Origin of the sequence: Schinkia azotoformans LMG 9581 (assembly GCF_000307855.1) — a bacterium.
Taxonomy (GTDB): domain Bacteria; phylum Bacillota; class Bacilli; order Bacillales; family Bacillaceae_J; genus Schinkia; species Schinkia azotoformans.
Map to the genome: position 1 here is coordinate 1 of NZ_AJLR01000047.1, position 48,738 is coordinate 48,738.

Consider the following 48,738-nt stretch of genomic DNA (forward strand, 5'->3'; position numbering starts at 1 on the left):
CCATTAAACTACACCCGCATTGACGGTATTACAGTTTAATATTGTTGTATCAACCAGCGACAAATATTAATATATACTATCTTAAATATAGTGTCAATACTTTTTAGAAATAGGTTAGAGTTTTTCTCTAACCTATTTTACATTCTACCATTAATTGAGGAATTTCTTTACCATCTATACTAAAAAATCTTACAACACAATTTTTAGCTTCGTCAACTTCCAAAATAGCATATGTTTTTTCTTTTCTTAGCCTTGGTAGAATGATACTGCCAGGATTAATAAACAGCATATTATCTATCAATTCCGCACCTGCAATATGGGAATGCCCAAAACAAACCACATTGGCACCTACTTCTTCTGCACGATAGCGCAGATTCATGAGAGACATTTTCACATTATATAAATGCCCATGTGTCACATAAAACGCCAGTCCATTACTTTTAATAGAAACAAGCTGTTCATTTGCGTAGTTTGAATCAAAATCACAATTTCCACGAACAGCAATATATGATGACATTGCCTCTGAATGTGCATCAAGTTCGGAATCACCACAATGAATCATGGTTTCAACTTCCGTCCGATATTTTTTCTTCAGCTCTATAAGATCTTTAGTTAAACCATGACTATCACTAACAATAAGAACCTTCATATTGCACTCCCTTATGTTAAAAAAGTATTTTCCAATTTTCGCTGAGCTTTTTCATGGCCTTTGCCCTGTGACTGATTTTATTTTTTTCTTCGCTTGATAATTGCGCCATTGTTTGTTCTCGATCAAGGATATAAAAAATGGGATCATATCCAAACCCATTTTCCCCCTCAGGTTTTTCCGTAATATGGCCCTCACATGTGCCCTCATAGATTCGCGTTTCTTCATTTGGGATAGCCACCGCTAAAACGCAATGAAATCTTGCGGTTCTCTTTTCAAAAGGAACCCCTTCCATTTCCATTAGCACCTTTTCTAAATTCGCTTCGTCATTTTTTGTTTCGCCTGCATATCTCGCTGAAAAAACACCTGGTCTGCCTTGGAGCGCATCTACACATAAACCGGAGTCATCGGCAACTACTATTTTATTAAATTGTTTAGAAATGGTTTCTGCTTTAATTTTTGCATTTTCAATAAAAGTGCTGCCGGTTTCTTCAACATCCTCAATACCAGGAAAGTCGAGCAGGGAAGAAACTTTGATCCCTTTTTCTGCAAAAAGGTCAGAAAACTCTTTGATTTTCCCTTTATTTTTAGTTGCGATTAAAATTTCTTTCAATGAAAACCTCTCCCTATTTTACTTTCACACCTTCAAGCACCTTATCCGCTAAAGCACCTAACACAGCCTTCTGCATTTCAATAATTTCCTTCACGCCCTGTTCTCCAAGACTTAAAAGCTCCTGCAGCTGCCCCCCTGAAAATGTTGCTTCCTCACCCGTTCCTTGAAGCTCAACAAATTCTCCATTTCCGGTCATCACAATATTCATATCTACATTCGCTTTTGAATCTTCAATATAGTTCAAATCTAAAATTTCACCTAACTCTGAATCTATGCCAACTGATGTAGCCGCCAGAAAATCATGAATTGGAAATTCCTTTATGGCTTTTTTCTCAAACAGTTTTCCAAATGCTATCGTCATAGCAACGAATGAACCAGAAATAGAAGCTGTTCGTGTGCCTCCATCTGCCTGGATGACATCGCAATCAATCCATATCGTCCTTTCCCCGACTAGTTCAAGATTAACAACAGAACGCAATGCTCGTCCGATTAGGCGCTGAATTTCCATCGTTCTGCCAGAAACCTTCCCTTTCGTAGATTCTCGAATATTTCTTTGTTCTGTCGCCCTTGGCAGCATCGCATATTCCGCTGTAATCCACCCTTTACCTTGACCACGCAGAAAAGGCGGGACACGATCCTCAATGCTTGCGTTGCATATAACCTTTGTATCGCCAACTGTAATTAACACAGACCCTTCAGGATGCTTTAAATAGTTCGTTTCAATATGTATTGGTCTTAATTCATCATTCTTTCTCCCGTCAACTCTCATCAAAACCCCTCCAATAATTAATTCATATCACATATACTCTGTTCATTATTACCATCGTTTAAACTTGAGGTGGAAACAAAAAAGGCGGCAACTATTCGCCGGCCCTTTATTAGCAAATTTAATTATACCAAATTTTACACTTTAAAAACTACCTGTATTCACAGATTTTGGTCGTGATACTGGCGCAGAGATCTCTTTGCCAGATTCATTGATTACTTTCTCTTCACCTTTGATCTTAATTGCTACGCTTTCCACACCTTGCTGTTCCGTTAAAGAAAATACAAGTTCATTTAAAATATTTTGTGATAATGCAGTTCCTTGTAAACTACTTAAAATACCTTCGTTAAAATTTAAAGTTACAACACCATTTTTGTAGGTTGGCTCTTCTAGTAAGGCGATATCATCGTGGAGTTCTGTATATAAACCTGATGCTGCATTAGGCCCTTTAATTAATTCCTTTACAGCAGCCGCATAGCTATTGTTCTCATTTTTATTAATCCTTCTCGTTACAGGTACATAATATGTGTTGTCCCCATTTTGTCCAAGAAAGTAAAGCGTTACAGCTTTACTATTCACAACATCGACAACATCACCATTATCAAAGTTAATACCGTTAGCGCGGCTAGTACCTTCGTTAATTGGTGTTCCATTAACAGGCATATTCGTCTGATCATAACCGTTAATTTGGATTTTGACCTTATTGATGTTTTCAAATTGAGTTAAAGTGTAGGTGATTGCCTGTAAAATTTTCAATTCATCTTCAGCATTGTAATTTTCGAATTCTTTAGAGAAGTCAACAACAATCGTACCATCCTTTAGATTTATCCCATTGATCATCGTTCCAGCCGGTAAAACTGCTCTAAAACCGTTAGGCAACATCTCCGTAATCGGTCCACCATCAACAAGATATTCTAAAGCTTGCTTTGCAACCTCTACGTTTTTTGGTAATGTAACGGTCTGCGGAACAACCAATCCGTTTTTATCTAACAGATATAGCTCTCTTTGGACTGTATCTTCGGCAACTACCCCTTGAGCCCCTTTATCGACCTGTTCAGTAGATGTTTCTTGATTTATTGCCTCCTCGTCAACATATGTAACCTCTTGAGGCGTAGTTTTCTCCATTTGGCGTACGGCTTGCTCGCCACCCATGGCACAGCCTGTCAACACTGTTGAAAATGCTAAAATAGATGCCAGTAAACCGCTCTTTTTTATTTTAAACATAATTCTCCCTCCAATGGCAGTTTGTACTACTATATATACGAGCATAGACATGTTTTAGACCGATTTTTTTCAACAGCAATAAAAAAACCTCCAAATTAATGGAGGTTTATACTAGTAAGGTTATTGAATTTACATTTTCAATCGGATGTTCAAATACTTTTGCAGCAATTTGTTCGAAAATTTCTTTAGGCCCTGTTGTTAAGAATAGGTGTTGTGGAGTTCGTTCTTCGGTGACAAGCATACCTGAATGATGTAAGAGGGTACTAACCTCTCGTGCTGTTTCATCACCGGAACTAATTAGTTTTACTTTCCGCCCCATAACCTCTTGAATGATTGAGCGGAGGATTGGATAATGGGTACAACCTAAAATAAGCGTATCAATATCGTGAACTTTTAATGGCTCCAGCGATTCTTCTACAACCGTTAATGCTTCTTCACTCTCATACTTCCCGCTTTCCACAATCGGAACAAATAAGGGACATGCAAGACTTTCAACCTTCACATGATGATTGATGCTTTTTAGTGCCTGTTCATATGAACCGCTCTCGATCGTTCCTACCGTTCCTATAACCCCAATGTGCATATTTTGGGTTACCTTTAAGGCCGTTCTCGCACCCGGATAAACTACACCTACAACCGGTATGTTAATATTTGCTCTAATATCGTCCAAAACTAATGCGGTGGCAGTATTACATGCAATTACCAACATTTTAATGTTATAGTTTAATAAGTGATTCGTTAATTCCCATGTAAATTTTTTAACCTCTTCAGTTGGTCGGGAGCCGTATGGACAACGGGCAGTATCACCTAAATATATAATTTCTTCCTTCGGCAGCTGTCTCATGATTTCTTTCGCTACCGTTAATCCTCCGACACCTGAATCAATTACACCAATTGGTCTATTCAAAAGTTTTTCGCCTCGATTTAGTTATAATAATTATGAGATTCTATTCATCTATCTTTCTTCGATTAACCTGTTTTACAAAAGTTTATTATAGCATATTCAAAATAGTTGTCATTATGTAAAATGAAGACTGAAACACGGGCTTTTCGACATTGCGGACAGGGAGTGTGAGTTCCTCCTTTGACGTGGCCGCATTTTTTAGGAGAATAAAAGAAATGGTCTTCTATGATTCCTGTTTTCCTGTTCATCCACAGATTTCGGAAATCATACACCCTTTTTGATTTTCATTTGCTTAATCTTAGACGTCCAAATGGGAATCTAGTTCTCATTATCCTTTTATTGTGACATAAGATAACCCGAAATTGTTCAGAAACAACTGTGGTCAATAGGATTGAAAACGCAGAAAATAAAAATTTAAAAATACCGGCTTCCAATTATGAAAGCCGGCATGAACTATAGTTCTAGTTCCCCCATCCTAAGGAGTTCCACGACTGCTTGAGAGCGCCCCTTAACTCCAAGCTTTTGCATGGCGTTTGAGATGTGATTACGAACAGTTTTTTCGCTAATAAAAAGTTCCTCTGCAATCTCTTTCGTTGTTTTGTCTTGTACTAAGAGTTCAAAAACTTCTTTTTCTCTCTTTGTAAGTAGCGGCTTCGGTTGGTAGTTGTTATCCTTCAATCAAATTTTCCCTCCTTACCAGGGCATGAGTTGTGTTTTGAAGGGAATATATTTAGTCTCGATATCATATGTAAGAAGCGCATACTCTGTGACACCATACTAATTTTACTACTTTTCAATTTTTTATTATTTTAATATAATAGTACACAAAGTATATATGATTTGGACACATTTCTGCATATTATGACACTCTAATTCTACAGTTTTGTGAAATTTTGTGAACATTTTTATAATTTATGTAAAAGTTTGTCTCATTATGTTTAAAAATTTAGTATAATGTAATTGTGTTAAGAAATTGTAAATTACTTTAATTAACAAATAACTATATAAATCAATCGGGGAAATTAGGGGAGGACAATCATGTATACCATGTATAACGTAAAGTTTGTGGGAATTGGTCCTGAAATGAGTGAAAATTTCACTAGCTGGGTAAATGATGCTTTAAATGGCCGCTATATGCTGTTTCCTGAAAGCGATGAAAGCAATGTTCAGATTGATATCATTGTCGCTCAGATTCAAGCATCGTTCGATTGGATCAAGGTTAATCGACTCAGAAAGAAACATTTACAAAGTAAACTAATCATTATTATGAATGAGGAAAATCTAAAAACTGCACCAATCGCAGTTAATTTAAATGCGCACTCTTTATTGTTGAACCCTGTTAGGAAAAACACATTTATAAATGCCATTAAAACTTCTGTTGAGGGTTTAGGCGATTTACCTATCGTTCGCGAAATGTTTTTAAGACGCCTATTATATGGAGAAGTAAAAACAAATGAGGAGTTAGAACAATACCAAACGTTTTCAAAGATGGACAGCATCCCAAATATTGTTTGTCTTGTACAAGGGGCCGATGGAGCGCAGGATTTTATTGAAAATGAAGAAGGAAGACGCGTCATCCGGACACATCTACGTTCAGCCATAAAAAATCATCTTTCACTATGGGTAAAGGACGTATACTTTGTGTCTTTTCCAAGATACTTGGCCGTTTTATTCCATATTCCATATGTTTATAAATCAATCCGGGAATGGGATCAAATCCGTTACTACCTCTTAAAACTAATTGAGGAAATTCAAAAAGAATATGGCATTACACTTCATGCTGGTGTTGGCTCTGTCTACAATGAGCCTTTGAATTTAAATCAACCATATCGTGAAGCGCGCAAGGCGTTAGGACAATCCATCAGTGAAGGAAGTCTATTATGCTTCTATGAGGAATTGACAAAAGATACAAACCTGCAAAAGTGTATTGAATATATTTCAAATTATTTCCATGAAGACTTATCCATTAAGAAAGTAGCCAACAAAGTGCATTTAAGCCACACCTATTTCAGCCGTTTATTCAAAAAGGAGCTCGGTGTATCCTTTGTTGAATATGTAACGAACATTCGGGTAAAACGTGCTAAATACTTGTTAGCGAATACAAATGATACGATTGAATCAATAGCAGCACAGGTTGGCTTTAATACACCAAACTATTTTAGTTCCATCTTTAAAAAGCAAACTGGCATGTCACCAAGTGAATACAGAGAAGCTCATATTATTACTGTAAATGAATAGAATATCCTGTTCAAAAAGGTTGGTTTTTACCAGCCTTTTTTATTTTTTCTTCCATTTAACAATATTTTATAACTATTTTAAAATATCTTGTCAAAGCGTCTGAATTGGGCTAATTTTTAAAAAATAATAGCATTATTTTGATAAATAAAGGCAATATTTTGTAAGGTGTTATATAACTATGTTTTATATAATGAGGTGGTGTTATATATCATAATAATACTTAGAAAGGGAGAGTAGCAAAATGGGGAACATGGGGTCTGTAACTGAGGTTAAAGTAAAAATGGCTGATCCAACAGCATTGGGGGTCTTTGGATTAGCAATGGTAACATTTGTTGCCGCATCACAAAAAATGGGATGGACATCAGGGGTAGAATACGTCCTTCCGTGGGCTTTCTTCTTGGGAGCAATTGCACAAATTTGGGCTTCATTAATAGATTTCAAAAACAATAATTATTTTGGTGCAATTGCATTAGGCATTTACGGTTTGTTCTGGATGGGAGTTGCTGCACACTGGACTATCAGCCTAGGTTGGCTTGGGGAATTAAGTGCTAATGCCGATCCAAGACAATTAGGTTTTGCATTTTTCGGTTATATGTTCTTCTCACTATTCATTATGGTAGCCGCCTTTGAGGTTCATACAGTAATGGCTTCGATCTTAGTGCTTATCAATGTATTATTCTTATCACTTGGATTATCTACACTTGGTATCCAACATGACTTATTCGCAAAAATTGCAGCATATACAGAGTTTTCAATTTCATTATTAGGCTTCTATCTATGTGGAGCAACATTCTTAAATAATTTCTTTGGAAGAACGGTGTTATCATTAGGAAAACCACTAGGATTAATTGCAAAAGGTCCCATTAACGTTAACAATAAAAAGGTTGTTAAAACAGCACAAAATATCTAATTAAGTCTAAAAAAACTCCGTAACCTTTTGGTTACGGAGTTTTTTATATGTGATTATAAATCTATTATTTGTCACTACCAAAGAAATTCTTGAACATTTGAATTGTTGTATCTCTGTTCAAAGATGCAATTGATGTCGTGATCGGAATTCCCTTTGGACAAGATTGCACACAGTTTTGAGAGTTACCACAGTTAGCAAGACCGCCATCGCCCATAAGAGCTTCTAAACGTTCTTCTTTATTCATCTCCCCAGTTGGATGTGCATTGAATAGACGAACCTGCGAAAGCGGCTGAGGTCCGATAAAGTTAGATTTATCATTAACGTTTGGACAAGCCTCCATACAAACTCCACAAGTCATACATTTAGATAATTCATAAGCCCATTGACGCTTTTTCTCTGGCATTCTTGGTCCAGGTCCAAGGTCATATGTTCCGTCGATTGGAATCCAAGCTTTGATTCTCTTTAATGAATCAAACATACGGCTACGATCAACCTGTAAGTCACGGTTTACAGGGAACGTACGCATAGGCTCTAAACGAATTGGCTGTTCAAGCTGGTCAACCAGCGCGGAGCATGATTGACGCGGTTTACCATTGATAACCATTGAACAGGCACCACAAACTTCTTCTAGACAGTTCATATCCCAAGTTGGTGGTGCTACTTTTTCCCCTTTAACTGTTACAGGATTACGTTGAATCTCCATTAAACAGCCAATAACATTCATATTTGGTCTATATGGTATTTCAAATTCTTGAGTGTAAGGGGCAGAATCCGGTGAATCTTGACGTGATATGATTAATTTTATTGTTTTTCCACTCATGATTATTTTGCCTCCTTCTCTTCATGTTTCTCTTCTACTTCATGTTTTGTTGAATAGTCACGCTTACGTGGTTTGATAAGTGAAATATCAACTTCCTCATAAGTGAACTCAGGTGCACTTTTCTCACCTGTGAACTTCGCTTTTGTAGTCTTTAACCAGTCTTCATCATTACGTTCCGGGAATTCTGGTTTGTAATGGGCACCACGGCTTTCATTACGATTATAAGCACCTAATGTAATTACACGTGCTAGTTGAAGCATATTCTTTAATTGACGTGTGAACATAACACCTTGGTTATTCCATTTAGCTGAATCATTGATGTTGATATGTTCCCAACGCTCTTGTAACTCTTGGATCTTTTCATCAGTTTTAAGAAGTCGATCATTGTAACGAACAACTGTTACATTGTCTGTCATCCATTCACCAAGCTCTTTATGAATGACGTATGCATTTTCAGAACCAGTTGTCATTGAAGTTAACTTACTAAACTTGTCCTGTTCCAAGCGAAGCTGACTTTCGAATACTGACTCAGGAAGTGAATCAGTTGCTTTCTTGCGATTTCTCATATACTCAACCGCATTTGGTCCTGCAACCATACCACCATAAATAGCAGATAATAATGAGTTCGCACCTAGACGGTTTGCACCATGCTGGGAATAATCACACTCACCAGCTGCAAAAAGACCTGGAATATTGGTCATTTGATTAAAGTCTACCCACATACCGCCCATTGAATAGTGAACAGCAGGGTAGATTTGCATTGGAACTTTACGTGGATCATCACCAGTAAACTTCTCATAAATTTCGATAATACCGCCAAGTTTGACGTCAAGCTCATGTGGATCCTTATGTGAAAGGTCAAGATAAACTCTATTTTCACCATTGATTCCAAGCTTTTGATTTACGCACACGTCAAAAATTTCACGTGTTGCAATATCACGTGGAACTAGATTGCCGTATGCTGGGTATTTTTCTTCAAGGAAGTACCATGGCTTACCATCTTTATATGTCCATACACGTCCACCTTCACCACGTGCTGATTCACTCATTAGGCGGTTTTTATCATCACCTGGAATAGCTGTTGGGTGGATTTGAATGAATTCACCGTTAGCATAGTAAACCCCTTGCTGATACGCAGCAGAAGCCGCTGTAGCGGTATTAATAACTGAGTTAGTAGTTCTACCAAAAATAATCCCAGGACCACCAGTAGCCAAAATAACTGCGTCAGCTTTAAATGCTTTAATCTCATGTGATCGCATATCTTGTGCAACAACACCACGGCATTCTTCGCTATCATCAAGGATTAATGACAGCATGTCCCAGCCTTCATACTTCGTAACAAGTCCTGCCACTTCATGACGACGAACTTGCTCATCTAAGGCATATAGTAGCTGCTGGCCAGTTGTCGCACCAGCAAATGCTGTACGGTGATGCTGTGTTCCACCGAAACGACGGAAGTCTAATAAACCTTCTGGAGTACGGTTGAACATAACGCCCATACGGTCAAATAAATGAATAATACCAGGTGCGGCATCGCACATAGCCTTAACAGGTGGTTGGTTTGCTAAGAAGTCGCCACCATAAATTGTATCGTCAAAATGTATCCAAGGTGAATCGCCTTCACCTTTCGTATTAACTGCACCGTTAATACCACCCTGTGCACATACAGAGTGAGAACGTTTAACAGGTACTAGTGATAATAAGTCAACATGAACCCCTGCCTCAGCAGCTTTAACTGTTGCCATTAAACCGGCTAAGCCGCCACCGACAATAACAAGATTTCCATTACTCAAAATAACTCACTCCCCGATTTGGTTTGATCCGAAACTTATATCAAATGCGCCTTGGCATATTTGTACCCGGATTTTTTCGAGCTTGCTCGAAAAACTACCTTTAAAAATCCGCGGCATCCGCCGGAGGCTTTAACTTTATTCAGCCAGTGTTTACACCATCACTGAATTAATATACTAATTTGCATTCATCTCATCACTTAATAGAAGTGGGAGACTTCTGCTGAATAAAGTTAAACGAACTAGATTACATAGTAGCTAATTGTGGATCTAAGAATGCAAATATTGCTCTTAATGCCACAATTGAAAGTAATACAAAAATACCCATTGTCACATAAGTGGATATTTGCTGCGAACGAGGAGTAATTGTAAGTCCCCAGCTTACAAAGAAAGACCATAATCCATTTGCTAAATGGAATACAGCTGAAAGTACACCCACAATATAGAATACTAGCATTACTGGACTACTTAAAATATTTGCCATCATATCAAAGTTTACTTCCGCTCCAAATTGAGCAGCTAAACGAGTTTCCCAAACATGCCATACTACAAATATTAGTGTAATAACACCAGTTACACGTTGTAGTAAGAACATCCAGTTTCTGAAAAAACCATATCTACTGGCATTGTTTTTCGCAGTATAGGCGATATAAAGTCCATAAACTGCATGATATAGTAATGGTAAAAAGATAATAAATACCTCTAAAAGATAGCGGAATGGTAAATTCGCCATAAAATTTGCAGCGTTGTTAAATGATTCCGCCCCTTTTGTTGCAAAATGATTTACAACTAAATGTTGTGTCACAAAAACACCGACCGGAATGATCCCCAATAATGAATGAAGTCTCCGGTTTAAAAATTCTCGATCCTTTGCCATTTTTGCCCCCCCTTAATACTTTTCATCAGATTTAATTAAATTAGTGCTACTAGACAGAACGATAGTTTCCTACCTCCCCGTATGTAAAAAAAGCTCCAAAGAAGCATCCATTTTGTGAACCTTCTTTGAATAATCTGTGACATGTCCATTTTACTCTCATCTACAAAACACGTCAAGAACACCCATAGATAAAGATTCAAAAAATTCATTTTCTTGTATTTTCTTTCATGTTTCTCCTGCTTTCGACTTATATCTTCGTCATTTATATGCGTTTTTTATACATTTTTTATAATAAAACACCCTATTGCTAACCTATGCAAAAAAGATAATAATAAACATAGAAAGGGTGGTAACGATTGTTTAATAAACGACTGAAAGAAAACAATGATATAAATTTAACACAATTAACAATTCCTGCCTTTGGCTATGAATTAGTTCGTGAAACGCTATTAAAAGATATTCTAGGCAAGGATTACAAATCCATTTTATATTGGGGTGGAAAAAATCTTGCCCGTAAACATCCACTTGAAACGATCCAGGAAATTATCGATTTCTTTGAATCAGCAGGGCTTGGAACATTAAAAGTTACTAAAGAAAATAAGAATGAAATGATATTTGAACTCACAAGTGATCTGATCACAAATCGTTTCGCACGTGACTCCGAATACTCCTATCAGCTTGAGGCCGGGTTTTTGGCCGAACAGTTGCAAAACATAATGGGGAATGAAGCCGAAACAATGGAGCAGCAGAAGAAGAGACTAAATACTATTATTTTTACCGTACAATGGGAATAGTATTCATTATATAAAAATAAAGTAGGTGTCCGAGGAAATTATTCTTCTGACACCTTGTCTTGTGTATCTTGTTTAATATGGTTAATAATATTTTCAGCCACATTTTTGGGGATATTGATGGCTGTCAACTCTTCCATTGTTGCTTCTTTCAATTTCTTGATTGAACCAAAATGGTTTAATATTTTCTTTTTTCTTTGCTCTCCTACACCTGGAATGTCATCTAATATCGATTTAAAAGCGGTTTTCCCTCTAAGCTGACGATGAAATGTGATTGCAAATCGGTGCACCTCATCTTGGATTCTTTGCAGTAAATAAAATTCCTGACTATTCCTGCCCAGATCAATCAACTCAAGCGGGTCGCCAAAGAGCAGTTCTGATGTTCGGTGTTTTTCATCCTTTGCCAAACCACAGATGGGCAGCTCTAATCCTAATTCATTTTCAAGGACATCCTTTACAGCTTGGATATGACCTTTACCACCATCGATAATAATTAAGTCAGGGAGCGGCAGATTTTCTTTTAATAATCTTGTATACCTTCTTCTCGTAACTTCTCTCATTGAAGCATAGTCGTCGGGACCTTCTACACTTTTTATTTTATATTTGCGGTACTCTTTTTTTTCCGGTTTCCCATCAACAAACATGATCATTGCCGATACAGGGTCTGTCCCTTGAATGTTTGAGTTATCAAAAGCTTCAATACGATGCGGAGTAGGAATCCCCATCTTTTGCCCTAAATTCTCAACAGCCTTAATGGTCCTTTCCTCATCTCTTTCAATCAAGGCAAACTTTTCTTTTAACGCAATTTTGGCGTTTTTGATCGCTAGGTCGACTAAATCCTTTTTCTTGCCTCTTTTTGGTTGAATCACTTTTACATCAACTAATTTTTCCGCATATTCACCATTAATTTCTTCAGGCAAAAAGATTTCTTTTGGCTTTAGATGATTACTTTTTAAATAAAATTGACCTAAATAAGTAAGCAAGTCTTCTTCCGGTTCGTTATAAAAAGGAAAAAGTGATACATCCCGCTCAATTAATTTTCCTTGTCGAACAAAAAATACTTGAACACACATCCAGCCTTTATCATACGTATATCCAAAAACATCGCGGTCGACAAGCTCATTCAAGTTCATTTTTTGTTTTTCCATGACTGATTCAATATGGGCAATTTGGTCGCGATATTCTTTTGCCCTTTCAAAATCAAGCTCTTCTGACGCTTTGTACATCTTTTCTTCTAAACTCTTTTTAATATCCTGATGGCCGCCATTTAAAAATTTTACAATTTCATCGACCATTTCCTTATTTTTCGCTTCCGAAATATCCTTCACACATGGTGCCAAGCATTGATTCATATGATAATACAAGCAGACCCGATCTGGTATCGTTGAACATTTTCTTAATGGATAAAGTCGGTCTAATAATTTTTTTGTTTCATTGGCTGCTTGGACATTGGCATAGGGGCCAAAGTATTTTCCCTTATCCTTTTTTACATTTCTTGTAGTAAGTAGCCGTGGATGTCTCTCGGCTGTTATTTTTAGATAGGGATAGCTTTTATCATCTTTTAGCATGACGTTATACTTAGGGTCATGCTTTTTAATCAAATTCATTTCTAATATTAAAGCTTCCAATTCTGAGGAGGTTACAATAAATTCGAAATCCTCTATTTCAGACACTAATCGTGCCGTCTTACCGTCATGCGAACCTGTAAAATAGGAGCGGACACGATTTTTTAATATTTTCGCCTTGCCGACATAGATAATCGTCTCTTGTCGATCTTTCATTAAGTAACAGCCTGGTTGATCAGGTAAGAGAGCGAGTTTTTCCTTAAGATGATTGTTCATGAAAATCACCTCCATAACAGTAAAAAAATAAGCCAAATTTCTGGCTTATTTTTTTACTTTTTATTTAAATATGGCTTTCTAATTTAGCTAAAAGTGCATCCTTTGGTTGGAAACCAACGAACTGATCTACCTTTGTTCCATCTTTAAATACTAATAGTGTAGGAATACTCATAACTCCAAACTTAGCTGCTGTATCAGGATTTTCATCAACATCTAATTTAACGATTTTTAATTTATCGCCTAATTCGCCAGAAATCTCTTCTAATACAGGAGCAATCATCTTACAAGGTCCACACCAAGGTGCCCAAAAATCTACTAATACTGTACCTTGACTAGTTTCAGTTTCAAAGTTTTGATCTGTTGCATTTACAATTGCCATAATAATACCTCCTTAACCTGCGGTTAATACATTTAATAAAAAGAGTATATCACTATAAGTATTTCGATGCGAATCTTTTGCTCTCCTTCAATATTCCCTTAATTTTTCTTAAGCATTCACTTTTACTTTCTTAAATTCCTCAATTAACAGGGGAACAACATCAAAAAGATCACCGACAATACCATAATCCGCCACATTAAAGATGTTTGCTTCAGGATCCTTATTGATGGCAACAATGACCTTGGAGTTGGACATCCCTGCAAGATGCTGGATTGCACCGGAAATACCGCATGCAATATACAAGTCAGGCGTTACAACCTTTCCTGTTTGACCAATTTGCAAGGAATAATCGCAGTAATCAGCATCGCATGCACCACGTGAAGCTCCAACAGCTCCGCCTAATAAATTCGCTAATTCCTTCAGTGCATTAAATCCTTCTGCACTTTTTACACCGCGGCCGCCTGCTACGATTACTTTCGCCTCAGACAGGTCAACACCTTCTGATGCTTTCGTGACTACATCTTTAATAATAGAACGTAAGTCTTTAATATCAACTGCAAGTGATGCAACATCACCCGTACGTGATTCATCTTTTTCAAGCGGTGGAATATTGTTTGGACGGATCGTCGCAAAAATAACACCGTCTGTGACGATTTTCTTTTCAAATGCCTTACCTGAATAAATCGGGCGTGTAAATACGATATTTCCCCCAGTTACCTCTACATTAACACAGTCAGATACTAGTCCGGAGCCTAATTTAGAAGCAATTTTTGGTGATAAATCTTTTCCTAGAGCCGTATGCCCCAACACAATTCCTTCCGGATTCTCTGCATTTACTACAGCAAGTAATGCTTGAGAATAGCCATCAGGTGTATAATTTTTTAACTGTTCATTTTCAACCGTTACAACACGATCCGCCCCATATTGGATCATTGCGGCACCTAAGCTCGCAACTGTTTCACCAATTAATACTGCTACGACTTCTCCGCCTTCAGCAATTAGCTTTCCTGCAGCAACCGCTTCATATGATACATTGCGTAAATTGCCTTCACGAACTTCCCCTAAAACTAATACTTTTCTAGCCATAACTTTCTCCCCCCACCTATATTACTTTCGCTTCAGTTTGTAGTAATTTTACTAATTCTTTCGCTTGGTCGCTTAATTCGCCTGCAAGGATTTTTCCTGTTCCTTTAGTTGGTGGCAAATAAATTTCAAGAGTTTTAGTTTTAGCTTCTATATCATCTTCGTCAATGTCCAAGTCATCTAATTCAAGCTCTTCTAAAGGCTTTTTCTTTGCTTTCATAATACCCGGTAATGATGGATAGCGCGGCTCATTTAATCCTTGCTGAGCCGTTACAAGAAGCGGTAAAGTAGTTTCTACTACTTCGCTATCTCCTTCCACATCACGTACAATTGTTGCTTTATTTCCATCAATATCAAGTTTTGTTATTGTCGTAACGTAGTTAATATTTAAAGCATCAGCGAGACGAGGACCAACTTGTCCAGATCCACCATCGATTGCAACGTTTCCTCCAAGGATGATGTCATATTCCTTATCCTTGAAAAATTCAGTAAGGACTGCAGCTGTTGTATATTGATCCCCATTTTCCACATCATCTTCAATATTGATTAATACGGCTTTGTCAGCTCCCATCGCTAGTGCCGTTCGTAGTTCTTTTTCAGAATCTTCATTTCCAATCGTAATAACGGTAACTTCTCCGCCATGTTTATCCTTTAGTTGAATAGCTTCTTCAAGTGCATATTCATCATATGGGTTAATAATAAATTCAGCACCATCTTCACTGATCTTGCCATTGTTGATTGTAATTTTTTCTTCTGTGTCGAATGTTCTTTTCATTAATACATAAATATTCATCAAATTTCCCTCCCTATAGTGTATATCCTGTCACATCGCCTGAGCGATCGCTCATTTTTTGTCGATAGCAACCCAAATCTAGCGTCCTTTAAACTCTGGTTTACGTTTTTCAAGGAATGCATTAATTCCCTCTTTTGCGTCTTCTGAAACAAATACTTCCCCAAACAGTGTTGCTTCCTTTTCTACACCTTTTTCGAATAAACTACCTTTTGCATACTGGAGTAATTCAATCGCTGCTTTCAAAGAAATTGGACTTTTAACTGCAATCTTCTTCGCTAGTTTATTTGCTTCATCAAATAAACTTTCTTCAGGATAAGCATGATTTACAAGTCCGAGTTTGGCAGCTTGTCTTCCCGAAATTGGCTCACTTGTAAACATCATCTCCGCTGCTTTCGGCATGCCAACTAGACGAGGCAATCGTTGTGTCCCAGCAAACCCTGGAACTAAGCCCAACTGTAGTTCTGGCAGACCAAGCTTCGCATTTTCACCTACTAAGCGAATATGACAGCACATCGCAAGCTCTAATCCACCGCCAAGAGCAGCACCATGGATTGCTGCAATAACAGGCTTGGAAAAGTTCTCAACGCGATCAAAAATTTGTTGACCCCTTTGTGCCAACTCTTGGAAGTCCTGCGCTGTTTCAATTTCTGTAAACTCCTTAATATCAGCACCTGCTGAGAAGAATTTGCCCTCACCTTTCATTAAGAGGACTCTAACATCTTCGTTTGCTTCCATTTCATCCAATACAACTGAAAGCTCTTTCAAAACCTGTGTTGCTAAAGCGTTTGCAGGAGGTCTGTTTAAAGTAATTGTAGCAACCTTCTCTTCAATTTGTACAGTAAAAAAGCCCATTAATGTAATTCCTCCCCATCCCTAGAGTTTCTACTATTTACATTTAATGATTAAATCTCATCACTCATACTCAATTTTAATGTAGTGTCGTAAAACTGTCAATATTCCAACAATTCGGAATGGACCTGAACAACTTAGTTGTTCAGGTTTGTTTTTTAGCTTCTTCCACTAATACACGTCTTACTATTTTTCCAACAGCTGTTTTAGGCAGCTCCTTTCGAAATTCAAAAATCTTTGGTACTTTATAGGCCGCAAGATATTCTCGGCAATGTCTTTCTAACTGCTCCTCCGTTACTGACTCATTGTCTTTTAAAACAACATACGCTTTAACAGTTTCACCACGGTAAGGATCAGGAATACCAACGACTACTGTTTCTTTAATCGATTCATGTTCATATAGGACTTCTTCTATTTCACGTGGATAAATATTAAAGCCTCCAGCAATAATCATATCTTTTTTGCGGTCAACAATGTAAAAATAGCCTTGTTCATCCATATAGCCAAGGTCACCGGTTAATAGCCACTCCCCTTCAAAGAAACTGGCTGCAGTTTCATCGTCTTGGTTCCAATAGCCTTTCATGACTTGCGGTCCTCTAATGACGATTTCCCCAATTTCATTTGGTTCTGCCGGTCCGTTTTTTTCTAAAGAAAGAATAAATGCTTCAGTATCCGGCCACGGCACACCAATACTTCCTTTGACTCTAGGCCGGATGTCCCATAAAAAGTTCGCATGTGTAACCGGGGACGCTTCTGTTAGACCATAGCCCTCAACCAGTTTCCCTCCCGTAATTTCTTCAAAGCTCTCTTGGACCTCAATCGGCAACGGGGCAGATCCACTAATACAGGAATCAATGGAAGAAAGGTCGTAATCTACGATATCAGGGTGATTCAAGAGGGCGATAAAAATCGTTGGAGCCCCCGGAAATATAGTGGGCTTTTGGTTTTCTATCGTTTTAAGAGTATCTTCTACATCAAATCGTGGTAGTAATATCATCTTTGATTCATGCATGATGGCTAAATTCATAACTACTGTCATCCCGAATACATGAAAGAATGGGAGAATACCTAATATTCGCTCTTCCCCTTTTTTCATTTTGTACATCCAATTGATACACATCGTCGTATTGGCGACGAGATTATAATGGGTAAGCATGACACCTTTCGCCTGGCCTGTCGTTCCACCGGTATATTGCAAAAGAGCAAGGTCTTGTTTTGGATTAATTTCGAGTGGAATTTTTTCCGTACTGCTGTTTTTTAAGGCGTTTTTAAATAAATGTGTTTTTTCGCCATGGGTAACTTGTACTTTGATCCCATGCTGCTTTTTCTGAATGAATGGGTAGATTAAATTTTTGGGGAATGGTAAATAATCACTGATACTCGTCACAATGATATGGTCAATTTCTGTAGATGCTTTCACTTTTACAACTTTTGGATATAGGAGATCTAAACAAATAATCCATTTTGAACCGGAATCAACGAGCTGAAACTGCAATTCCCTCTCAGTATACATCGGGTTCGTTTGGACTACAATCGCACCTGAAAGCAGTGCTCCATAGTAGCTGATTACAGCTTGCGGGCAATTCGGCAGCATAATTGATACACGATCACCTTTTCGGACACCTAACCCTTTAATATAATTAGCAAGTTTTAAGGATGACAGATAAAGCTTTTTATACGTTAATTCTTTTCCTAGGAAATGTACGGCAACTTTTTCGGGTGCGTTCATTGCTGCTTCTTCCAGAAAAGCGAATAATGGCTTTTCTTCATAATTAATATGGTGTGGAATTTCTGTAGGGTATTTAGCGAGCCATGGTTTTTCAAGCAACACGTCCATTTAAATAACCCCCTTTTTTCTACAGATTCTATTATAAAATATATTGTTCCTACATCAGTATTATTTATCGAATTTTTAAAAAAGAGGAGCAGCCCTAAACTGGCACCCCTCTTGTCTTTTAAGCATTAAAAATCCAATAAAATAATCCGATTATGAAAAATAGCGCACATACTATCATTAGTATTTTAGCAAGTCTCTCCAACAACCCTTCTCATCTCCTCTTTTCGATCAGGCCATGATACCAGCACCAATTACATACGATAATCCGATCGATATGATCATGGCAATAAATCCAACAGCGTGGTTTCCTTTTTCAATTTCCTCATCAATATTAAATTTCGGAGTTAAAAATTCAAAAATAAAATAACCAACTAACAATAAAATAAATCCATATAATCCCCATAAAAGCATCGTAACCAAGGAATCATTATGCAGAATGGAAAAGCGAAATATATTGGCAATGCCAAATATTTTCCCTCCCGTTGCCATTGCAACAGCAAGGTTTCCATTTTTGATTTCGTCCATATTTTTATATTTAGTTACAAGCTCAAAAATAGAAAGGAAGACAATGATCGATAAAACAACCACACTATAATTAGCTGCCGTCAGCACATAATTATTTTCCCAAAAACTATTCATGAACAACCTCTCCCTTAGAAACCTTATCAATGGATTAAGGTTATTGTTCCGCTTATTTTAATTCTACATAAGTCATTCCGCTGCCGCCTTCCGCCATGCCACCAAGGCGATAGGCTTTTACGTGTCGATGATTTTTCAAGAAGTCATGTACCCCTTTACGAAGGGCACCGGTTCCTTTACCATGGATAATCGATACACTCGGATAACCAGCAAGTAGTGCATCATCAATATATTTTTCAACCATTAGGACGGCATCCTCATAACGTTCACCACGAAGATCCAATTCAGGTTTGACATGATGTTCTGAGCCCCTAATCGTTGCCAGCGGCTTGGTTGCAACAGGTGTCGGTCGGCTAATATATTCAAGATCTTTTTCTTTCACCTTCATTTTTAGTATACCGATTTGGACTTGAAACTCACCTTCACTAACCTGTTCAACAATATGTCCTCTTTGATCTAAGCTTACAACTTTAACTTCATCGCCAGGCAAAAGCTTTTGTTTCGCCTTTTGCTTTTGGACGATTTTTTTATTTTTTTGCAGGGTTGGCACAGCTTCTTCTAATCTTTTACGAGCTTCAATTAACTCATGTTCTTTCACAGCTTGGGCTGCATTAAACTTCATTTTTCGTAAATCCCTAATGATTGCTTCAGCATCACCCTTAGCTTTCTCGATCGCTTCTTTTGCGTCTTCTTCAGCCTTTTCTAAAATCTTATCGCGTTCTTCGTAGAAGGCAATGATTTGTTTTTGCAATTCTTGGTGAAGATGCTCGGCATCTTTCCGAATATCTTCCGCTTCAGACCATTCTTCTTCTGCTTGTTTCTTCGATTCTTCAAGCGATGCAATCATGTTTTCAACCTTGTTTGTTTCCTGACTTACATATCCTTTTGCATTTTCAATAACATGCTGTGAAAGTCCTAATCGTTTAGAGATTTCAAAGGCATTGCTTCGGCCGGGAACCCCTAACAGCAAGCGGTAAGTAGGACTTAATGTCTCAACGTCAAATTCAACGCTTGCATTGATCACACCAGAACGGTTATAGCCATAGGCTTTTAGTTCCGGATAGTGTGTGGTTGCAACGACTTTGGCACCGCGGTTATAGACATCATCTAAAATGGCGATAGCTAACGCTGCCCCTTCCTGAGGGTCTGTTCCTGCCCCTAATTCGTCAAACAAAACAAGGCTGTTTGCATCAACCTGTTTTAGTATTTCAACAATATTTGTCATATGGGAGGAGAACGTACTTAAACTTTGTTCAATCGATTGTTCATCACCAATATCGGCAAATACGGAAGAAAAGACTGTCATTTCAGACCCATCTAGAGCAGGGATCTGTAATCCTGCTTGAGCCATTAAAGTTAATAAGCCTAGCGTCTTTAAAGTAACAGTTTTACCACCTGTATTAGGACCGGTAATCACGATGGCTGAATAATCTTCTCCGAGAATTATATCATTAGGTACAACCTGTTTAATGTCTATCAATGGGTGGCGTGCTTTAAATAATCTGATCCTGCCTTCCCTATTCATCTTCGGCATAGAGGCTTTTATTTTTTGGCCAAAGGATGCTTTTGCAAACATAAAATCAATTTCTGTTAGAATCTTAACGTTATGAAGCATGGATTCTGCATCTTCAGCAACAAATAGAGTAAGTTCATGCAAGATTCTTTCTACCTCTTGTTTTTCTTTGGCCCGTGCTTCCTGAAGTGTGTTATTTAATTCAACGACAGCTTGCGGTTCTATAAAAAGCGTAGCACCCGATGCAGACTGATCATGGACAATTCCTCCGTATGCACTGCGGTATTCTTGCTTGACCGGGATTACAAATCGGTCATTACGAATGGTGATAATCGCATCTGACAGCATTTTTTGTGCGTTGGACGATCTTGTCATATTTTCTAACTTTTCACGTATTCTTGATTCAGCTGAGCGCAATGTTTGGCGGATGCTTCGTAATTTATCACTGGCACCGTCCATCACATGTCCATGGTCATCAATACAATTTTTTATTTTTCGCTCTAAATCCGTTAAAGTGGTAAGTTGCTCGATATAGCTGCTTAGAATTGGCAGTTCGACTCCATCTTCGACCATTGCTTCTATAAAGTTCTTGATTTGCCGTCCGCCATAGATCGTACTCGCGATATCCAATAATTCACTGGCACTTAAATCACCGCCAATTTGCGCTCTTTTTAAACTGGGGCGAACATCAAAAATGCCGCCTAGCGGGACCTGTCCTTTAAGTCGTAATACTTTGGCTGCCTCGTCGGTTTCTTCTTGCCATTTAACAACTTCTTCAAAGTCAAAGGAGGGCAATATAGTTTCTGCCTTCTCTTTTCCCAATGATGAAGCGGCATGTTTCATTAATGCTTCTCTAATTTTTTCAAACTCTAATATGCGAAGTACACGCTTATTCACTAATCTTTCCTCCTGTACAACCAACTTAATGATTGCGGTTTAAAAATTCCTTAAGTTCCCCGATCGACCAAGCATTTAGAATGTTCTCTTTCTTGATCCAGCCACGTCTAGCCGTAGCCACTCCTATTTCCATATGCTCCAACATGTCGATTTGGTGGGCATCTGTATTGATTACCACCTTTACTCCTGCATCTTGTGCTTTTTTCAACCATTCAGCTGATAAATCCAACCGATATGGGTTTGCGTTGCATTCAAGTGCGGTATTCGTCTTTTTCGCTATTTCAATTAACATCTCTAAATCAACGTCATAGCCTTGTCTTTTTCCAATTAATCTTCCGGTTGGATGGGCGATGATATCAACATGATGACTTTCCAACGCTTGAATGAGGCGCTTCATGATTTTTTCACGGTCCTGCGAAAAACTCGAATGAATAGCCCCAATCACGATATCCATTTCTTTTAATACTTCATCATCATAATCAAGAGTTGCATCCGGTAATATATCCATTTCAACACCCGCAAGAATTGTGATATCATCATATAATTCATTTAATCTGTTAATTTCTTTTCGTTGTTCGCGCAAGCGCTCCGGTGTTAAGCCATTGGCTACCTTTAAATATTGAGAGTGATCGGTTATTGCTATATAAGAATATCCTTTTTTTCTTGCTGCCTCCACCATTTCTTGAATCGAATAGGCTCCGTCACTCCACGTTGTATGCATATGGAGATCGCCTTTAATGTCACGAACCGTAAGCGGAGCAATCTTTCCTTCCCTAGCAGCTTCAACTTCCCCCTGGTCCTCTCTCATTTCCGGAGGAATAAATTGTAGCCCAAAATGGTGAAAAAATTCTTCCTCTGAATCAAACGTCTGTAACTCGCCTGTTTCAACCACTTCAACACCATATTCGCTAATTTTCTCACCGCGCTCTTTGGCGAGCTGTCGCATTTTTACATTATGCTCTTTGGAGCCGGTGAAATGATGTAGTGTTGTTGCAAAGCTTTTAGGCTCCACCATCCTAAAGTCAACCGATACATCATAGTCATATTTTAGTACAACAGAAACCTTTGTATCCCCGCTAGCTATGATATCTGTGACATGTTCAAGCCCCAATAACTGTTCCCGAACAGCTGCTGGATTTGTTGTCGCAATAATAAAATCCAAATCCTTAATCGTTTCTTTCATTCTTCTCAGACTGCCTGCTCGTGAAAAGCGGATAACATCATTCATCGTGCTTAATTGAGCTTCTATTGCCGCAGCAATCGGCAGCATATACCATATCGGCAAACGGTCAGGTCGGCTCCCCAAGTCTTCAATCGCTGCCAGAATTTTTTCCTCTGTCTTTTTCCCGAAACCGGCTAACGCTTGTACCTTGTTTTCCAAGCAACATTTTTTTAATGACTGCGCGTCCGTTACATTTAATTCTTGATAAAGCTTAGCGATCTTCTTACCGCCCAGGCCCGGAAGATTTAATAATGGGAGTAATCCCTTTGGCACCTGCTCACTCAGTTCCTCGAGCACAGTTGACTTCCCGGTATCCAATAGCTCCTGAATGACGGCTGCTGTTCCTTTCCCAATCCCATTTATTTTTGAAAAATCATCAATGTCAGTTAGGCTGCGGTCATCTGCTTCTAAAGCAGCGGCAGCTTTCCGATATGCGGATATTTTAAACGGATTTTCACCTTTTATTTCTAGATATAAAGCAATCATTTCTAAAGTTTTAATTATATCTTTTTTATTGATCTCCATAGATATCACCTACTTTTTCGACTATTTCAAGGTTAAAAGTACAAACCCCCATGCATTTGGCATGGAGGACTTAATAAGGTTAGAAGTTAGAAGTACGACGCATCGGATTGTACCCATAACTCTTTTATTTTTCCCGAAACAATGGGAGTATGCTCGATAATCCCTTTTGCTATTACAGAATCACTCATAATGGACTGAACAGACTCGATTGGTGTTAATGCACCGAGATATAGTATAATGAAAACTACCAAATAAACTTCAACAAACCCTAAAGCACCGCCAAGCCAACCGTTGATCGTACGTAATATAGGTAAATCTGCTAAAAAGTTAAGCATCGAACCGACGATATGGAGCGTAATTTTCGTACCGAAAAATAATACCGCAAATGCAATAGCCCGATAAAAAACAGCTTCCACATCAAAGGATTCAAATAATATGGAGAATGCACTATCTGAAGATGGAGCTGGAAATGGTACCCAAAGTTTCAAAAACGGAGCTAAATTGTCGGAATATAAGTAAGCAATAACAATTGCCGCAATTAACCCTACAAAATAAACAATCTGTAAAATAAACCCTCTTCTAAAGCCAATGAAAAAGCCGATTACAAGGACTAAAAGTAAAACTAAATCAACCATTGTTTGCTTTTTCCTCTTTCTTTTCAATTTTTCTTATACTATAATCTATAAACTTTATACACCCTATAGTATTAAAATAGCACGAATTATCTATATAATGATACCATGAATACAAACCTTTTCAAAATCATATCCGTAAAAAGGGGAATGAACGATGTCGAATACGGTTTTAACCGTTACAAAGGATACCATTTATAAAATGAAGGAGCATTATAAGAATGCGATAACAAAGCAAAATCCACCGGGTAGTGTATTTGTAGCCAAGCCCAATGGCTGTACGATCACAGCCTATAACTCTGGAAAAGTGCTGTTCCAAGGGAATGGAGCAAGTATCGAAGCAGCAAAGTGGGGCGCTAATAAACCTAGTCAAAGCAGCACTTCAAAGTCCTCATCCACGAAAAAGAAGAATATTGCTGCTAATTCCGGAGGATATGCGCCACCTCCCAATATTGGTCAATTATCAATCATTGGTTCGGATGAAGTCGGGACCGGAGACTATTTCGGACCGATTACAGTTACGGCAGCCTATGTATCCAACGATAAAATTGAACTTTTAAAGGAATTAGGCGTTAAAGATTCGAAGGATTTAAATGATACACAAATCGCAAAGATTGCCGAACAAATTATTCCGATCGTTCCACATAGTTTATTAATTTTAAGAAATGCGAAATATAATGAACTCGAACAAAGTGGAATGAATCAAGGCAAGCTAAAGGCAATGCTACATAACCAAGCGATCAGTAAAGTACTTACGCGTGTAAAGTCCGAAAATAATGTAGACGGGATTTTAATTGATCAGTTTTGTCAGCCTGACGTTTTCTTCCATTACCTATTAGGCAAGAGCATCCCTTGGAAATCCAGTGAAAATGTCTACTTCAGTACAAAAGCGGAAGGGATTCATATTGCTGTAGCCGCTGCATCGATTATTGCCAGATATGCATTTGTTAAAGAATTTGAAAAGCTTAGCAAGATGGCAGGGTTTGAACTGCCAAAAGGTGCGGGTCCAAAGGTTGATCAAAAAGCTGCGGAATTCATAAAAAAATATGGTGAAGCCTCTTTAACAAAAGTGGCAAAATTACACTTTGCCAATACTGATAAGGCAAAACGTCTCATTAAATAACTTTATTCAGTAGCAGTCCCCCCTTCCATATGGAGTGGGATGAATACGTATTAGTATTTTAATTCAGTGGTTACAACCACTACTGAATAAAGTTATAGCCTCCGGCGGATGCCTCAGATTTTTAAAGAAGGTAGTTTTTCGAGCAAGCTCGAAAAAATCTGGGCGCAAATTCGCTAAGGCTCATTTGATAATTTTCTATGAGAATCGTTTTGGTCGACAAAGGAAACGCTATTATTGGAAAGGAGCAATCAAATGATCGAGAAAACTTTCACAGTAACTTGTGAAACGGGTATCCATGCCCGCCCAGCTACTGCCCTTGTTCAAACTGCAAGCAGGTTTAGCTGTGATATTACTTTTGAATACGGCGAAAAACAGGTGAATTTAAAGTCTATTATGGGCGTGATGTCATTAGGTGTGCCAAAGGGCGCACTGTTTAAGATCGCAACGGATGGCACTGATGAAGAAGAAGCAATTCAAGCATTAGAAGACACATTAAAAACTGAAGGATTAGGAGAATGAAGCTCCCCCAAAAAAAGAGTTGAGTTTTGCCATCAATAGCAAACTCAACTCTTTTTTTGGGGATTATCCTCTTAGCACTGCTCCAAGCTTTTCTGCAACAGCTTGGAGCACTTTTTCATGTGCTTTAGAAACCTCTTCATCTGTTAACGTTTTTTCAGGATCGAAATAACGTAATGAGAAGGCCAGTGATTTTTTACCTTTTTCTAAATGCTCACCTTGGTACAGGTCAAAGATTGAAACTTCTTTAAGCAATGTTCCTCCAGCATCTTTAATAACCGCTTCCACATTGCCGGCAATCACATTATCATCAACAACTAAAGCAATGTCGCGAGTAATCGATGGATAACGAGGGATCGCCTCATATTTAATAGCCTTTACCTCAGCTCTTAGTAGTTTTTCTAAATTCAATTCGTATACATATGTTGGATCAAGATCAAGTGCCTTCTGTTCGTCCGGATGTACTTGACCAACGAAACCGATATAATCTCCATCAAGTTTAATGATTGCAGTACGTCCTGGATGAAGCCCATCTTTACCGCCTTGTTCAAATGTAATCCGCTCATTCAAACCTAATACATCAAATAAACCTTCAAGAATTCCCTTAGCAACGAAGAAATCTACAGCTTTTTTCTCTCCTTGCCAAGAATGGGAGTGCCAAAGACCTGTAATGGCACCGGCTAAGTTCTCTCTTTCATTCGGCTGTTCATTGTCAATTTTATCTTCTATTAAATATACCTTCCCTATTTCATAAAGAGCCACATCATCAAGCTGACGAGCATTATTATGGGCAACAGCCTCTAATAAATGCGGAACTAAGCTTAAACGCAATGTACTTCGCTCTTCACTCATCGGCATCGATAAACGAATTGGCGTTGCTTTTGTTGTATCATCCTTATACAATAATGCTCGTTCTGAGCTTGTTAATGAATAAGTTACCGCCTCAGACAACCCAGCACCCTCTAAAAACTTCCGAACCTTACGGCGTTTTTGCTGATATTGTGATAATTTCCCCGGTGTAGAGTCGCCAACTGGCAATGTAGTTGGGATAAAATCATAGCCGTAAAGACGGGCAACCTCTTCGATAAGATCTTCCGGAATGACAATATCACGTCTTCTTGACGGTGCTGTTACTGTAAAATTGCCATTTTCCTCAGTAAACTCAAATTGTAAACGAGTAAAAATGTTTGCGACCTCTTCCGCTGTAATGCTCGTTCCAAGCACTTGGTTAATACGTTCTGTTGATACAGAAACCTTAACGGCTGTTGATTGTAAATAATCTGCAGCAACAACCCCTTCAAGCACTTCTCCACCCGCAAGCTCAGCCATTAATGCAGCTGCGCGATCACCCGCTTCTTTTGTACGTTCTGGATTGATTCCTTTTTCGAAACGTGCGCTTGCTTCACTGCGTAATCCATGATCTTTGGATGCTTTACGAACAGTCAAACCGTTAAAGACAGCGGCTTCGATTAAAACATTAACCGTTCCATCATGCACCTCGGAATTAGCTCCACCCATCACACCAGCTAAGGCAATAGGCTCAGTTCCATTCGTGATCACTAACTGATCTGCCTTTAATGTCCGTTCTTGGTCATCTAAAGTTACGAACTTTTCATCCTGTTTTGCACGTCTTACAAGAATTTCCTTTGAACCTAATCGATCATAATCGAAAGCATGCAACGGCTGGCCATATTCAATTAAGATGTAGTTTGTAATATCAACAACATTATTGATTGGACGGATTCCAGCGGCCATTAAGCGCATTTGCATCCATAATGGTGATGGACCGATTTTTACTCCTTTAACTACGCGAGCTGCATAATAGGGACAATCTTCTTTTGCATCAATCGTAATTTTAATATAATCTGCAGCCTTTTCTTTGACTTCATTCATAACTGGTTTTGGCAGTTTAACTTCACGTGCTAAAATTGCCGCCACTTCATAAGCAACACCTAACATGCTTAATGCATCAGAACGGTTCGGTGTTAAGCTAAGCTCTAACACTTTATCATTTAAATTCAAATATTCTAGTGGGTCGGTACCAACCTCAACTTCAAATGGGAAAACAAAAATTCCAGTCGCATATTCTTTTGGTACGAATTTTGTTTCAATCCCTAGTTCCTGCAAGGAGCAAATCATACCATTAGAGGCTTCTCCGCGAAGCTTCGCTTTTTTAATTTTGAAATTCCCAGGAAGAACAGCCCCGATTTTAGCAACGATTACTTTTTGTCCTGCGGCAACATTTGGCGCACCACAGATAATTTGCTTCGGTTCTTCTTCGCCAAGGTCAACTTGACAAATATTAAGTTTATCTGCCTCGGGATGCTTCACGCATTCCAATACATGGCCGACAACAACGCCTTCGATGCCTTTATTTAAAACCTCTACCTGCTCAACTTCAATTCCGGCTTTTGTAATTTTCTCAGCAAGCTCTTCTGCTGATACATCATTTATGTCAACATAGTCTTTTAGCCAATTATAAGATACTAACACGTTGTAGCCTCCTCTTAAACCCGTTTAAATTGTTTTAAAAAGCGGATATCATTTGTATAGAAATGACGGATATCATCAATGCCATATTTCAACATCGCAATACGCTCAGGTCCCATACCAAATGCGAATCCTGTGTATTTTTTTGAATCAAAGCCGGCCATTTCAAGTACATTCGGATGTACCATACCTGCACCTAGTATTTCAATCCAGCCAGTATGCTTACAGATTGAACAGCCATGACCGCCACACATACAGGAAACATCTATTTCAACTGATGGCTCCGTGAATGGGAAGAAGCTTGGGCGGAGGCGGATTTTACGATCTTCACCGAACATCTTTTTCGCAAATACTTCAAGTGTTCCTTTAAGGTCACTCATGCGAATATTTTCATCAACAACGAGTCCTTCGATTTGCATAAATTGATGGGAATGGGTTGCATCGTCATTGTCACGGCGATAGACCTTGCCCGGACAAATAATTTTAACCGGTCCACGACCTTCATGCTTTAGCATTGTTCTAGGTTGAACTGTTGATGTTTGAGTACGAAGCAAAATTTCTTCAGTTATGTAGAAGGAATCTTGCATATCACGAGCAGGATGGCTTTTTGGTAAGTTTAGTGCTTCAAAATTATAATAATCAGTTTCTACCTCTGGACCTTCAGCAATTTGGTAACCCATGCCAATAAATAAATCCTCAATTTCTTCAATAACAGCAGTTAATGGATGATGATTTCCTGCACGTACCGGACGTCCTGGAAGAGTGACATCAACTTGCTCAGCTGCCAACTTTTTCTCTACTTCTTGTTTTTCAAATCTTTCTTGTTTTTCTTCTAGCTTTTCTTGAATGGCAGCACGTACGTCATTCGCTAATTGACCAATGACTGGGCGCTCCTCTGCAGATAATTTTCCCATGCCGCGTAATACTTCCGTAATCGGACCTTTTTTACCTAAATAGGCAACGCGGATCTCATTCAATGCTTTTAAGTCTTCCGCTTGCTCAACTTTCAGAAGAGCTTCTGCTTGTAGTTCTTTTAACTGAGCTTCCATTTAAATCCTCCTTAAACTTTATATAAATAAAAAAAGCCTTCAATCCCAAAAGGGACGAAGACTTATCTTTCGCGGTACCACCCTAATTAACAGTGCAATATAAATGCACCGTTCACTTCATTGCAATAACGGTTATTCAACCGGACAAGTGTCAGCTCCAGAGTGAATTCAGCTACATCGATCCTAAAGATGCTTCCAGTCTATGGCATCTTCTCCCTGACAAGTCGAGAGGTAACGTACTATGTTCCTTCACAGCTTATGTATAAAATTATCTTTATCATTATAGTATAAGATCCGCTTGGAGGCAAACCCAATTATAAATTTATCGAGCTATCCTCTTAAATGGTACAAAAGGATTCCAGTTGCAATCGAAACATTTAAAGACTCAGCTTGTCCATAAATCGGAATGTATAAATTTTCATCCGTTAGTTTTAATAATTTAGGGTCCACACCATTTCCCTCATTACCGACAAGGAGGGCAAAATGCTTATGCGGCTCGATTTCTTTAAAGTTGCGTGCCCCTTCCAATGCAGTCCCAAATACCGGCACACCAATAACATTTAGCCGTTTAATCCAAACATCTAAATTCCCGTCCATAATCGGAATATGGAATAAAGAACCTTGAGTTGACCTTATAACCTTGCCATTGTATAAATCGACACAGCCTTCCCCTAAAATAACAGCATCCATTCCAACAGCATCCGCAGTCCGAATCATTGTTCCAAGATTTCCAGGGTCTTGAACATTGTCTATTAAGAGAAGCTTAGCTGTTGCGATATTAATCGGTGTTGGGCCTTTCATTCCGCAGACAGCAGCGATGCCTTGAGGTGTTTCCGTATCTGAAATAGTATTCATTATATCTTCTGTTACTTCAAAAATATCAATATCCCGCGCGTCCAATAAAGAATATTCTGTTCCCTCGCGAACAATCAATTCTTTTACATAGGCTTTATACTTTAAAGCTTCTTCGATTAAATGCAGACCTTCTATTAAAAATAAACCCGTTTTATTTCGCTCTTTTTTTGTTTGCAGCTTTTTCCATTGCTTCACACGTGGATTTTGCGTTGATTCAATCCGTGTAATCATAATTATCCACCCCATAAATTCTTTTCATTACTCATTATATATAAAAAATAGAAATTTTTACATAATCCATAAAATTTTGTGGAAACTAATGTTGAAACTTGTAAAAAAAGGGGTGCCTTCTAATGAATTTAAATTTACGCCATGCAATTATTCAAAATGTTGCAAGCAACACAAAGGAAGAGTTGGAAGATACAATTATTGATGCAATCCGCAGCCAAGAGGAGAAAATGCTTCCTGGACTTGGCGTGCTATTTGAAGTCATTTGGCAAAATGCGAATGAGGACGAAAAAGAAGAGATGCTATCCAACTTAAAGGACGGCTTACAAAAGCAATGAAATAATAAAGCAATATAAAAAAACGAGGTCTTCTTAACTAATGAATGGCCTCGTTTTTTTGTTTGTTTAGTCAAAAATAATTTCTTTCACTTTATCGTCATCTAATCGCTTGATGACTTCAACAATTAATTTTACCGCATTTTCATAGTCATCACGGTGCAGCATAGCCGCGTTGGAATGAATATAACGTGTAGCAATTGTGATCGCCAACGCAGGTACTCCATTTGCCGTTAAATGGATCGAACCGGCATCCGTCCCGCCACCAGCCATGGAATCAAATTGATAGGGAATATTATTTTCTTCCGCAACGCCGACGACAAAATCACGAAGCCCCTTATGAGAGACTATCGATGCATCATATAAAATGATTTGCGGGCCTTCACCCATTTTACTAACGGACTCTTTTTCAGTAATTCCAGGAGTATCACCAGCAATACCAACATCTACAGCAAACCCGATATCTGGCTTAATTTGCGCCGTTGCCGTTTTTGCCCCTCTTAATCCAACCTCTTCTTGAACGGTTCCAACCCCGTAAACAACATTCGGATGGTCTACCCCTTTAAGGTTCTTCAAAACATCGATTGCAATTGCACAACCAATGCGATTATCCCATGCTTTAGCCAATAACATTTTCTCATTATTCATGACCGTAAATTCGAAGTACGGAACAATCGAATCACCGGGAAGTACTCCCCAGCCCATTGCCTCTTCTTTACTTGTTGCCCCGATATCAATAAACATATCTTTTATATCAACCACTTTTTTTCGGGCTTCAGGTGACAACACATGTGGTGGTTTTGAGCCAATAATCCCAGGGATATTTCCCTTTTTCGTCATGATCGTTACACGTTGAGCCAACATAACCTGTGACCACCAGCCACCCACTGTTTGAAACTTTAGAAAGCCCTTTTCAGTAATTTGCGTAACCATAAATCCAACTTCATCCAAATGTCCGGCCACCATTATTTTAGGACCGTCTTCTTTGCCAACCTTTTTAGCAATAAGGCTGCCAAGATTATCGGATGTTATTTCATCTGCATACGGAGAAATGTATTTTTTCATTACCTCCCGTACTTCCCGCTCATCACCGGGAATCCCTTTGGCATCTGTTAAATCTTTTAGCATCATCAATGTTTCATCTAATTGTTTAACCATATGTATAAAAAACTCCCTTCACACGATCTACAAAGTATATAATTTTGCACACCATTGTCTAGCTTCAGCGCTTTTCTTAATTAATATCCCGAATTTTGCCGTTTATGATTCACTTCATTTTTTAATTTGTATGCTTTTTCGATATCGTCTGGAGAAAATCCTAATAGTTTACCTAATATTATGTACTCGTTAAATATATTATGGTAGTTTTCCAAATTTAATTGCTTTCGAAACTCTATAATACTTGCAAATACAAGTTGAAACTGCTCCACTAAGTCCCTATATTCGTCTTTCGGGTCCAAGGTAACCTGATCTTGCATTTTCAACTCCAACCCGATTGATAAAATAAAATGCACCCCATCAACATATTCCTCTAAAATAACATCCCGTGCAGCCGCTGGCTTTTTGCTCCAAAATTTAAAGCAACGTGTTTCATTAGCTAGTTCGCCAAGCTCAACTAGTAATGCCATAATTTTTTTATCCATTAAATCTGCTTGCTCAAGCCCATGCTCTTTTTCAATTCGTGTGTCCAATTCCTTTTGCAGTTCAAATAACGTTGTTAACACCAAAATCCCCTCTATCCTTCTCTAGATATTCATATTATACCAAATCACGAAAAAAATTATTGCATTATGAAACTTCCTTCGTCGTTTATCCGTATAATATAATTATAATGATGAAGCTTTTCTGAATGGAGGGGTATTTATGTTTGGCGTCATCCTATTTAGACTATTAATTCTCGCATTGATGATATTCCTTATTGTGAAAACGATTAAATATATTGCAAACCCCAAGCGGAAATTAGAATTGGCCCACGAACAAAAGCAGTTTTATTTTTGGGACATCCATGAGAACGTTAGAAAAAACTTTCTGCTTACATATAAAGGTGTTTTGTTTGAAGGGGAAAAATATTTAGGTACGACAGACAATGCCTTTGAAGTCGTCTCTGTGTTTATTTGGGCTAAGGACCCTGATAAATTGCAAGGATTAGAGCGCGAAGACTTTTTGAAAATACAGGAAGAGGTTAAAAAACATTATCCGAATGCCCGCATCGACTGGAAAAATCCAATTCGAAACTTTTTAAATAAGACTGAATAAATGGGGCATATAGCCCCTTATTTTAGTACATAAACTGCGTACCCATAACATAATAAATTAATTAAAATAACAACCGGCATGCCGATTGTAAATGTTTTGTGCTTTGTTTTATGATGATACGTCTTCATCCCCATATAAAGACCAATTCCGCCGCCGAGAAGGCCAATCGTCCAAAACCTAATTTCCGGCACTCTCCATTGTCCTTTTTGCGAGCGCTTCTTATCGATCCCCATTAATATAAAGCCCACGATGCTGATTATGATGAAATATCCTATTAACACATACAAGGTTTCTCTTCTCCTATCATTATTAAAAAAGGTCATCCCACTAAATGCGGAATGACCTTTATTTATGTCGATGTCTAGCTACAGCGACCAGCGACTCGTAAACTTCACCCATCTCCCTACGATAAGTCAACATCGATTCGCTTCGCTTATCGTGTTTCCTTTATCTCAGTCGATGTGCTCCAGTTTATACATCGCTAAACGGTCGCTTTCGCTTTTCTATTATTATTGAATGCTTGCTTTAGCTTTTGATGCTAATTCTGCAAATGCTTTTTCGTCACTTACAGCTAGCTCAGCTAACATTTTGCGGTTGATTTCGATGCCAGCAACCTTTAAGCCATGCATCATGCGGCTGTATGAAAGACCGTTCAAACGTGCAGCTGCATTGATACGTGTAATCCAAAGCTTACGGAAGTCGCGTTTCTTTTGGCGGCGGTCACGATAAGCATACATTAAAGATTTCATTACTTGTTGTTTTGCAACTTTAAATAATGTATGTTTTGAACCGAAATAACCTTTTGCTAATTTTAATACGCGTTTACGACGACGACGCGTTACAGTACCACCTTTAACTCTTGGCATGTGATTCCCTCCTAAGATCTATGTCCGAAATAATATCTGCTATTTTTTCTTTGATTGTTTGAATTAGATGTCTCTTATAAGTTAGAGATCATTTGCTTGATGCGCTTATAGTCACCAGCACTTACTAAAGCACCTTTACGAAGCTTACGCTTTGCTTTTTGCTCTTTATTTGCAAATAAGTGGCTAGTATATGCGTGTGAACGCTTCACTTTGCCGCTTCCAGTTTTTTTGAAACGCTTTGCTGAACCTCTATGAGTTTTCATTTTTGGCATGGGATTTCCTCCTTAGAATCATTGTTGTATCGAGTAATGCATCAATTACTACTTTTATTTACTCTCAGTTTTAGGCGCTAATACGATAAACATACTACGACCTTCCATTTTCGGCTTTTGTTCAACGACTGCGATCTCTGCACATTGCTCAGCAAGACGGTCGAGAACTCTTTGACCGATTTCTTTATGTGTAATTGCACGACCTTTGAAACGAATACTAGCCTTTACTTTATCGCCTTTTTCAAGGAACTTTATTGCATTGCGAAGCTTCGTATTAAAATCATGTTCTTCAATAGTAGGACTTAAGCGTACTTCCTTAATATTGATAACCTTTTGATTTTTACGTGCTTCCTTGTCTTTCTTCTGCTGCTCATAACGAAATTTTCCATAATCCATTATGCGGCAAACAGGTGGTTTTGCATTAGGTGCAACCATCACTAAATCTAAATTAGCAGTTTGCGCCATTTCCAAAGCTTCGTTTCTCGACTTAATACCGATTTGATCGCCATTAGCACCAACGAGTCGAACTTCACGTGCGCGAATTTCCTCGTTAATAAATAAGTCTTTACTAATAATTAGCCACCTCCAGGGTTTTTTCACTGAATTTTTCGTTTGGGCGACGTTTTATTTACGAAAAAAAAACGTCGGCATACATACTACACCCACGTTTCACGATCTTCATTATTTAAGATTGCGTATAACCTGTCAACAACGTCTTAAGTGCGTCAATCAGGTGAGAAGCGGGTGCCTCTACTTTTTCCACAAAGAAATATTCAATTGGACCTTTATACGTTAACATATTAATCCATCTGTGTCAACATACAAAACTAATTTATTAGCAACGCTCTTTATATTACATGATGATTAGCAAAGTTGCAAGTATTTTATTTTGGAAATGACTTGGGCTGATCCTATTAAGGGTCAGCCCAATTTCTTACTTCATTATTCTGCCTTTCCTTTTCGCTGCACTTCAGCCTTAAGTGATTCAACAAATTGATCAAATGGAACTGTTTCAGAGTTGTTTTGGCCATATTTACGAACATTTACACTTTGATCTTTAATTTCATTATCGCCGACTACAAGCATGTAAGGAATCTTTTGCATTTGTGCTTCACGGATTTTATAACCGATCTTTTCGTCGCGTTCATCGATTTCAACACGGAAGCCTTCTAATTGTAATTTTTCCTGAACTTGCTTTGCATAATCAAGATGTACATCGCTTGATACTGGAATTACTTTTGCTTGAACCGGTGCTAACCATGTTGGGAAGGCCCCTTTATACTCTTCAATCAGGAAAGCCACAAAGCGTTCCATTGTTGATACAACTCCACGGTGGATTACAACCGGACGATGTTGTTTGCCATCTTCTCCTACATATGTTAAATCAAAACGCTCCGGCAACAAGAAGTCTAATTGAACTGTAGATAATGTTTCATCTTTTCCTAAAGCTGTTTTTACTTGAACATCAAGCTTTGGACCATAGAAGGCTGCTTCTCCTTCAGCTTCATAATAATCAAGGCCTAGATCATCCATTGCGTCCTTTAACATGGATTGAGCTTTTTCCCACATTGCATCATCATCAAAATATTTTTCCTTATCCTTAGGATCACGATAGGATAAGCGGAATGCATAATCATTAAAATTAAAATCTTTATATACCGCTAAAATTAAGTTAACTACGCGCTTAAACTCATCTTTAATTTGATCTGGACGTACAAAAATATGAGCATCATTTAAAGTCATCCCACGTACACGTTGTAACCCGGATAGAGCTCCCGACATTTCAAATCGATGCATCGTACCAAGCTCTGCAATCCGAATTGGCAGTTCACGATAGCTGTGCATGCTGTTTTTATAAACCATCATATGATGAGGACAGTTCATTGGACGAAGAACTAATGATTCATTGCTATCCATTTCCATCGGCGGGTACATATCCTCTTGATAATGATCCCAGTGACCAGAAGTCTTATAAAGTTCTACATTTGCCAGAACTGGTGTATAAACATGGCTGTATCCAAGTCTTTCCTCTAAATCTACAATATATCTTTCGATTTGGCGGCGAATGGTCGCACCCTTTGGAAGCCATAGTGGAAGACCCTGCCCAACCAATTGCGATACTGTAAATAAATTCAATTCTTTGCCAAGTTTACGGTGGTCACGTTCTTTAGCCTCTTCAAGTAATCTTAAATACTCATCCAATTGTGCTTTCTTAGGAAAAGCCGTTCCGTAAATACGCTGAAGCATTTTGTTATTGCTGTCACCGCGCCAATACGCGCCAGCAATGTTCATTAATTTAAACACTTTAAGTTTTCCTGTTGACGGCACATGGACACCACGGCAAAGATCAAAGAATTCTCCTTGTGAATAAATTGTAATCTTTTCTCCTTCAGGGATCGCACTAATTAGCTCTACCTTTAACGGATCACCAATTTCTTCATACATTTTAATCGCTTCTGTGCGTGTTACCTCTTGGCGTTCAACCGGTAGGTTACTATCGATAATTCGCTGCATTTCTTTTTCAATTTTAGGCAGATCTTCCGGTGTTAATGGTTGTTCCATATCAACATCATAATAAAATCCGCTTTCAATCACAGGGCCAACTCCTAATTTCACATCGCCATATAAACGCTTAATCGCTTGTGCCATTAAATGCGCTGTACTATGGCGTAGAATTTCAAGTCCATCTGGTGTGTCATATGTGACGATTTCAATCGCCCCATCTTCTGTGATTGGAGTACGCAAATCAATTGCTTTTCCATTTAATTTTCCGGCTAAAGCATTTTTCTTTAATCCTGAGCTTATCGATGCTGCAATTTCTTCTGTAGTCGTTCCATTTGGAAACTCCTTCACAGCACCATCAGGAAACGAAACTTTAATAACTTCTGACATTTTGTTACACTCCTTTTTCTTTTGAAAAATAAAAAAAAACACCCATCCCTAAAACAAGGGACGAGTGTTGGTCTCGTGGTTCCACCCTTCTTCCCACATCCGACAATTGATGAACTGCGAATCTCGTCGTCAGTTCGCTTTTTCGGTACTCACGTAGGGAAAGCCTACGCTCCGTTCCTCAAAGCTTCACTTCCTAGATCTTCTCGTTCCTGAATTGTCGGAAGATAGCATATCAAAATATGCTTGCACTCTTCCTGTGGCTTGAAGTCAGATAACGGTTGTTGCCGTCAACGGTTCTTTCCCGTTGAAGTTTAAAGGTGGTAAGCTACCTTTCGTGTATAGAAAGCTTGCAGCCATGGCTTTCCTCTCTAATATACCGTAAAAATAACTCATGTCCTTATCGTAACTGATTATGATTTAAAATTGCTATGTACGTATTATATCCACATTTATCAAATAAAATCAAGTTACTTTTAATTTGACATCTTTCCATCTATTTGTTTAAAAGATTGCAAAGGTTGTAGCACAACTCGTTCTAAAAAAATGTTTTGGATCGTTTGAACTAGCCCGTGATCCATTAGGTCCGTATACAAATAAATGGTTCTAGGTGCAATGGAAATCAACGGAGCAATCACTAAAGAATCCGTATCAATATCTTCAATTTGCATGAGTTGTTCATCAATCAAATATTTTAATTCTTCATGGCTAATTTCATTTAAATTTCTATCAAAAAAGAAAAATTCCTCTTCATAGACTAAATGAATAGTTTCCATTAAGGCTTCCTTCGTATATACATAGCCACGGAGGTTTTCAACGAAGTTTTGATATTCCTGCTCCAGTTTATATTCATCAATGGCTGCTTCAATGTATTGAACTAGACGAAATCGATACTCCTTTAAGCGAAATTGTAAAAACGATTCAAATGAAAATGAAACACTAGCCGTTAAAAAATCCTGTAATGCATTTTCGATCATTTTTTCCCTAGGTAGATGTTCATTCATTTCGGAAATCATCGGAACCTCATGTTTTTCACCGTCAATGATTGATCTTGCTATCGACATAATTTGGCGCTGTTCCTCCTCATCAGAAAAATAAAACATATTTCGGATCATTTCCTTCATCCAGCGCACTTCAACTATTTTTATGATGTATTTTAATAACACCGGTATAATGACAGTAGAAATAACGGTTTCAAATGATTCTTTAAAATTTATTTTCACGAGCACCTTAGGCTCATAAATAATATTTAAATGAACATGCTCGGTATTAGGATGGTTATGTTCTTTTATTAGTTGAAAAAGTAAAGCTGCGTCCTTCTTTTCACGAAATTGTATTGTAATCATTTTTATATGGTCCCCCTTTTGCTGTTTTCACAGCAAATACCTGTTACATGTATATGGGGACAACTTGGAAAAAATGATTAAAAATTTGCAAAGGAAAGCGCTAGTCACAGGGACTAGCGCTAATTGTAGACAAAAATTTTCTTATTTGATTTGCGTATATTACTTAGTAATTATGCTAAAAATATATTATCTCCAATTTTTTATATTTTGGGCACTTTTAAATCTATAATCAGGGCCCTCCACTTTTAAGACTGTCGCATTTCTAACAACTCTTGATGTATTTCTTTTTCCAAATTGATCTTCAAAGCCTGCGAAATTCAAATTAGTTGTAATAACGGTATGCTTTCCCATTCGATCGTCCAATAATTCAAAAATAAACTTTATATCATAGTCAGATCCTAACTCAGCACCTAAGTCATCCAATACCAAAACATCAATTTCTCTCATCATTGACAAAATGTCATACGAGCTCAAATCACTACTACCATTCCGATTAAAGGACTCTTTAATAAGAGTTATCAGTTTTGGAACATTAATAAATAAAGAACTTGCATGATGTTTTTCCATCATTACTTTTGTAATAGAAACACCTAAATGTGATTTTCCTCTACCTGGCTCACCGTATAATATTAAGTTTTCCGGTCTATCCTTATTAAAATTCAAACAATACTGAACACAACTTTGCCAAGCTATATTTTGGGAGGGGTCTTGAGCCTCAAAACTCTCGAAGCTTGCTTTTGTTAAATCAAGATTAATTAAAGAGTATTTATCAAAATACTTAAACACCTTATCTATTTTCAAACTTTCATTTTCTTTTTTTATTTTATCAGCTAATTCAATATCCGCACATTTACACCCAATTTTAAATTGCTGAATTTTTCCTTTATTAATACCTCCCAAAACCGGTATTTGCTTAATTGTCACCTGTTCGCTACATCCACTACAAACTGTCTTTTCAATTGTTTTAATTTCCCCACCCGGAAAAGTATCTTCAAGTAATTGTTCAATTACTTTATCAACTCTTTTCACTATTTATCTTCTCCTTTATTTTTTAACTGGTCTAGAAATTCTAACCTTCTTTGTTCCATTTCTTCTTTTTCTTGAAGTGAAAACTCATATTCTTCATATGTTGGAATTACACTCTCGGTATCTATCTCTTTACCTTTTAATCGAAGATGTTTACGAAGTTGAGGATTGTTACGTAACTGTTCCTTTTTCCGTTCTTTTGCACCTGTTACAATTGTTTCCCTTATTGCTTTTAATCTATCATTTTTTCTAGCATCTAGTTGTTCTACCTCTAATTTAGCTACCAAATGTTTGCTGTATATTTCAGCAAAATTCTTAATCGGTTCCTTTTCTAATAACATTAACTCTAAAATTTCAACAAACTTATATGGCGTAATCAGTCTGTAATATAACCTGTACATTTCTATTGCAGCTTCTATTTTTATATCTCGAACTTTAAGAGATTGATAGCGTTGATTCATCTTTTTTATCGTCTTATCATTTTCAAACCATGTTTGTAAAAACTTTGGAATTTTCTTCACAGAATTTTCTTGATGAATGTATTGTAAATATATATTTCGAAAAGTCTCTTCAAAGTTAGTAATTTCTTTCAAATGGTACTTTAAAATTGCATCAAGGGTTTCAATGAAAGCTGAATCATTTATTTTTCCAGCTACAACAGCATATTGTTTTTCGATATCTGTAACTTTAATATCAATATATCCAATTCGTTCGTGTCTTTTTTTGATTTTCTGAGTATTCCTATCCAACCAAAGGAAAATGAAATTGGGGGTCAGAGGTTTTTCCTTTTTAAATACAGTACAATTTTCTTCAAATAAACGAACTTTTTGAAGCGGCTTTACTGATAATTCGAACCTATTTGAAGGATAAGGGTATACTATGATTGAAATGTCGTTTTCTCCTTCAGACAACTCAATAAATTCATATTCATATAGTGGCTTAATAATTGAAGATATTATATTGTCCAAATTCATTTTAAAATGCTTTATTAATGACTCTATTGATAAGGGAATATGCTCAATTTCAAAATTATTTTGGCCCGATTGAAAACTCCATGCATACATTTTAATCCAAGCACAATAAGCTTTCTCTCCTAATTTGTCAATCCAGTCATCTGCAACTATAAAATAACTTGAAGGAAGCATCATTTGTGCACGAGTATTTTCACGAGCTTTAAAAGATAATGATTTCCCCATTTAAAAACCTCCCAATATTCATCCTTTTTGCCCTAATATTCAAATCATAGCACCTTAATCCTTCTTTCCCTCTAGCCAATCCAACAATTCTTTTCTTAGTTCATGATCATCTCTTACAATTTCATCTGAAGAAGAAAAAGAATTAACATCATCATTCTCTATACTAGAGCTTGGGAATTTCGAATTATTTTTTCGTTTGAGTTGTGCCCACTCTTGATAGTTACGATGTTCTTCCTTTGCAAGGTCCATTGCTTCTTTTACCGTTTTTACTTTTTTTCTCGCCCAATGCGAAGCAACTTTATCCACATAATTTTTGGTAAGTTTCATATCACTTCTAAGCATGACAAAGTAAATCAGAACATTTACGACTCCAGGATTTAGTTTTTGGTTAAACATCACATTTTCAATAATTTTAAGATCACTAACTGAGGGTTCAGCTCCGCCTGAAATGGAGACTAACAATTGATATGGAGAAATATTTTCTAGCTGATTTATTAATTGTTCCTCTTTATTTTGCGGATCTTTTAGGTTCATTGTTCGATAATTCAATGGTTGTATTCTTTCCACTAACCTTGGCAAAGCCTCTCCATGCGAAAATTGATAAAAATCGCGAGCAGCTTTTCTCAATTGTTCAATATTTATTTCATCTTTTTCATCTATCGCCTGAAGTACGATACTTTTCATTTCAATTGTATTAAAAGAATAGATAAAGGATAGCTTAGCAATAACCTCTCTAACCTTTGGATTAAATGCTTTTAATGAAATTAACGAGTCGGATATACCCGCAAAAAATAAATCGAAATCAAAATTATCTTTAGATACAAAAATGTCTGGTGCATCATTTCTAATTATAAATTCATTATGATTATCTACTGTAAGGTCATTAGACAATTCATTTTCAGATGTCTTTAACTCAGAAGGATTTAACGACATAAAAACATCGGTAAAACTACTTGTGACATCTTTATAATCACTTTCATTAAGACTCTTATCTGTGAAAAAATGTTTTATTTTATTAAAGCTTGTCTTGCTCAAACGATTATAAAAATATATATTCAGTAAACCATCGTTAAAAAAGTTTTCTGGAGATAGGGGAGGTTGAAGTTCATAAATATATGTTTTAGTTTCCCCATCCTTTAAATATGTTTTTAACAGTCCTATTCCTTCAAGTTTTTTTCTTTCATTAAGTATAGAATCCAAATTAATTTGCATCAAATTCATTAGGTGATAATGTTTATTTTTATCACCCCATAATCGATTAACATCAATTTCACTCCAAAGGGTCATGTACAAGCTATAACAAAGCGCACCAATTAAAGGTTGATATAATAATGTCAGTACTTTCCGGTCAAAGTCTTGAAGAATCCCATTTGTTCTGACAATATAGTCATCTATCGGGAGCAATTCCTTCCAATGCTCGCTCATGTATAACCCCACCTTCTTGTTAATCCTAAAAAATTATGAATTGAAAAGGGAAAAAGAGCTTTCTTATCGAGAAGCCCTTTTCTAATCCTTTTTTATTAATTCCTTTAGTTCATCAATAAACACATTAATATCTTTAAATTGTCTATATACAGAAGCAAAGCGTACGTAAGCTACCTCATCTACCTTTGCTAATTGATCCATGACCATTTCACCAATTGCTTCACTTTTAAATTCTGAGATTCCTTGATTACGTAATTCTTTTTCTATATCACTGACAATGTCCTCTAGAGTTTGCAGGGGAACAGGCCTTTTTTCGCATGCCTTAATGAGGCCTCTCAGCATCTTCTCTCTACTGAATTCCTCTCGTGTTCCACCCTTTTTCACAACAACTAATGGGGTCTCCTCAACCTTTTCAAATGTTGTAAATCTGTATTGGCATTTTTCACATTCTCTTCTTCTGCGAATGGATCGTCCGTCTTCTACTGGGCGTGAATCGAGAACTCTTGTCCCATTATATTGGCAATGTGGACATCTCATAAAATCAACTCCGTCAATTGGCGATAAACTTTTCTTACTTATATGATATATAAAATTTGTTATGTTCACAAGTTTTTTTATTGGTAAATTAGAAAAGCGGAAGCGACCGTTCAGCGACGAACAAACTGGAGCACTTCGCAATGAGATAAAGGAAACACAGCGAGGTACGAGCTGATGTTGACTTATCGTAGTGAAGAAGTGTGAAGTTTGCTAGTCGCTGGGAGCTGGAGCTAGACAAAAAAAGAGAGACACGCCTATGCCTCTCATTGTAATTTTCATCATTATAAAGCTTTTCCAACATTTTGATTAATTTGTACTGGACCCATTCCACGTGGTACTTCTATATTCTCACGTGTAATCGCTTCAAGTTCATCGGCAATATAATCCGCCGCTACATTGGGATCAATTCGATCACCACAAGTATATACATCTATACTTGCATAACCATGCTCTGGAAAGCTATGAATGGTTAAATGTGACTCAGAGATGATTACTACACCACTTACACCTTGTGGAGCAAACTTATGAAAAGCTACCTCTCTAATCTCAGCACCAGCCTTAAGGGCTGCGTCAACAAACGTCTGTTCAATCAAGTTGATGTCGTTCAGCTTTTCAACATTACAACCCCAAAGCTCCGAAATAACATGACGACCGATCGTATCCATAGTACGTCCCCCTCTTCTAATAGAATTTTGGAAAGTCTACCGAAGCGTTATGCTGACTACAACGGGGGAAAGTTAGTCCTCAGAGGTCCTAACCCTTTAAGTAGCCACATTTTTTTCTTCGTTATATTGTCAAATGCGCCTTGGTGTATTGGCGCCCAGAGTTTTTCGAGCAAGCTCGAAAAACTACCGATGAATAAAGTTTACACGATTCATAGTATACGTTCTTTATTATGCTTTTGCAACTATTTACCAAACATTTATCTTTATAATGTATACAATATATAAAAAACAGATGATCAAATGACCATCTGTCTATTTTGTGCTTTAAGAAACAGTTACTGTCGCTGCTTTTTCGATTTCTTTAGCTACTAATCTTGCTAGGTCTACTACACGGCTGGAGTAACCCCACTCATTGTCATACCATACTAATACTTTTAATTTTTTGCCACCGATAACCATTGTTGAAAGTGCATCAACAATACCTGAACGATCATCCGTTGTAAAATCGATGGATACTAACGGTTCATCAGTAATTCCTAAAATGCCCTTCATTGGTCCCTCGGCAGCAGCTTTACGGAAAGCATTATTTACTTCTTCAGCAGTCACTTCACGTTTTAAGTCTACTACTAAGTCTACTAAAGAAACGTTTGGTGTAGGTACACGTAAAGCCATACCATGTAGTTTTCCAGCCATTTCAGGCATTACTGTTGCGATTGCTTTAGCAGCACCCGTTGATGTCGGGATAATCGATTGTGCACATGCACGGGCACGACGAAGATCTTTCTTATGTGGATTATCAACATTCTTTTGGTCATTTGTATAGGCATGAACAGTTGTCATTAATCCATTTTCAATACCAAATTGCTCATTTAAAACCTTAACTACTGGTGCTAAACAGTTAGTTGTACAAGATGCATTTGAAATTACATGATGTGTTTCATGATCATAAATTTCATCATTTACACCCATTACGATTGTAACATCTTCTCCTTTAGCTGGAGCTGTAATGATAACTTTTTTCGCACCTGCTTCTATATGTGCAATTGCCTTATCTTTTGAGTTAAACTTCCCTGTTGCTTCAATAACGATATCTATATTTAATTCCTTCCAAGGGAGAAGCTTAGGGTCACGTTGATCTAATAATTGAACACGTTTGCCATTAACAATGATTGCATTTTCTTCAACTTCAACTTTACCTTGGAATTTTCCATGGACGCTATCATATTTTAACATATGTGCTAAATTTTCAGCTGGGTAGCTTGCATTAATCGCTACAATTTCAAATGTGTCATCTAGAATTGCACTCCTAAAAAACATTCTACCTATACGCCCAAAACTATTTATCGCTACTCTTGCCTTCACCTTATTGTCTCCTTCCGGATTGTGTTATACTTTTTTTATCTTTTCAGTACAAATAGTATAACATAAATATAACTCCAATTGTTAGGCTAATACATATTTTTATAAAAATATTTATGAAATAATAATTTTATTTTGAATATGCTATATTAATTCCCACTGTTTTAAGACTGCCAATAATTGTTCCTTTGTTTCTTCAATTGAACCATTATTATTGATAACGGCATCCGCTAATGGAATTTTTTCGGTTAATGGCATTTGTGAGTTAATTCTTGCTTCTGCTTCTTCAACAGATAAACCATTTCTCTGCATCAATCGTTTTACCTGAACGTCACGGTCAACATATACAAGTATAACTTTCTCAACTAAATGGGTTTGTTTGCTTTCAAAAAGCAGGGGAATGTCCAAAACAATTATTTTTTCCCCTTTTTCAATAAACTCCATTTTTAACCGACTCATTTTTTCACGAACAGCTGGATGAACGATGCTATTCAAAACTTTTCTCTTTTGTTCATTATTAAAGATGACCTCGCCAAGTTTCTGACGATTTATAGTTCGGTCATCATGAAGAATGGTTCTTCCGAATGCCCCTATAATTTTAAAGTAAGCATCTTCCCCAACTTCAACTACCTCTCGGGCGATAACATCTGCATCAATTATTACAATCCCGAGATCCCTTAGCATAGTCGCTACCGTGCTTTTACCGCTGGCAATTCCTCCGGTTAATCCTAAGACTGTTGTCATTCTTTCTCCTCCTTTCACCTAACATTTGTATAGCTCCAGCGACCAGCGACTCGTAAACTTCGCTGAACGGTCGCTTACACTTTTCGTTTCTGGCACTTCGGACAATAATGTGTTCCTCTGCCACCTACTGTTGTTTTTTCGATCGGTGTTCCGCAGTTTTGGCATGGTTCCCCTTTTTTGCTATAAACAAATAGCTCCAGCTGGAACAGTCCGATTTCACCTTGGCTATTTACATAAGAACGAATTGTACTTCCGCCCTTTTCTACTGCCTCATGTAATGTATCGATTATTTCTTGATGCAGGAGCTTCATTTCCTTATGTGTCAGCGAGTTCGCTGATCGCTCCGGATGTATGCCCGCTCTAAATAGGGCCTCATCGACATAGATGTTGCCAAGTCCAACGACTATTTTTTGATCTAAAAGTGCCACCTTTATTTTACGGTCAGTTTTCTTTAACCGCTCTCTTAAATATTCAACTGTAAATTCTTCGGAAAAAGGCTCAACCCCGAGCTGATTTAAAGGCAATTCCTTTTCTTCATTGCCCTTTGGAAAAAGATGCATCGTGCCAAACTTCCGTACATCACGATAGCGAAGTTCAGTACCATCTGTAAATGTAAACAGTACATGTGTATGTTTATCATACGGTTCCTCTTGTTTGTACAGGCCGTAGCGGCCTTCCATCCGAAGGTGGGAAACTAAAGTGTAGTCATCGAGAATAAACTTTAGAAATTTCCCTCTCCTTCCTATATCTACGATGGATTGCCCTTTCAACAGGAACTGGAACTGACTTACATCAGCTGGTTCTTTTATTATTTTCGGCCAAAAGACCTCGACACGGTCAATTTTTTTGCCTTTGACTAGCTTTACTAATGTTCTGCGAACTGTTTCAACCTCAGGCAGTTCAGGCATCACTTCAACTCCTTCATCATTTTGCATCAAACCAGGTTGGGCCAAAGCAATAATCGACTTTTAATGGAACATCAAGTTTAACGGCATTTTCCATCACTTCAGGAACGATTTGTTTTAGTTTTTCAATTTCATTTTCTGGTGCTTCAAAAATTAATTCATCATGGACCTGCAGTAAAAGTCTTGTTTGCAGTTGTTCCTTTTTCAAACGCTCCGCCATATCAATCATAGCTTTTTTGATGATATCGGCTGCACTACCCTGAATCGGTGTATTCATAGCGGTACGCTCAGCAAAGCTTCTAATATTGAAGTTTCTGCTCGTTATATCAGGCAAATAACGGCGTCGATTTAGAATTGTTGTTACATAGCCATTTGCTCTCGCTGTAAGAATAATGTCATCCATATACTTCTTTACACCTGGAAAACTCTTTAAGTATTGATCAATAAATTTACCAGCTTCTTTTCTCGTAATTCCCAGGTTTTGAGATAAACCAAAATCACTAATGCCGTAGATAATACCAAAGTTTACTGCCTTAGCTTGGCGGCGCATATTGGAAGTTACTTCTTCTTCGTTCACATGGAATACATCCATTGCTGTTTTTGTATGAATATCTTTGCCTTCTCTGAAAGCTGCCATTAATTTTTCGTCTTGTGAAATATGAGCCATTACCCGCAATTCAATTTGAGAATAGTCCGCTGCAAAAATAACCCAGCCCTGTTCGGATGGAATAAAGGCTTGCCTGATTTTTCGTCCTTCCTCCATGCGGATCGGAATATTTTGCAGATTTGGTTCAGTCGAACTTAATCTTCCCGTCTGTGTTAAAGCTTGATTAAAGCGGGTATGGATTTTACTTGTATCCTTGTGAACAACCTTCAGAAGCCCATCAATATAGGTTGATTTTAACTTTCCTAATTGTCTGAAATTCAATAAAAGCGGAATCATCTCATGGGCATCGACCAATTTTTCAAGCACATCCGCAGATGTTGAATAGCCTGTCTTTGTTTTTTTCACAGGAGGCAAATTCAACTTTTCAAACAAAATGACTCCTAGCTGTTTAGGTGAATTAATATTGAATGGTTCACCTGCAAGTTCATGAATTTTTTCTTCCATTTGCTTTAATTGAGTATCGAGTTCAACACCCATTTTTTCTAGACGATCTATATCTACGACAACACCGGTCGTTTCCATTTCACTTAAAATAAATGATAATGGCAGTTCAAGATTTCTAAATAAATCATATTGATTATTATTTTCTAAATCCTTAATTGCCTTATCCTTTACGGCAAATATGGCGTCTGCTTTTCGAACAAGATGATCGGCTAATTCTCCAACTGACGGAACCTTGCGTTTTGCACCTTTACCATACACAGCCTCATCGACATTGATATTCATGTAACCATTTCGTTTAGCGAAATCTGTAATTTCATGATTTGTTTCTGCTGGATTTAATAGGTAGGAAGCAATTAAAAGGTCAAATTCGATTCCTTTTAGATCTATTCCTCTCCATTTAAGTGAGACGATTGATTGTTTGGCATCAAAAACAAATTTTTTCGCATTCTCATCCTCTAGCCAATTTTTGAAGTTTTCAGATGCTAAAGCATGATCCGTTGAAATAAAAAACTTTCCTTTCCTATTTGCCAACGAAAAACCAACAATTTCGGCTTCATGATAATTTTCCTCGATCACTTCAACAACTAAAGCAGATTCATTTATTAGCATATCTGCTGTTAGTTCCGTTACGATTTCATAAGTGATTTCTTCGATTTCTTGAAGCTCTGACGATGAATCGCTGTCACCGATCTTTTCCAGCAGCGAATTAAAGCCAAGCTCTTTAAAAATTTTGATGACATTTTCCTTATTTATTTCCTGACGTGCAATATCATTGATTGTGATTTCAATAGGAGCCTCACAATTAATCGTAGCTAATTTCTTCGACATCAAGGCTTGATCTATATTTTCCGCTAACTTTTCCTGAAGTTTTTTTCCGCTTACTTCCGCAATCGATTCGAGCGTTTTCTCTAAAGTACCAAATTGGGTCAACAGCTTAATCGCTGTTTTCTCACCAACCCCCGGAACACCTGGAATGTTGTCCGATGAATCTCCCATCAACCCTTTCATATCAATAATCTGATCCGGCGTTAAATTGTATCTTTCTTTAATTTGATCTACATCATATGTATCTACATCTGTGATGCCTTTTTTTGTATGGAGAACTGTCACATAATCAGAAACTAGCTGCAATAAATCTTTATCACCGGAAATAACCTTCACTTCGATTTGTTCCTTCTCCGCCTTTTTCGCTAAGGTCCCAATAATATCATCCGCTTCATAAAGTTCCAGTTCATATCTCGGTATATTAAACGCGTCTAACACTTCTCTAATAAATGGAAATTGTTCAGAAAGCTCATGCGGTGTTTTCTCACGACCACCTTTATATTCGGAAAATGTTTGATGGCGAAATGTCGTTTTTCCGGCATCAAAGGCAACTAAAATATGCGATGGGTTTTCATCTTCCAAAACCTTCATTAAAATCATCGTGAAGCCATAAACGGCATTCGTATAGATCCCTTTGTCATTATTTAGAAGCGGCAATGCAAAAAAAGCCCTGTAAGCGATACTGTTGCCATCGATTAATACAATTTTTTGTTTAGTCATCCATAAACCTCCCTAAAGTAAAACACGCAAACATCAATTCTACACTATATTTTACCATGTTCAATTAAAATTAGAAAAACACGTAATTTGCCCATAATGGCAAATTACGATGTCTTTTCTTATACTATAATCCATAAAATTTTTCTACTTATAGTAGAAAAAAACAATCGGCATTAATCCGATTGCTTTTCCATTGTCTAGCTCCAGCACC

The 48,738-nt window shown here is 37.6% G+C and carries 46 protein-coding genes and 2 other annotated features; of the genes, 7 read left to right on the forward strand and 39 right to left on the reverse strand.

The window, feature by feature from the left end; all coding sequences use genetic code 11:
- Positions 1-127: 127 nt before the first annotated feature.
- The 6 genes from BAZO_RS08460 to BAZO_RS08485 form a co-directional block, all read right to left on the reverse strand.
- Entirely contained in the window at positions 128-649 is a 522-nt protein-coding gene (locus BAZO_RS08460) for a metallophosphoesterase family protein (RefSeq protein WP_003330998.1), read from the reverse strand.
- A 16-nt stretch (positions 650-665) separates the two neighbouring features.
- Positions 666-1,259 (reverse strand): XTP/dITP diphosphatase, encoded by a 594-nt coding sequence (locus BAZO_RS08465; protein WP_003330999.1) that lies wholly within the window; start codon positions 1,257-1,259, stop codon positions 666-668.
- A gap of 13 nt (positions 1,260-1,272) precedes the next feature.
- On the reverse strand, positions 1,273-2,028 hold the full coding sequence (rph, locus tag BAZO_RS08470; RefSeq protein ID WP_003331000.1) for a ribonuclease PH: 756 nt from the start codon (positions 2,026-2,028) through the stop codon (positions 1,273-1,275).
- A gap of 141 nt (positions 2,029-2,169) precedes the next feature.
- On the reverse strand, positions 2,170-3,249 hold the full coding sequence (locus BAZO_RS08475; protein WP_003331001.1) for a GerMN domain-containing protein: 1,080 nt from the start codon (positions 3,247-3,249) through the stop codon (positions 2,170-2,172).
- A gap of 106 nt (positions 3,250-3,355) precedes the next feature.
- Positions 3,356-4,156, reverse strand: a complete 801-nt coding sequence (racE, locus tag BAZO_RS08480) for a glutamate racemase (RefSeq protein ID WP_003331002.1) — start codon at positions 4,154-4,156, stop codon at positions 3,356-3,358.
- 450 nt (positions 4,157-4,606) lie between these two features.
- On the reverse strand, positions 4,607-4,831 hold the full coding sequence (locus BAZO_RS08485; RefSeq protein WP_003331003.1) for a helix-turn-helix domain-containing protein: 225 nt from the start codon (positions 4,829-4,831) through the stop codon (positions 4,607-4,609).
- A 360-nt stretch (positions 4,832-5,191) separates the two neighbouring features.
- Here BAZO_RS08485 and BAZO_RS08490 point away from each other — a divergent pair, with 360 nt between their 5' ends.
- Together BAZO_RS08490 and BAZO_RS08495 are read left to right on the forward strand one after the other, a co-directional pair.
- Positions 5,192-6,391: a helix-turn-helix domain-containing protein gene (locus BAZO_RS08490; protein ID WP_003331004.1), complete on the forward strand. Its 1,200-nt coding sequence runs from the start codon at positions 5,192-5,194 to the stop codon at positions 6,389-6,391.
- Positions 6,392-6,632: 241 nt separating this feature from the next.
- Positions 6,633-7,301, forward strand: coding sequence for an acetate uptake transporter (locus tag BAZO_RS08495; protein ID WP_003331005.1), 669 nt, complete (start codon positions 6,633-6,635; stop codon positions 7,299-7,301).
- A gap of 64 nt (positions 7,302-7,365) precedes the next feature.
- On the opposite strand, the gene sdhB is transcribed toward BAZO_RS08495, so the two are convergent.
- The 3 genes from sdhB to BAZO_RS08510 all read right to left on the reverse strand — a co-directional run bounded on the left by sdhB (position 7,366) and on the right by BAZO_RS08510 (position 10,788).
- Positions 7,366-8,121 (reverse strand): succinate dehydrogenase iron-sulfur subunit, encoded by a 756-nt coding sequence (gene sdhB / locus BAZO_RS08500; protein WP_003331006.1) that lies wholly within the window; start codon positions 8,119-8,121, stop codon positions 7,366-7,368.
- A gap of 2 nt (positions 8,122-8,123) precedes the next feature.
- Entirely contained in the window at positions 8,124-9,866 is a 1,743-nt protein-coding gene (gene sdhA / locus BAZO_RS08505; protein ID WP_051015793.1) for a succinate dehydrogenase flavoprotein subunit, read from the reverse strand.
- 292 nt (positions 9,867-10,158) lie between these two features.
- On the reverse strand, positions 10,159-10,788 hold the full coding sequence (locus BAZO_RS08510) for a succinate dehydrogenase cytochrome b558 subunit (RefSeq protein ID WP_003331008.1): 630 nt from the start codon (positions 10,786-10,788) through the stop codon (positions 10,159-10,161).
- Between the two features lie 356 nt (positions 10,789-11,144).
- Between BAZO_RS08510 and BAZO_RS08515 the strand changes: the two genes are divergently transcribed.
- A complete protein-coding gene (locus BAZO_RS08515) occupies positions 11,145-11,582 on the forward strand; it encodes a YslB family protein (RefSeq protein ID WP_003331009.1) in 438 nt (145 codons plus the stop codon).
- A 38-nt stretch (positions 11,583-11,620) separates the two neighbouring features.
- Here the strand turns inward: BAZO_RS08515 and uvrC are convergent, their stop codons facing one another.
- From uvrC to BAZO_RS08565, 10 genes are all read right to left on the reverse strand, one after another.
- Complete coding sequence (gene uvrC / locus BAZO_RS08520) at positions 11,621-13,420, reverse strand: excinuclease ABC subunit UvrC (RefSeq protein WP_003331010.1); 1,800 nt, start codon at positions 13,418-13,420, stop codon at positions 11,621-11,623.
- Positions 13,421-13,484: 64 nt separating this feature from the next.
- The gene (trxA, locus tag BAZO_RS08525; RefSeq protein ID WP_003331011.1) at positions 13,485-13,799 is read right to left on the reverse strand and encodes a thioredoxin; all 315 of its coding nucleotides are present in this window, start codon (positions 13,797-13,799) and stop codon (positions 13,485-13,487) included.
- A 108-nt stretch (positions 13,800-13,907) separates the two neighbouring features.
- Entirely contained in the window at positions 13,908-14,885 is a 978-nt protein-coding gene (locus BAZO_RS08530) for an electron transfer flavoprotein subunit alpha/FixB family protein (RefSeq protein ID WP_003331012.1), read from the reverse strand.
- A gap of 16 nt (positions 14,886-14,901) precedes the next feature.
- On the reverse strand, positions 14,902-15,675 hold the full coding sequence (locus BAZO_RS08535) for an electron transfer flavoprotein subunit beta/FixA family protein (protein ID WP_003331013.1): 774 nt from the start codon (positions 15,673-15,675) through the stop codon (positions 14,902-14,904).
- 78 nt (positions 15,676-15,753) lie between these two features.
- Positions 15,754-16,527 (reverse strand): enoyl-CoA hydratase, encoded by a 774-nt coding sequence (locus BAZO_RS08540; RefSeq protein ID WP_003331015.1) that lies wholly within the window; start codon positions 16,525-16,527, stop codon positions 15,754-15,756.
- Between the two features lie 142 nt (positions 16,528-16,669).
- Positions 16,670-18,361 carry a long-chain-fatty-acid--CoA ligase gene (locus tag BAZO_RS08545; RefSeq protein ID WP_003331016.1) on the reverse strand — a complete coding sequence of 564 codons (1,692 nt, stop codon included), beginning with the start codon at positions 18,359-18,361 and terminating at the stop codon, positions 16,670-16,672.
- Between the two features lie 228 nt (positions 18,362-18,589).
- Positions 18,590-19,000: a DUF350 domain-containing protein gene (locus BAZO_RS08550; RefSeq protein WP_003331017.1), complete on the reverse strand. Its 411-nt coding sequence runs from the start codon at positions 18,998-19,000 to the stop codon at positions 18,590-18,592.
- A gap of 52 nt (positions 19,001-19,052) precedes the next feature.
- The gene (locus BAZO_RS08555; RefSeq protein WP_003331018.1) at positions 19,053-21,410 is read right to left on the reverse strand and encodes an endonuclease MutS2; all 2,358 of its coding nucleotides are present in this window, start codon (positions 21,408-21,410) and stop codon (positions 19,053-19,055) included.
- A 25-nt stretch (positions 21,411-21,435) separates the two neighbouring features.
- On the reverse strand, positions 21,436-23,157 hold the full coding sequence (polX, locus tag BAZO_RS08560; protein ID WP_003331019.1) for a DNA polymerase/3'-5' exonuclease PolX: 1,722 nt from the start codon (positions 23,155-23,157) through the stop codon (positions 21,436-21,438).
- Positions 23,158-23,243: 86 nt separating this feature from the next.
- A complete protein-coding gene (locus BAZO_RS08565; RefSeq protein ID WP_003331020.1) occupies positions 23,244-23,792 on the reverse strand; it encodes a CvpA family protein in 549 nt (182 codons plus the stop codon).
- A gap of 154 nt (positions 23,793-23,946) precedes the next feature.
- On the opposite strand from BAZO_RS08565, the gene rnhC reads away from it, so the two are divergent.
- Together rnhC and BAZO_RS08575 are read left to right on the forward strand one after the other, a co-directional pair.
- A complete protein-coding gene (rnhC, locus tag BAZO_RS08570) occupies positions 23,947-24,912 on the forward strand; it encodes a ribonuclease HIII (RefSeq protein WP_003331021.1) in 966 nt (321 codons plus the stop codon).
- Between the two features lie 252 nt (positions 24,913-25,164).
- A complete protein-coding gene (locus tag BAZO_RS08575; protein WP_003331022.1) occupies positions 25,165-25,431 on the forward strand; it encodes a phosphocarrier protein HPr in 267 nt (88 codons plus the stop codon).
- 63 nt (positions 25,432-25,494) lie between these two features.
- On the opposite strand, the gene pheT is transcribed toward BAZO_RS08575, so the two are convergent.
- From pheT to BAZO_RS08590, 3 genes are all read right to left on the reverse strand, one after another.
- Entirely contained in the window at positions 25,495-27,921 is a 2,427-nt protein-coding gene (pheT, locus tag BAZO_RS08580) for a phenylalanine--tRNA ligase subunit beta (protein ID WP_003331023.1), read from the reverse strand.
- 14 nt (positions 27,922-27,935) lie between these two features.
- Complete coding sequence (pheS, locus tag BAZO_RS08585) at positions 27,936-28,967, reverse strand: phenylalanine--tRNA ligase subunit alpha (RefSeq protein WP_003331024.1); 1,032 nt, start codon at positions 28,965-28,967, stop codon at positions 27,936-27,938.
- A 47-nt stretch (positions 28,968-29,014) separates the two neighbouring features.
- Positions 29,015-29,229, reverse strand: a binding site (T-box leader).
- 68 nt (positions 29,230-29,297) lie between these two features.
- Positions 29,298-30,050: a TrmH family RNA methyltransferase gene (locus BAZO_RS08590; protein WP_039957264.1), complete on the reverse strand. Its 753-nt coding sequence runs from the start codon at positions 30,048-30,050 to the stop codon at positions 29,298-29,300.
- Between the two features lie 125 nt (positions 30,051-30,175).
- On the opposite strand from BAZO_RS08590, the gene sspI reads away from it, so the two are divergent.
- Positions 30,176-30,388, forward strand: coding sequence for a small acid-soluble spore protein SspI (sspI, locus tag BAZO_RS08595; RefSeq protein ID WP_003331026.1), 213 nt, complete (start codon positions 30,176-30,178; stop codon positions 30,386-30,388).
- Between the two features lie 66 nt (positions 30,389-30,454).
- On the opposite strand, the gene BAZO_RS08600 is transcribed toward sspI, so the two are convergent.
- Positions 30,455-31,543 carry a M42 family metallopeptidase gene (locus BAZO_RS08600; protein WP_003331027.1) on the reverse strand — a complete coding sequence of 363 codons (1,089 nt, stop codon included), beginning with the start codon at positions 31,541-31,543 and terminating at the stop codon, positions 30,455-30,457.
- Between the two features lie 80 nt (positions 31,544-31,623).
- Positions 31,624-32,109, reverse strand: a complete 486-nt coding sequence (locus BAZO_RS08605; RefSeq protein WP_003331028.1) for a dUTP diphosphatase — start codon at positions 32,107-32,109, stop codon at positions 31,624-31,626.
- A 139-nt stretch (positions 32,110-32,248) separates the two neighbouring features.
- On the opposite strand from BAZO_RS08605, the gene BAZO_RS08610 reads away from it, so the two are divergent.
- Entirely contained in the window at positions 32,249-32,641 is a 393-nt protein-coding gene (locus BAZO_RS08610) for a hypothetical protein (RefSeq protein ID WP_003331030.1), read from the forward strand.
- Between the two features lie 17 nt (positions 32,642-32,658).
- Here the strand turns inward: BAZO_RS08610 and BAZO_RS08615 are convergent, their stop codons facing one another.
- The 15 genes from BAZO_RS08615 to polA all read right to left on the reverse strand — a co-directional run bounded on the left by BAZO_RS08615 (position 32,659) and on the right by polA (position 48,527).
- Positions 32,659-32,922, reverse strand: a complete 264-nt coding sequence (locus BAZO_RS08615) for a DUF1294 domain-containing protein (protein WP_235786720.1) — start codon at positions 32,920-32,922, stop codon at positions 32,659-32,661.
- A 228-nt stretch (positions 32,923-33,150) separates the two neighbouring features.
- Entirely contained in the window at positions 33,151-33,507 is a 357-nt protein-coding gene (rplT, locus tag BAZO_RS08620; RefSeq protein ID WP_003331032.1) for a 50S ribosomal protein L20, read from the reverse strand.
- Positions 33,508-33,581: 74 nt separating this feature from the next.
- Entirely contained in the window at positions 33,582-33,779 is a 198-nt protein-coding gene (gene rpmI / locus BAZO_RS08625; protein WP_003331033.1) for a 50S ribosomal protein L35, read from the reverse strand.
- 54 nt (positions 33,780-33,833) lie between these two features.
- Positions 33,834-34,379 carry a translation initiation factor IF-3 gene (gene infC, locus BAZO_RS08630; protein WP_003331034.1) on the reverse strand — a complete coding sequence of 182 codons (546 nt, stop codon included), beginning with the start codon at positions 34,377-34,379 and terminating at the stop codon, positions 33,834-33,836.
- A gap of 29 nt (positions 34,380-34,408) precedes the next feature.
- Positions 34,409-34,541, reverse strand: a sequence feature (ribosomal protein L20 leader region).
- Between the two features lie 180 nt (positions 34,542-34,721).
- Complete coding sequence (gene thrS, locus BAZO_RS08635) at positions 34,722-36,671, reverse strand: threonine--tRNA ligase (protein WP_003331035.1); 1,950 nt, start codon at positions 36,669-36,671, stop codon at positions 34,722-34,724.
- A gap of 473 nt (positions 36,672-37,144) precedes the next feature.
- Complete coding sequence (ytxC, locus tag BAZO_RS08640; RefSeq protein WP_003331036.1) at positions 37,145-38,014, reverse strand: putative sporulation protein YtxC; 870 nt, start codon at positions 38,012-38,014, stop codon at positions 37,145-37,147.
- Positions 38,015-38,200: 186 nt separating this feature from the next.
- The gene (locus tag BAZO_RS08645) at positions 38,201-39,043 is read right to left on the reverse strand and encodes an ATP-binding protein (protein WP_003331037.1); all 843 of its coding nucleotides are present in this window, start codon (positions 39,041-39,043) and stop codon (positions 38,201-38,203) included.
- Positions 39,043-40,236 carry a hypothetical protein gene (locus BAZO_RS08650; protein WP_003331038.1) on the reverse strand — a complete coding sequence of 398 codons (1,194 nt, stop codon included), beginning with the start codon at positions 40,234-40,236 and terminating at the stop codon, positions 39,043-39,045. The genes BAZO_RS08645 and BAZO_RS08650 overlap by 1 nt, the downstream gene beginning before the upstream one ends.
- Before the next feature lie 54 nt (positions 40,237-40,290).
- Complete coding sequence (locus BAZO_RS08655) at positions 40,291-41,661, reverse strand: replication initiation and membrane attachment family protein (RefSeq protein ID WP_003331040.1); 1,371 nt, start codon at positions 41,659-41,661, stop codon at positions 40,291-40,293.
- An 81-nt stretch (positions 41,662-41,742) separates the two neighbouring features.
- Positions 41,743-42,198 carry a transcriptional regulator NrdR gene (nrdR, locus tag BAZO_RS08660; protein ID WP_003331041.1) on the reverse strand — a complete coding sequence of 152 codons (456 nt, stop codon included), beginning with the start codon at positions 42,196-42,198 and terminating at the stop codon, positions 41,743-41,745.
- A 281-nt stretch (positions 42,199-42,479) separates the two neighbouring features.
- Positions 42,480-42,863, reverse strand: a complete 384-nt coding sequence (speD, locus tag BAZO_RS08665; protein ID WP_003331042.1) for an adenosylmethionine decarboxylase — start codon at positions 42,861-42,863, stop codon at positions 42,480-42,482.
- Positions 42,864-43,187: 324 nt separating this feature from the next.
- Positions 43,188-44,225: a glyceraldehyde-3-phosphate dehydrogenase gene (locus BAZO_RS08670; protein ID WP_003331043.1), complete on the reverse strand. Its 1,038-nt coding sequence runs from the start codon at positions 44,223-44,225 to the stop codon at positions 43,188-43,190.
- A 141-nt stretch (positions 44,226-44,366) separates the two neighbouring features.
- The gene (coaE, locus tag BAZO_RS08675) at positions 44,367-44,966 is read right to left on the reverse strand and encodes a dephospho-CoA kinase (protein ID WP_003331044.1); all 600 of its coding nucleotides are present in this window, start codon (positions 44,964-44,966) and stop codon (positions 44,367-44,369) included.
- Between the two features lie 74 nt (positions 44,967-45,040).
- Positions 45,041-45,874 (reverse strand): DNA-formamidopyrimidine glycosylase, encoded by an 834-nt coding sequence (gene mutM, locus BAZO_RS08680; RefSeq protein WP_003331045.1) that lies wholly within the window; start codon positions 45,872-45,874, stop codon positions 45,041-45,043.
- Between the two features lie 16 nt (positions 45,875-45,890).
- Positions 45,891-48,527 (reverse strand): DNA polymerase I, encoded by a 2,637-nt coding sequence (polA, locus tag BAZO_RS08685; RefSeq protein WP_003331046.1) that lies wholly within the window; start codon positions 48,525-48,527, stop codon positions 45,891-45,893.
- Positions 48,528-48,738 lie beyond the last annotated feature (211 nt).

Coding starts and splice junctions, on each gene's coding strand:
- polA (WP_003331046.1), bottom strand. CDS start 48,527: ATGACTAAACAAAAAATTGTATTAATCGATGGCAACAGTATCGCTTAC.
- BAZO_RS08460 (WP_003330998.1), bottom strand. CDS start 649: ATGAAGGTTCTTATTGTTAGTGATAGTCATGGTTTAACTAAAGATCTT.
- rplT (WP_003331032.1), bottom strand. CDS start 33,507: ATGCCAAGAGTTAAAGGTGGTACTGTAACGCGTCGTCGTCGTAAACGC.
- BAZO_RS08600 (WP_003331027.1), bottom strand. CDS start 31,543: ATGGTTAAACAATTAGATGAAACATTGATGATGCTAAAAGATTTAACA.
- polX (WP_003331019.1), bottom strand. CDS start 23,157: ATGGAGATCAATAAAAAAGATATAATTAAAACTTTAGAAATGATTGCT.
- BAZO_RS08490 (WP_003331004.1), top strand. CDS start 5,192: ATGTATACCATGTATAACGTAAAGTTTGTGGGAATTGGTCCTGAAATG.
- sspI (WP_003331026.1), top strand. CDS start 30,176: ATGAATTTAAATTTACGCCATGCAATTATTCAAAATGTTGCAAGCAAC.
- coaE (WP_003331044.1), bottom strand. CDS start 44,966: ATGACAACAGTCTTAGGATTAACCGGAGGAATTGCCAGCGGTAAAAGC.
- BAZO_RS08510 (WP_003331008.1), bottom strand. CDS start 10,788: ATGGCAAAGGATCGAGAATTTTTAAACCGGAGACTTCATTCATTATTG.
- BAZO_RS08540 (WP_003331015.1), bottom strand. CDS start 16,527: ATGGGCTTTTTTACTGTACAAATTGAAGAGAAGGTTGCTACAATTACT.
- BAZO_RS08565 (WP_003331020.1), bottom strand. CDS start 23,792: ATGGTTGATTTAGTTTTACTTTTAGTCCTTGTAATCGGCTTTTTCATT.
- rnhC (WP_003331021.1), top strand. CDS start 23,947: ATGTCGAATACGGTTTTAACCGTTACAAAGGATACCATTTATAAAATG.
- BAZO_RS08545 (WP_003331016.1), bottom strand. CDS start 18,361: ATGGACGTGTTGCTTGAAAAACCATGGCTCGCTAAATACCCTACAGAA.
- thrS (WP_003331035.1), bottom strand. CDS start 36,671: ATGTCAGAAGTTATTAAAGTTTCGTTTCCTGATGGTGCTGTGAAGGAG.
- BAZO_RS08475 (WP_003331001.1), bottom strand. CDS start 3,249: ATGTTTAAAATAAAAAAGAGCGGTTTACTGGCATCTATTTTAGCATTT.
- sdhA (WP_051015793.1), bottom strand. CDS start 9,866: ATGGCAACAGTTAAAGCTGCTGAGGCAGGGGTTCATGTTGACTTATTA.
- trxA (WP_003331011.1), bottom strand. CDS start 13,799: ATGGCAATTGTAAATGCAACAGATCAAAACTTTGAAACTGAAACTAGT.
- speD (WP_003331042.1), bottom strand. CDS start 42,863: ATGGATACGATCGGTCGTCATGTTATTTCGGAGCTTTGGGGTTGTAAT.
- BAZO_RS08535 (WP_003331013.1), bottom strand. CDS start 15,675: ATGAATATTTATGTATTAATGAAAAGAACATTCGACACAGAAGAAAAA.
- BAZO_RS08650 (WP_003331038.1), bottom strand. CDS start 40,236: ATGGGGAAATCATTATCTTTTAAAGCTCGTGAAAATACTCGTGCACAA.
- nrdR (WP_003331041.1), bottom strand. CDS start 42,198: ATGAGATGTCCACATTGCCAATATAATGGGACAAGAGTTCTCGATTCA.
- BAZO_RS08550 (WP_003331017.1), bottom strand. CDS start 19,000: ATGAATAGTTTTTGGGAAAATAATTATGTGCTGACGGCAGCTAATTAT.
- mutM (WP_003331045.1), bottom strand. CDS start 45,874: ATGCCTGAACTGCCTGAGGTTGAAACAGTTCGCAGAACATTAGTAAAG.
- uvrC (WP_003331010.1), bottom strand. CDS start 13,420: ATGAACAATCATCTTAAGGAAAAACTCGCTCTCTTACCTGATCAACCA.
- BAZO_RS08575 (WP_003331022.1), top strand. CDS start 25,165: ATGATCGAGAAAACTTTCACAGTAACTTGTGAAACGGGTATCCATGCC.
- rpmI (WP_003331033.1), bottom strand. CDS start 33,779: ATGCCAAAAATGAAAACTCATAGAGGTTCAGCAAAGCGTTTCAAAAAA.
- BAZO_RS08495 (WP_003331005.1), top strand. CDS start 6,633: ATGGGGAACATGGGGTCTGTAACTGAGGTTAAAGTAAAAATGGCTGAT.
- ytxC (WP_003331036.1), bottom strand. CDS start 38,014: ATGATTACAATACAATTTCGTGAAAAGAAGGACGCAGCTTTACTTTTT.
- sdhB (WP_003331006.1), bottom strand. CDS start 8,121: ATGAGTGGAAAAACAATAAAATTAATCATATCACGTCAAGATTCACCG.
- BAZO_RS08530 (WP_003331012.1), bottom strand. CDS start 14,885: ATGGCTAGAAAAGTATTAGTTTTAGGGGAAGTTCGTGAAGGCAATTTA.
- BAZO_RS08610 (WP_003331030.1), top strand. CDS start 32,249: ATGTTTGGCGTCATCCTATTTAGACTATTAATTCTCGCATTGATGATA.
- pheS (WP_003331024.1), bottom strand. CDS start 28,967: ATGGAAGCTCAGTTAAAAGAACTACAAGCAGAAGCTCTTCTGAAAGTT.
- rph (WP_003331000.1), bottom strand. CDS start 2,028: ATGAGAGTTGACGGGAGAAAGAATGATGAATTAAGACCAATACATATT.
- BAZO_RS08655 (WP_003331040.1), bottom strand. CDS start 41,661: ATGAGCGAGCATTGGAAGGAATTGCTCCCGATAGATGACTATATTGTC.